This window comes from Virgibacillus sp. LDC-1, from assembly GCF_030137545.1.
Classification (GTDB): Bacteria; Bacillota; Bacilli; order Bacillales; family Amphibacillaceae; genus LDC-1.
On sequence record NZ_JARUVL010000014.1, the window covers coordinates 1 to 57,671 of the forward strand.

67 protein-coding genes and 1 riboswitch (1 of these 68 running past the window's edge) are annotated in these 57,671 nt (G+C 36.1%); of the genes, 61 read left to right on the plus strand and 6 right to left on the minus strand.

The features are described from left to right. The first annotated feature begins 257 nt into the window (after positions 1-257). The 7 genes from QBK89_RS11710 (at position 258) to QBK89_RS11740 (ending at position 5,808) form a co-directional block, all read left to right on the plus strand. On the plus strand, positions 258-878 hold the full coding sequence (locus QBK89_RS11710; protein ID WP_284141239.1) for a stage V sporulation protein AA: 621 nt from the start codon (positions 258-260) through the stop codon (positions 876-878). Then, positions 856-1,287: a stage V sporulation protein AB gene (locus QBK89_RS11715; protein WP_284141240.1), complete on the plus strand. Its 432-nt coding sequence runs from the start codon at positions 856-858 to the stop codon at positions 1,285-1,287. Before QBK89_RS11710 ends, QBK89_RS11715 begins: the two co-directional genes overlap by 23 nt. 71 nt (positions 1,288-1,358) lie before the next feature. Next, entirely contained in the window at positions 1,359-2,786 is a 1,428-nt protein-coding gene (locus QBK89_RS11720; RefSeq protein WP_284141321.1) for a spore germination protein, read from the plus strand. Between the two features lie 131 nt (positions 2,787-2,917). Further along, a complete protein-coding gene (lysA, locus tag QBK89_RS11725; protein ID WP_284141241.1) occupies positions 2,918-4,225 on the plus strand; it encodes a diaminopimelate decarboxylase in 1,308 nt (435 codons plus the stop codon). Between the two features lie 79 nt (positions 4,226-4,304). After that, a complete protein-coding gene (locus tag QBK89_RS11730; protein ID WP_284141242.1) occupies positions 4,305-4,739 on the plus strand; it encodes a peptidylprolyl isomerase in 435 nt (144 codons plus the stop codon). A 9-nt stretch (positions 4,740-4,748) separates the two neighbouring features. Beyond that, positions 4,749-5,201, plus strand: coding sequence for a site-2 protease family protein (locus QBK89_RS11735; RefSeq protein WP_284141243.1), 453 nt, complete (start codon positions 4,749-4,751; stop codon positions 5,199-5,201). Positions 5,202-5,448: 247 nt separating this feature from the next. Beyond that, entirely contained in the window at positions 5,449-5,808 is a 360-nt protein-coding gene (locus QBK89_RS11740; RefSeq protein WP_284141244.1) for a GNAT family N-acetyltransferase, read from the plus strand. An 87-nt stretch (positions 5,809-5,895) separates the two neighbouring features. Here the strand turns inward: QBK89_RS11740 and QBK89_RS11745 are convergent, their stop codons facing one another. After that, on the minus strand, positions 5,896-5,985 hold the full coding sequence (locus tag QBK89_RS11745; protein ID WP_284141245.1) for a YjcZ family sporulation protein: 90 nt from the start codon (positions 5,983-5,985) through the stop codon (positions 5,896-5,898). Positions 5,986-6,127: 142 nt separating this feature from the next. Here QBK89_RS11745 and QBK89_RS11750 point away from each other — a divergent pair, with 142 nt between their 5' ends. From QBK89_RS11750 to QBK89_RS11810, 13 genes are all read left to right on the plus strand, one after another. Then, positions 6,128-6,877, plus strand: a complete 750-nt coding sequence (locus QBK89_RS11750) for a segregation/condensation protein A (RefSeq protein ID WP_284141246.1) — start codon at positions 6,128-6,130, stop codon at positions 6,875-6,877. A gap of 25 nt (positions 6,878-6,902) precedes the next feature. Next, positions 6,903-7,511 carry an SMC-Scp complex subunit ScpB gene (scpB, locus tag QBK89_RS11755; protein ID WP_284141247.1) on the plus strand — a complete coding sequence of 203 codons (609 nt, stop codon included), beginning with the start codon at positions 6,903-6,905 and terminating at the stop codon, positions 7,509-7,511. Positions 7,512-7,636: 125 nt separating this feature from the next. Further along, entirely contained in the window at positions 7,637-8,728 is a 1,092-nt protein-coding gene (locus QBK89_RS11760) for a D-alanyl-D-alanine carboxypeptidase family protein (protein ID WP_284141248.1), read from the plus strand. Between the two features lies 1 nt (position 8,729). Next, the gene (locus QBK89_RS11765; RefSeq protein ID WP_284141249.1) at positions 8,730-9,317 is read left to right on the plus strand and encodes a nucleoside recognition domain-containing protein; all 588 of its coding nucleotides are present in this window, start codon (positions 8,730-8,732) and stop codon (positions 9,315-9,317) included. A gap of 1 nt (position 9,318) precedes the next feature. After that, the gene (locus tag QBK89_RS11770) at positions 9,319-9,849 is read left to right on the plus strand and encodes a spore maturation protein (RefSeq protein ID WP_284141250.1); all 531 of its coding nucleotides are present in this window, start codon (positions 9,319-9,321) and stop codon (positions 9,847-9,849) included. Between the two features lie 112 nt (positions 9,850-9,961). Continuing rightward, positions 9,962-10,702 carry a pseudouridine synthase gene (locus QBK89_RS11775; protein ID WP_284141251.1) on the plus strand — a complete coding sequence of 247 codons (741 nt, stop codon included), beginning with the start codon at positions 9,962-9,964 and terminating at the stop codon, positions 10,700-10,702. A 55-nt stretch (positions 10,703-10,757) separates the two neighbouring features. Continuing rightward, a complete protein-coding gene (gene resA / locus QBK89_RS11780) occupies positions 10,758-11,336 on the plus strand; it encodes a thiol-disulfide oxidoreductase ResA (RefSeq protein ID WP_284141252.1) in 579 nt (192 codons plus the stop codon). 19 nt (positions 11,337-11,355) lie between these two features. Next, on the plus strand, positions 11,356-12,996 hold the full coding sequence (gene resB, locus QBK89_RS11785; RefSeq protein ID WP_284141253.1) for a cytochrome c biogenesis protein ResB: 1,641 nt from the start codon (positions 11,356-11,358) through the stop codon (positions 12,994-12,996). Between the two features lie 25 nt (positions 12,997-13,021). Next, positions 13,022-14,212, plus strand: coding sequence for a c-type cytochrome biogenesis protein CcsB (gene ccsB, locus QBK89_RS11790; protein ID WP_284141254.1), 1,191 nt, complete (start codon positions 13,022-13,024; stop codon positions 14,210-14,212). Positions 14,213-14,355: 143 nt separating this feature from the next. Then, complete coding sequence (locus QBK89_RS11795; protein ID WP_284141255.1) at positions 14,356-15,072, plus strand: response regulator transcription factor; 717 nt, start codon at positions 14,356-14,358, stop codon at positions 15,070-15,072. Continuing rightward, a complete protein-coding gene (locus QBK89_RS11800; protein WP_284141256.1) occupies positions 15,072-16,838 on the plus strand; it encodes an ATP-binding protein in 1,767 nt (588 codons plus the stop codon). The genes QBK89_RS11795 and QBK89_RS11800 overlap by 1 nt, the downstream gene beginning before the upstream one ends. A 48-nt stretch (positions 16,839-16,886) precedes the next feature. After that, a riboswitch (cobalamin riboswitch) is annotated at positions 16,887-17,074 on the plus strand. 150 nt (positions 17,075-17,224) lie between these two features. Then, positions 17,225-17,671 (plus strand): DUF4430 domain-containing protein, encoded by a 447-nt coding sequence (locus QBK89_RS11805; RefSeq protein ID WP_284141257.1) that lies wholly within the window; start codon positions 17,225-17,227, stop codon positions 17,669-17,671. Between the two features lie 5 nt (positions 17,672-17,676). Further along, on the plus strand, positions 17,677-18,201 hold the full coding sequence (locus QBK89_RS11810) for an ECF transporter S component (protein ID WP_284141258.1): 525 nt from the start codon (positions 17,677-17,679) through the stop codon (positions 18,199-18,201). A 54-nt stretch (positions 18,202-18,255) separates the two neighbouring features. Here QBK89_RS11810 and QBK89_RS11815 read toward each other — a convergent pair whose 3' ends face one another. Then, positions 18,256-18,513 carry a ferredoxin gene (locus QBK89_RS11815; RefSeq protein ID WP_284141259.1) on the minus strand — a complete coding sequence of 86 codons (258 nt, stop codon included), beginning with the start codon at positions 18,511-18,513 and terminating at the stop codon, positions 18,256-18,258. 189 nt (positions 18,514-18,702) lie between these two features. On the opposite strand from QBK89_RS11815, the gene QBK89_RS11820 reads away from it, so the two are divergent. The 4 genes from QBK89_RS11820 to QBK89_RS11835 are packed head-to-tail and all read left to right on the plus strand — an operon-like array spanning position 18,703 to position 22,199. Further along, entirely contained in the window at positions 18,703-19,770 is a 1,068-nt protein-coding gene (locus tag QBK89_RS11820; RefSeq protein WP_284141260.1) for a YpbB family protein, read from the plus strand. Continuing rightward, entirely contained in the window at positions 19,748-21,292 is a 1,545-nt protein-coding gene (locus tag QBK89_RS11825) for a RecQ family ATP-dependent DNA helicase (protein ID WP_284141261.1), read from the plus strand. The genes QBK89_RS11820 and QBK89_RS11825 overlap by 23 nt, the downstream gene beginning before the upstream one ends. Beyond that, positions 21,289-21,864: a CPBP family intramembrane glutamic endopeptidase gene (locus QBK89_RS11830; RefSeq protein ID WP_284141262.1), complete on the plus strand. Its 576-nt coding sequence runs from the start codon at positions 21,289-21,291 to the stop codon at positions 21,862-21,864. Before QBK89_RS11825 ends, QBK89_RS11830 begins: the two co-directional genes overlap by 4 nt. 2 nt (positions 21,865-21,866) lie before the next feature. Continuing rightward, positions 21,867-22,199 (plus strand): hypothetical protein, encoded by a 333-nt coding sequence (locus QBK89_RS11835; protein ID WP_284141263.1) that lies wholly within the window; start codon positions 21,867-21,869, stop codon positions 22,197-22,199. Between the two features lie 446 nt (positions 22,200-22,645). Here the strand turns inward: QBK89_RS11835 and QBK89_RS11840 are convergent, their stop codons facing one another. From QBK89_RS11840 to QBK89_RS11850, 3 genes are read right to left on the minus strand one after another with little or no spacing between them, the layout of a single operon-like run. After that, a complete protein-coding gene (locus QBK89_RS11840) occupies positions 22,646-23,215 on the minus strand; it encodes a manganese catalase family protein (protein ID WP_284141264.1) in 570 nt (189 codons plus the stop codon). Positions 23,216-23,256: 41 nt separating this feature from the next. Continuing rightward, positions 23,257-23,520 (minus strand): spore coat protein CotJB, encoded by a 264-nt coding sequence (locus tag QBK89_RS11845; RefSeq protein WP_284141265.1) that lies wholly within the window; start codon positions 23,518-23,520, stop codon positions 23,257-23,259. Beyond that, entirely contained in the window at positions 23,513-23,737 is a 225-nt protein-coding gene (locus tag QBK89_RS11850; RefSeq protein WP_284141266.1) for a spore coat associated protein CotJA, read from the minus strand. Before QBK89_RS11850 ends, QBK89_RS11845 begins: the two co-directional genes overlap by 8 nt. A gap of 124 nt (positions 23,738-23,861) precedes the next feature. On the opposite strand from QBK89_RS11850, the gene QBK89_RS11855 reads away from it, so the two are divergent. The 4 genes from QBK89_RS11855 to QBK89_RS11870 all read left to right on the plus strand — a co-directional run bounded on the left by QBK89_RS11855 (position 23,862) and on the right by QBK89_RS11870 (position 27,883). Continuing rightward, positions 23,862-24,638 carry a metallophosphoesterase gene (locus tag QBK89_RS11855; RefSeq protein WP_284141267.1) on the plus strand — a complete coding sequence of 259 codons (777 nt, stop codon included), beginning with the start codon at positions 23,862-23,864 and terminating at the stop codon, positions 24,636-24,638. A gap of 103 nt (positions 24,639-24,741) precedes the next feature. Then, complete coding sequence (locus tag QBK89_RS11860) at positions 24,742-25,326, plus strand: genetic competence negative regulator (protein ID WP_284141268.1); 585 nt, start codon at positions 24,742-24,744, stop codon at positions 25,324-25,326. Between the two features lie 206 nt (positions 25,327-25,532). Next, positions 25,533-26,813 (plus strand): Glu/Leu/Phe/Val family dehydrogenase, encoded by a 1,281-nt coding sequence (locus QBK89_RS11865; RefSeq protein WP_284141269.1) that lies wholly within the window; start codon positions 25,533-25,535, stop codon positions 26,811-26,813. Positions 26,814-26,905: 92 nt separating this feature from the next. Beyond that, positions 26,906-27,883: a YpdA family putative bacillithiol disulfide reductase gene (locus tag QBK89_RS11870; RefSeq protein ID WP_284141270.1), complete on the plus strand. Its 978-nt coding sequence runs from the start codon at positions 26,906-26,908 to the stop codon at positions 27,881-27,883. A 61-nt stretch (positions 27,884-27,944) separates the two neighbouring features. Here QBK89_RS11870 and QBK89_RS11875 read toward each other — a convergent pair whose 3' ends face one another. After that, the gene (locus tag QBK89_RS11875; RefSeq protein ID WP_284141271.1) at positions 27,945-28,913 is read right to left on the minus strand and encodes an asparaginase; all 969 of its coding nucleotides are present in this window, start codon (positions 28,911-28,913) and stop codon (positions 27,945-27,947) included. A gap of 103 nt (positions 28,914-29,016) precedes the next feature. Here QBK89_RS11875 and prsW point away from each other — a divergent pair, with 103 nt between their 5' ends. The 33 genes from prsW to QBK89_RS12040 all read left to right on the plus strand — a co-directional run. Beyond that, entirely contained in the window at positions 29,017-29,664 is a 648-nt protein-coding gene (gene prsW / locus QBK89_RS11880; protein WP_284141272.1) for a glutamic-type intramembrane protease PrsW, read from the plus strand. Between the two features lie 177 nt (positions 29,665-29,841). Then, the gene (gene sleB, locus QBK89_RS11885; RefSeq protein ID WP_284141273.1) at positions 29,842-30,675 is read left to right on the plus strand and encodes a spore cortex-lytic enzyme; all 834 of its coding nucleotides are present in this window, start codon (positions 29,842-29,844) and stop codon (positions 30,673-30,675) included. Between the two features lie 15 nt (positions 30,676-30,690). After that, positions 30,691-32,034, plus strand: a complete 1,344-nt coding sequence (gene ypeB, locus QBK89_RS11890; protein ID WP_284141274.1) for a germination protein YpeB — start codon at positions 30,691-30,693, stop codon at positions 32,032-32,034. Between the two features lie 146 nt (positions 32,035-32,180). Continuing rightward, positions 32,181-32,837 (plus strand): flagellar brake protein, encoded by a 657-nt coding sequence (locus tag QBK89_RS11895; protein WP_284141275.1) that lies wholly within the window; start codon positions 32,181-32,183, stop codon positions 32,835-32,837. A 285-nt stretch (positions 32,838-33,122) separates the two neighbouring features. After that, a complete protein-coding gene (gene cmk / locus QBK89_RS11900; protein ID WP_284141276.1) occupies positions 33,123-33,809 on the plus strand; it encodes a (d)CMP kinase in 687 nt (228 codons plus the stop codon). A 12-nt stretch (positions 33,810-33,821) separates the two neighbouring features. Beyond that, positions 33,822-34,397, plus strand: coding sequence for a lysophospholipid acyltransferase family protein (locus QBK89_RS11905; protein ID WP_284141277.1), 576 nt, complete (start codon positions 33,822-33,824; stop codon positions 34,395-34,397). 125 nt (positions 34,398-34,522) lie between these two features. Then, positions 34,523-35,653, plus strand: a complete 1,131-nt coding sequence (gene rpsA / locus QBK89_RS11910; protein WP_284141278.1) for a 30S ribosomal protein S1 — start codon at positions 34,523-34,525, stop codon at positions 35,651-35,653. A gap of 114 nt (positions 35,654-35,767) precedes the next feature. After that, positions 35,768-36,367 carry a YphA family membrane protein gene (locus QBK89_RS11915; protein ID WP_284141279.1) on the plus strand — a complete coding sequence of 200 codons (600 nt, stop codon included), beginning with the start codon at positions 35,768-35,770 and terminating at the stop codon, positions 36,365-36,367. Between the two features lie 82 nt (positions 36,368-36,449). Beyond that, complete coding sequence (gene der / locus QBK89_RS11920; RefSeq protein ID WP_284141280.1) at positions 36,450-37,760, plus strand: ribosome biogenesis GTPase Der; 1,311 nt, start codon at positions 36,450-36,452, stop codon at positions 37,758-37,760. Between the two features lie 53 nt (positions 37,761-37,813). Continuing rightward, on the plus strand, positions 37,814-38,851 hold the full coding sequence (locus QBK89_RS11925; protein ID WP_284141281.1) for an NAD(P)H-dependent glycerol-3-phosphate dehydrogenase: 1,038 nt from the start codon (positions 37,814-37,816) through the stop codon (positions 38,849-38,851). A 59-nt stretch (positions 38,852-38,910) separates the two neighbouring features. Beyond that, entirely contained in the window at positions 38,911-39,171 is a 261-nt protein-coding gene (locus QBK89_RS11930; RefSeq protein ID WP_284141282.1) for a stage VI sporulation protein F, read from the plus strand. 228 nt (positions 39,172-39,399) lie between these two features. Continuing rightward, a complete protein-coding gene (locus tag QBK89_RS11935; RefSeq protein WP_284141283.1) occupies positions 39,400-39,597 on the plus strand; it encodes a DUF2768 domain-containing protein in 198 nt (65 codons plus the stop codon). An 18-nt stretch (positions 39,598-39,615) separates the two neighbouring features. Then, positions 39,616-40,341 (plus strand): hypothetical protein, encoded by a 726-nt coding sequence (locus QBK89_RS11940; protein WP_284141322.1) that lies wholly within the window; start codon positions 39,616-39,618, stop codon positions 40,339-40,341. Positions 40,342-40,570: 229 nt separating this feature from the next. Continuing rightward, on the plus strand, positions 40,571-42,049 hold the full coding sequence (spoIVA, locus tag QBK89_RS11945; RefSeq protein ID WP_284141284.1) for a stage IV sporulation protein A: 1,479 nt from the start codon (positions 40,571-40,573) through the stop codon (positions 42,047-42,049). A gap of 513 nt (positions 42,050-42,562) precedes the next feature. Then, complete coding sequence (locus QBK89_RS11950; RefSeq protein ID WP_284141285.1) at positions 42,563-42,835, plus strand: HU family DNA-binding protein; 273 nt, start codon at positions 42,563-42,565, stop codon at positions 42,833-42,835. A gap of 119 nt (positions 42,836-42,954) precedes the next feature. Continuing rightward, complete coding sequence (gene mtrB / locus QBK89_RS11955; protein WP_284141286.1) at positions 42,955-43,167, plus strand: trp RNA-binding attenuation protein MtrB; 213 nt, start codon at positions 42,955-42,957, stop codon at positions 43,165-43,167. Between the two features lie 93 nt (positions 43,168-43,260). Then, complete coding sequence (locus QBK89_RS11960) at positions 43,261-44,052, plus strand: heptaprenyl diphosphate synthase component 1 (protein ID WP_284141287.1); 792 nt, start codon at positions 43,261-43,263, stop codon at positions 44,050-44,052. Then, entirely contained in the window at positions 44,049-44,750 is a 702-nt protein-coding gene (menG, locus tag QBK89_RS11965; protein ID WP_284141288.1) for a demethylmenaquinone methyltransferase, read from the plus strand. Before QBK89_RS11960 ends, menG begins: the two co-directional genes overlap by 4 nt. A 20-nt stretch (positions 44,751-44,770) precedes the next feature. Then, entirely contained in the window at positions 44,771-45,742 is a 972-nt protein-coding gene (gene hepT / locus QBK89_RS11970) for a heptaprenyl diphosphate synthase component II (protein WP_284141289.1), read from the plus strand. 83 nt (positions 45,743-45,825) lie between these two features. Then, positions 45,826-46,272 (plus strand): nucleoside-diphosphate kinase, encoded by a 447-nt coding sequence (ndk, locus tag QBK89_RS11975; RefSeq protein ID WP_284141290.1) that lies wholly within the window; start codon positions 45,826-45,828, stop codon positions 46,270-46,272. 75 nt (positions 46,273-46,347) lie between these two features. Continuing rightward, entirely contained in the window at positions 46,348-47,121 is a 774-nt protein-coding gene (locus QBK89_RS11980) for a CheR family methyltransferase (protein WP_284141291.1), read from the plus strand. A 154-nt stretch (positions 47,122-47,275) separates the two neighbouring features. Beyond that, positions 47,276-48,442 carry a chorismate synthase gene (aroC, locus tag QBK89_RS11985; protein ID WP_284141292.1) on the plus strand — a complete coding sequence of 389 codons (1,167 nt, stop codon included), beginning with the start codon at positions 47,276-47,278 and terminating at the stop codon, positions 48,440-48,442. Then, positions 48,442-49,515: a 3-dehydroquinate synthase gene (gene aroB / locus QBK89_RS11990; RefSeq protein WP_284141293.1), complete on the plus strand. Its 1,074-nt coding sequence runs from the start codon at positions 48,442-48,444 to the stop codon at positions 49,513-49,515. The genes aroC and aroB overlap by 1 nt, the downstream gene beginning before the upstream one ends. Further along, positions 49,512-49,892, plus strand: coding sequence for a chorismate mutase (gene aroH / locus QBK89_RS11995; RefSeq protein WP_284141294.1), 381 nt, complete (start codon positions 49,512-49,514; stop codon positions 49,890-49,892). The genes aroB and aroH overlap by 4 nt, the downstream gene beginning before the upstream one ends. Continuing rightward, positions 49,892-50,989 carry a histidinol-phosphate transaminase gene (gene hisC / locus QBK89_RS12000; protein WP_284141295.1) on the plus strand — a complete coding sequence of 366 codons (1,098 nt, stop codon included), beginning with the start codon at positions 49,892-49,894 and terminating at the stop codon, positions 50,987-50,989. The genes aroH and hisC overlap by 1 nt, the downstream gene beginning before the upstream one ends. A 3-nt stretch (positions 50,990-50,992) precedes the next feature. Then, a complete protein-coding gene (locus tag QBK89_RS12005; RefSeq protein WP_284141296.1) occupies positions 50,993-52,093 on the plus strand; it encodes a prephenate dehydrogenase in 1,101 nt (366 codons plus the stop codon). A 32-nt stretch (positions 52,094-52,125) separates the two neighbouring features. Continuing rightward, complete coding sequence (aroA, locus tag QBK89_RS12010; protein WP_443089786.1) at positions 52,126-53,409, plus strand: 3-phosphoshikimate 1-carboxyvinyltransferase; 1,284 nt, start codon at positions 52,126-52,128, stop codon at positions 53,407-53,409. 105 nt (positions 53,410-53,514) lie between these two features. Continuing rightward, the gene (locus QBK89_RS12015) at positions 53,515-54,762 is read left to right on the plus strand and encodes a tetratricopeptide repeat protein (protein ID WP_284141297.1); all 1,248 of its coding nucleotides are present in this window, start codon (positions 53,515-53,517) and stop codon (positions 54,760-54,762) included. Between the two features lie 44 nt (positions 54,763-54,806). Further along, positions 54,807-55,370 carry a ReoY family proteolytic degradation factor gene (locus QBK89_RS12020; protein WP_284141298.1) on the plus strand — a complete coding sequence of 188 codons (564 nt, stop codon included), beginning with the start codon at positions 54,807-54,809 and terminating at the stop codon, positions 55,368-55,370. A gap of 91 nt (positions 55,371-55,461) precedes the next feature. After that, the gene (locus tag QBK89_RS12025) at positions 55,462-55,923 is read left to right on the plus strand and encodes a YpiF family protein (protein WP_284141299.1); all 462 of its coding nucleotides are present in this window, start codon (positions 55,462-55,464) and stop codon (positions 55,921-55,923) included. A gap of 146 nt (positions 55,924-56,069) precedes the next feature. After that, the gene (locus QBK89_RS12030; RefSeq protein WP_284141300.1) at positions 56,070-56,582 is read left to right on the plus strand and encodes a QcrA and Rieske domain-containing protein; all 513 of its coding nucleotides are present in this window, start codon (positions 56,070-56,072) and stop codon (positions 56,580-56,582) included. A 6-nt stretch (positions 56,583-56,588) separates the two neighbouring features. Beyond that, a complete protein-coding gene (gene qcrB, locus QBK89_RS12035) occupies positions 56,589-57,263 on the plus strand; it encodes a menaquinol-cytochrome c reductase cytochrome b subunit (RefSeq protein ID WP_284141301.1) in 675 nt (224 codons plus the stop codon). A gap of 17 nt (positions 57,264-57,280) precedes the next feature. Continuing rightward, positions 57,281-57,671, plus strand: partial view of a menaquinol-cytochrome c reductase cytochrome b/c subunit gene (locus QBK89_RS12040; RefSeq protein ID WP_284141302.1) — the 5' portion only. The gene runs 386 nt beyond the window's last position; only the first 391 of its 777 coding nucleotides appear in the window; its start codon is at positions 57,281-57,283; the stop codon falls past the right edge of the window.

Here is a 57,671-nt window from a genome sequence, read left to right on the forward strand (position 1 = left end):
AAAAATAGATAGGAATATAAACGGTTGACGGTCAATTTCGAAGCCCCTTTAGGGGCCTCGTTGGTAAAGTGCCCTTATAGGGCGAAACTAAAACCGCCCGTTTTACGGGCGGATAGTTACTTTGTGAAATAAATAATAATGCAATTTTCAGTTGGTATTAATTGAACTAATATAGAGCATTTTTCAGATAACACTTATAAAATTTAGGAATCAACGAATAATAAGAAGGAAGTACAGATGTAAAAGGAGGGACTGTGATGAAGCAGCTTGTTTATATACGGATGAAAAAGAACCTCGATATAAAAGATATGCGAGAAATACGATTAAAGGATATCGCTTATCTTTCAACTTTATCACATGACTTAAAATCAAGGTTGGAGAACATGCCAATATATCGCATTACAAAAAAAGATAATAATCTTGTTGTGATTGATAGCTTTCTAATCGTCGAACATTTAACAACACAGTTTAACGAGATTGAGATTCAATTAATTGGACCAACAAATACAGTTATTCGTGTTCATAAAGTACGGAAACATTCCTCCATCTTACTTACAGCCTTTGCTTGGATTATTCTCTTCATTGGAACAGCGATGACGATTGTGAACTTTCATTATGATGTAAGTATGCAGGTCGTTCAGCAGCGGATTCATTATTTACTGACAGGAGAATATACAAAATATCCGTTATGGCTCCAGATTCCATATTCTTTCGGTTTAGGAGCAGGAATGCTTTTGTTTTTTAATCATTGGTTTAATAAGCGATTCAATGAAGAACCAAGTCCGTTAGAAGTTGAAATTTTTAATTACCAGCAATCCATTGATAATTATATTGGTCATCACGAAAACATAATCGATGAACACCGTTCTCCTCATTAAGTTAACTGAAGTCATTATCGGCTTTGCTAGTGGGATTGCTGTCGGTTCTGGTTTTGTTGCTTTTTTAACGGTGTTAGGAGTAATTCCAAGGCTAATACAATTAGCAAACAATTATCACCTCGTGCAATTGTACGGAATTTGTGCTATTGCTGGGGCTTTATTTGGAACGTATTTATCATTTACAGATATCGTTTCAAAGCAATCGATTATATTACTCCTTTTGTGGGGTGCACTGCATGGAGTTTTTAATGGAATGCTTGCGGCAGCGTTAACTGAGGTACTAAATGTATTTCCGATATTAACAAAAAGAATTGGTATACAAGGGTATCTATTGTGGTTAGTTATGGCCGTTGTATTTGGAAAAATAATTGGATCATTATTTCAATGGTTAATTCTCGAAAGATTATAGTATCGATTGGAGTGAAATAAAACGTGCAAGCTACAGTCGTTCCACAAAAAACAGAAAATGTAGAAGCTTACATGAAAAGAAAAGCTGGTCTTGGAAAGTCGTTTGATTTTGGAATGCGAGAAATTGTTATTTTAAAAACGAAAGTACAACTTTATTATGTTAATGGACTAGTAGATAGCTCAATTATTGTGCAATTAATGCAAGAACTAGTTAATATAAATGATCACGAAGTACAAGAAAAGAAAGCGGCAGAAATTATAGAAAATCGTTTAGTTCATGAACAAGTAGAAAAGGTAAAAACCATGGATGAAGTTGTTGATCAAGTGCTTTCTGGACTTGTCGCTATCTTTGTAAATGGTCTTTCCTATTCTTTTGTATTGGACGTGCGTCATTATCCAGGAAGAACTCCTGATGAGCCAGATACTGAACGAGTAATACGTGGCTCTCGAGATGGATTTACAGAAAATATTGTCGAGAATACAGCATTGACGCGGAGACGAATTCGAGATGAGCGTCTTCGAAATGAAGTAATGAAGGTTGGGGAGCGTTCTAAAACAGATATTTGTATTAGTTACTTACAGGATGTTGCCGATGATGAGTTTGTACAGTATGCAAAAGAAAAAATTAGTGCGATTGATGTTGACGGAATTCCAATGGCTGATAAAACGTTAGAAGAATTTATTCTTGGTGGAAAGTGGAACCCATTTCCAATGGTTAAATATACAGAACGACCTGATGTAGCGGCGCGTCAATTATTAGATGGGCATGTACTTATTTATGTTGACACTTCTCCTAGTATTATTATTTTACCGACTACTTTTTTCAATTGTCTGGAACACGCTGAAGAAATGAGACAATCTCCAGCGGTAGGGACTTTTATTCGATGGATAAGATTATTAGCTGTTTTATCATCGTTATATTTATTACCACTTTGGCTACTTTTTACAATGGATCCTTCCTTACTACCTAAATCATTATCATTCATAGGTCCGAATGAAGAAGGAAATGTGGCTATCTATTTACAAATTATTTTCGCAGAAATAGGAGTAGAATTTCTACGTATGGCCGCAGTCCATACACCTACACCATTAGCTACAGCTTTAGGTCTAGTAGCCGCAGTGCTAATTGGACAAATTGCAGTAGATGTTGGATTATTTAGTCCAGAGGTAATTCTATATGTTGCGATTAGTACGATTGGTTCCTATGTAACGCCAAGCTATGAATTGAGTGTTGCAAACAAAATTATGAAGCTTTTTCTTGTTATAACGACGGCTATATTCGGTGTTCCAGGATTTGTCGTAGGCGTTACGATTAGCCTTTTATTTTTAATCAGCTTAAATGCATTTAAAACACCATATTTATGGCCATTTATTCCATTTAATGCTAATGCTTTATTCCGGTTTATTTTAAGGTTACCGACACCTTTATTAAACAGACGCCCTAGTATAGTTCATCCAAAAGATGAATATAGTCAACCCGTTAAAAGAAACAGAAAATAATAGCTGCAAAACACGGCAAATAAGCCGTGTTTTTGTTTAACTATCTTTTATCCACATAATAAAAATTCTTTTGTTTTAGAATATTGTGTGGTAAAGTGTTTTTATTCAAAAAAGTCATACGGAGGATTGCCATGTCAATAAAAAATTTTCCTTTTGAGATAAATAAAGAAAACCATTTAATGATTGGTGGATTAGATACAATTGAATTAATTAAAGAATTTGGTTCACCGTTGTTTGTCTATGATGTTGGTTTAATTCGGAAGCATTGTCGTTCTTTTGTAAATACATTTAAAAAACATGGTGTAAAAGCAGAAGTTGCATATGCAAGTAAGGCATTTTCTTCGATTGCAATTTTACAAGTAATGAAGCAGGAAGGACTTTCCATTGATGTAGTTTCAGAGGGAGAGCTTTATACAGCTTTACAAGCAGATTTTCCTGTCGAAAAAATTCATTTTCATGGAAATAACAAAAGTGAACGAGAGTTAATCATGGCAATAGAAAACAATATTGGTTGCGTTATTGTAGATAACTTTCATGAAATTGATTTACTCGAACGGCTTCTAAAGGAATACAATAAAGAAATGAATGTATTATTACGCGTTACACCAGGAATTGAATCTGATACACATCAATATATAATGACCGGTAATGAGGATTCAAAATTTGGTTTTAACGTAGGTAATGGACAAGCAGAACAAGCATTTCAGAAAGTACAGGAGCTCAATCACATTAAACTTCAGGGAATTCATTGTCATATTGGTTCACAAATATTTGAAACAGAGCGATTTACTTTTGCTGCTTCTGTATTATTTAAAGAATTAAAATCGTGGCATAAAAAATACGGATACGCACCTAATGTTCTCAATTTAGGCGGTGGATTTGGTATACGTTATACAGAAGCGGATCAACCGACTTCTTTACCTGTCTATGTAGAAGCAATCATAGATACAGTACGTAAACAGGCAGAGCAATTGCAACTACCCATGCCTGAGATTTGGATAGAACCTGGTAGATCAATCGTTGGTGATGCAGGGATTACGCTATACACGATTGGTGCAACAAAAGATATCCCTGGAGTCCGAAAGTATATTTCCGTAGATGGAGGAATGACTGATAATTTACGCCCTTCCTTGTATCAAGCGAAATATGAGGCAGTTCTTGCAAATCGAGTAGTAGATGAAAACACAGAAACTGTTTCAGTAGCAGGGAAATGCTGTGAATCAGGAGATATGTTAATATGGGACCTCAGCTTACCAAAGGTTGATTCTGGCGATATTTTAGCTGTTTTTTCTACCGGTGCCTACGGATATTCCATGGCAAATCATTATAATCGATTTGCAAAACCAGCAGTAGTTTTTGTAGAGGAAGGAAAGTCAGCTTTAGTCATTCGTCGTGAATCATACGAAGATGTTGTTCAAAACGATTTGCCTTATATATAAGATTTCATTGTTTAATTTTCAAGCTAATAGTGGTAACATAAACATGATTTATAAATAAACGAAAAAGGAAAGATTGAAGATGAAAAAAGGTTATATTTTAATGGAAACTGGAGAAAAGATAGAATTTGAATTATTTGAAGATGCAGCACCTAATACGGTAAGTAACTTTGAAAAGCTAGCAAATGATAAATTTTATGATGGATTAACTTTTCACCGTGTCATTCCTGGCTTTGTTAGCCAAGGTGGTTGCCCAGTAGGTAATGGGACAGGATCTGCAGGCTATACAATAAATTGTGAAACTGCAGGAAATCCACATAAGCATGTTGCTGGTTCTTTATCTATGGCACATGCTGGCAAGGATACTGGTAGTTGTCAGTTCTTTATTGTGCACGAGCCTCAACCACATCTAGATGGTGTACACACAGTTTTTGGTCAAGTAAATTCAGGAATGGATACAGTAAAGGCAATGAATAATGGTGATGTCATGAAAGAAATACGGGTTGAGGCAGAATAACCCGCTGATATGACAACCCTTCTCTTTATTCTTCTTTTCATTCTGCTTATTGCACCTATAAGCAATACAATTCATGAATGTGGACATATGATTGGCGCAAGAATTACTGGAGCTGATCATATGTTGCTTTCGATTGGAATAGGGAAACCCATTGCAACATTTTCTTTAAGAAGGGTAACAGTTACCATTCATCTTTTTTATTTTTTAGGTGGGATGGCAACAAATGTGCGCTCTATACCATATCGACCGTTTGAAATGGCGATTATCACAATTGGTGGTCCGTTTTTTAGCATACTCTGTGCATTCGTTGTCGGTCTATTGATGGGAATCTATCCAAATGAGATCCTCCTGCTTTTTCTTTTGTTTAATCTATGGATTGGGATTATTAATTTGATTCCATTTAAACGAAAGGATAAAAAGTCGGACGGTTATATCTTATTTAAGCTAATATTTAAAGAATAGCAACACAATTTATGAATAGTATGGTATGATAACGATAATTATGGCAATGCTTATAAAGGAATGGTAAAAATTGAATTTGCGAAAAAAGAACATCTTACTGTTAATTATCCTTTTGCTTGTTGCACTTGGATGGGGAATAGCTTATTGGTTCCTATTTGTTCTTTAATGTGGAGATCTGATTGTTTAAGGTTCTCAAGTAATAAAGGTATGGTCAATATCTCTAAGTTATTTATAATGAGGGATAGTTATGTTAATACGCTTTAAAAAAAACTTTGAAAAAATTGCAATGGGGCTACTATCTTTTATGCAAGAAGGAAAAGATATAAAAAAGCTTCAAGAGACAATTAAAGAATATGAGACGAATCCAGATTGGCACCTTTATCTTTGGAAAGAAGATGATGTATTAGGTGCTATCGGGTTGAAAATTGAAGCTGGTGGAAAAGCAATTATCCAGCACATTTCCGTTAATCCATCTCATCGTAATGCCGGAATCGGGAAAAAGATGGTCAATGAAATCCATCAAATGTATCAGGAGAAATATACCGTTTGTGCAAACGAACGTACGAATCAGTTTTATCAAAAATGTGAGACTAATGATGAAATATGAGAAAACCCGGTCCCTATTTTAAGACCGGGTTTTTGCTCCTAATTCATTAATGAGAAAGCAGCAATTCGTTAGCCTGCTTTATTTATATTAAAACCAAGCAGCACCAACGATTACTAAAAGAATAAATAATACAACGATTAACGCAAAACCTCCACCATAACCATATCCTGCACCCATAATGAGATTCCTCCTTTTTCTTCTTAACATAAATGTTTTATGGTAACATTTATCTTACGTTATTAATTTATGTTGGATTTGCTTTTTTTGTATAGGCGTTTATGATAATTAATTACTTTTTTAGAGTGAAGGGGCGTAATCCATGGATCAAGCATATAAGGTTAAGCTGGAGACATTTGAAGGGCCACTCGATTTATTGTTGCATTTAATTAACCGCTATGAAATTGATATTTATGATATACCAGTTGCCCAAATAACAGAGCAATATATGCATTATATACATACGATGCAAAAGCTGGAGTTGAATATTGCTAGTGAGTATCTTGTCATGGCTGCAACTTTACTTGCAATTAAAAGTCAGATGCTATTGCCAAAACAGGAAGTCTTGGATGAGATTGATGAATATGAAGAGGATCCACGCGAAGAACTGATGCAACGATTAATTGAATATCGAAAATTTAAAAATGCAGCAGAAGCATTAAAGGAAAAAGAGATTGATGCAAATCAAATATTTACAAGACCGCCAGTTGTGTTTCAAGATATAGATATTAAACCACCCGTTGAAAAAGGCGATGTATCCGTATACGATTTGATTTCTGCATTAGGGAAAATGTTCGAACGAAAAAAGTGGAATGAGCCACTTGATACAAAGATACAAAGAACTGATATTTCTATTGAACAACGAATGGATGAAGTACTTACAATTGTTAAACAAACTTCTGAGCCTGTTTTGTTCGATCAGCTATTTCCTTATCATTCTCGGTCGCACATTGTTGTTACTTTCATGGCAATACTTGAGCTGATGAAGAAAAAAGAAGTACATTGTATGCAAGAAAAAAATTTTGATTCCTTATTAATTACATACTACAAAGTAGGTTTAAAGCAATCATAATAAGTAAAGTAGAGGATGATAGTAGGTGGAAGTGACGAATTACAAAGCAATACTAGAAGGGTTATTGTTCGCTAGTGGAGATGATGGTCTTACAATCAAACAAATGGCAACGATTCTAGAAATATCGCAATCATCTGTAGAACATTTAATAGAAGAATTAAAATATGACTACGATCATTCCAATCGAGGTATTATGATAATGGAATCACATCAAGTGTTTCACTTGAGTACAAAACCAGAGCATAGTCTATTTCATAAAAGGTTATTAGAGACGCCTAATACACAGCGAATGTCGCAAGCAGCGTTAGAAACGTTAGCAATTATTGCATATAAGCAGCCGATAACTCGGACAGAAATAGATGAAATTCGCGGAGTGAAAAGTGATCGATCCGTACAAACGTTGCTCGCGAGATCCTTTATCGAAGAAGTTGGAAGAAAAGAAGGAGTCGGACGACCGGTGCTTTTTGGGACGAGTAAAGACTTCTTAACCTTTTTTGGGCTTACATCCATACAGGAATTACCTCCATTACCAGAGCAAGTTGATACAGAGTCTATTGAACAAGAAGCTGATTTATTTTTTGAACGCTTTCAGGAGCAAATCGAAGAAAATGAACTATCATCAAGCTCTTCCTAATTTAGGAAGAGCTTTTTTGTGTGCAGAATGGTTTGGACCTTATTTTGGAAGGAATAATGTTTACGCATATCCTACATATTATTGCATAGAATGTACAGATATATTGATCTGGAGGGACACCGGCTATGCGATATGTTTCGATTTTAATCGTGTTATTTTTTACATTAGTTTCAACTGTTCATGGACAAGCTAGACCAATGGTGTCTGCAAATAACGCCATCCTAATGGAACAATCTAGCGGAAGAGTATTGTATGAAAAAAAAGCGCATGAAAAACAACCAATTGCTAGTATAACGAAAATAATGACAGCAATAGTTGCTATTGAATCTGGAAAAATGGACGAGATAGCAAAGGCTAGCAGGAGAGCAATCTATACGGAAGGCTCATCCATTTATTTAGAGCAAGGAGAGAAAATGTCGATTGAAGATCTTTTGTATGGGTTAATGCTTCGATCTGGTAATGATGCAGCAGTAGCGATTGGAGAACATATCGGCGGTAGTATGGAAGGCTTTGTTTATTTAATGAATGAAAAAGCACGTTGGTTAGGGATGACAAATACACATTTTGAAAATCCCCATGGACTGCACTCGGACAATCATTATTCAACAGCCTATGATATGGCCTTACTCATGAAATACGCGATGGACAATAAAACCTTTCGAAAAATTTCAAGCACAGAGAGTTATAAGTCAGAGAAAAGAACTTACGCATGGCGGAACAAAAATAAACTATTAACACGCTATTATGACTTTTGCACCGGAGGAAAAACTGGATATACGAAAATAGCTGGAAGAACATTAGTATCATCTGCGAAAAAGGAAAACATGGATCTTATTGCAGTTACATTTAACGCCCCAGATGATTGGAATGATCACATTTCTTTATACGAGTGGGGATATTCGAATTATGATTTAGAAAAGCTAGATGAAACGGGTTTGCAATTGTACAAGCTAAATAAAGAGATCGTCGAAGGGGCGATTAAAGACGCTATTTTCTATCCACTAGATGAACAAGAAAAGAACAACATCAAAAAGAAATCGTTTCTATTAAGGAAAGAAAACCGGAATCACCAAATAGCGATAGGGAAAACGATTTACTATTTGAATGAAAAAGAAATCGGAGAGGTACCGATTCATGCTTCCATTCGAACAGCAGATGAAGAGACATTTACAAAAACTTTATCTGTCGTTATAAAGCAAATTATGAGGGTTGAGTAATATGGTCAATCTTATTTGGGCGGCAATGGCGATCATAGGCATTCTTTATGCTATGTTCAATGGCACAATGGATGATGTAAATAAAGCGATTTTTACTAGTGCCGAGGATGCCGTTTCCCTATCTATCACATTAATAAGTACACTTGTCTTTTGGTTGGGTATGATGCGCATCGCTGAAAAAGCAGGAATCTTGAACGGGCTCGCTAAATTGTTTCGACCGATTGTACTTAAGATTTTTCCTGATATTCCAAGCGACCATCCTGCAATTGGCTATATTTTATCAAATTTTACAGCAAATATGTTTGGTCTCGGAAATGCAGCAACACCAATGGGTATTAAAGCAATGGAACAAATGAAGGAGTTGTCCGGTGGCTCAGACCGCGCTTCAAGATCTATGATTACATTTTTAGCGATGAATACGTCTAGCCTAACGATTATTCCAACTACAGTAATCGCAATTCGAATGCAATATGATTCGATGGCACCAACAGAGATAGTAGGGACAACGATTATAGCAACGGTTATTTCAACAATAAGTGCTTTAATAATTGATCGTATATTCTATTATCGAAGTATACGGAGGAATTAAGATGAGTTTCATAACGACGGTTAGTGCTTGGCTTATTCCCTTTATCCTTTTACTCATTCTACTCACCGCCACGTGGAAAAAAATACCTTCCTATGAACTGTTTGTAGAAGGAGGTAAAGAAGGTATCAAAATGGCAGTATCTTTATTGCCATTTTTAGTTGGGATGATTGTTTCCATTTCGATACTTAGAAGCTCTGGTGCACTTGAAGCATTCATCGAACTTATTACGCCATTATTAGCTTTAATTGGTATTCCACCAGATATTATCCCATTGGCACTTGTTCGCCCCATTTCAGGAACAGCAGCCCTAGGTATGACAACTGAACTTATTTCTACACATGGGCCCGATTCGTTTATTGGAAGACTAGCATCCACCATGCAAGGAAGTACCGATACAACACTCTATATTTTAACCGTATATTTTGGGGCAATCGGAATCCGAAAAATGGGGTATGCACTTAAGGTTGGACTATTAGCCGATCTCATTGGTATACTAGCATCAGTGGTTATCGTTACACTCATTTTTGGATAGTACGTATAACTAGCGTTAACAATTCGTTAACGCTATTATTTATGTTGACGAATAGTTAACTTCCATTATGGATAAACGATAGGAAACAATCAAAAGGATATTAGGTGATATAATGACAAATACACTAGAAAGACTGCAGAAGGTAATTGCTCAGAGTGGTGTTACTTCTAGAAGAAAAGCAGAAACCTTGATCACGGAAGGAAAAGTAAAAGTTAATGGAAAGGTTGTTACCGAGTTAGGTATAAAAGTTTCACATCAAGATGTGATAGAAGTTAATGGTGTAAAGCTAGAAAAAGAAGCTCCTGTTTATTATTTGCTTTATAAGCCACGGGGTGTGATCTCCAGTGTGAAAGATGATAAGGATCGCAAGGTTGTTACTGATCTACTACCAGAGATTGAAGAAAGAGTTTTTCCAATCGGGAGACTGGATTACGATACTTCAGGAATTTTACTATTAACGAATGATGGCGAATTTGCAAATTTATTAATGCACCCAAAACACGGGGTTGAAAAAGTATATGTAGCTAAAATAAAGGGTATTCCAAGTAAACTTGATTTAGCAAAGCTCCGTAAAGGGGTTCGAGATAAAAAGGATTTATTAAAGATTAAAAATTACACAATTCTTTCTGTTGATAAACGCAAAAATACAATGCTACTTGAATTAACTTTACAAGAAGGAAAAAATCGACATGTTCGAAGGATGATGGAGCAATTGGGCTTTCCAGTTGTTAAACTGCGAAGAGAAAAATATGGTTTATTAAATTTACAAGGCCTTCAACCAGGAGCATATCGCACACTCACTCCTAAAGAAGTAAAACAAATGTATAATCTAGCGGCAAAAAATGTTAAATAATAGTCATAATTAACACTATGGCAAAATGGTATAATGGTGCGAGGAGTGATTTTCAATGAGCTTAGATCAAATAAAGGCTACTAAAAAGGGGAAAAAGAGGAACCGGCTTATTTTCCGGTCAATCATTTTGGTGATCTTGCTTGCCGCAATTGTATATGCATTGGTCGCTAATTTTCAGAAGGATAAAGCAATTTATGGGGTAGGAGATGAAGCACCAGATTTTAAACTTCAACAAGTCAACCAATTTAATGAGCTTGAATCGGTGCAATTAAGTGATTTTAAAGGAAAAGGGGTCATGTTAAATTTTTGGGGAACTTGGTGTAAGCCGTGTGAAGAGGAAATGCCTTATATGCAAAAACTATATCCAGAATATAAGGATAAAGGGGTAGAAATTATTGCGGTAAGTTTAGATGCAACAGAATTTGTTGTTGAAAAATTTATTGAAAAATATGATCTTACATTTCCAATTCCTTTTGACAACAAAAGCTTAGTCAGAGAATTATATAAAATCGGCCCAATTCCTACTACTTATTTTATCAATCCAGAAGGGGTAATTATTGAGAAGGTGGAGGGTGCCCTAACATTAGAAAAATTAGAAGGGCATTTAAAGGACATCCAACCACCTTCAAACTGATAAGGATGGAGAGATATAGATGAATAACATTAAGTGTGAATGTGGTCATGTAAATCCAGAGGGGACAGTTCTTTGTGAAGCATGTGGGAAGCCTATTGAGAAAAATCAGCATATCGATGGTAATGATACGAAAAAATTATTAAATATGCGTTATGACGGGACTGCAAGACGATCGCAAACGTACAATAAGTCATTTATCGATAAAACTTGGGCTTTTTTTTCATCAGTTAAAGTTGGTGTATGGTTAATTGTCATCGCTTTAATTGCATCAGCAATAGGAACTATCTATCCACAACAACAATACATACCTACTGATGCGATTTCTCGTGATCCAGCAGTATTCTATGAAGATCGTTATGGCATTTTCGGTAAAATTTTTTATCAGCTAGGTCTTCATAATCTTTATAGTTCATGGTGGTACATGCTTTTAATCGCATTAATTGGCGTTTCACTTGTAATTTGTAGTTTAGATCGATTTGTGCCATTGTATAAGGCACTAAAAAGACAAAAACCCAAGCGTCATAAAACGTTTATTAGTCGTCAACGCTTTTATAGTGAAACAGACAACGTGTCAGATGATGAAGTAGAACAATTAAAAACCGAGCTCCAACGTCAGCGCTATAAAATAAGTGAAGATAATGGCCATATCCTTGCAGAGAAAGGGAGATTCTCTAGGTGGGGGCCATATGTAAACCATATTGGATTAATTATTATTTTAATCGCAGCATTATTAAGAACGACACCACTTTTTTATCTTGATCAATATGTTTGGGTACGTGAAGGAGAGCAAGTAGTCATTCCTGGTACTGACGGGGAATATTTTATTGAAAACAAAAAATTTATATTGGAAACATATGATGAAAACGACGAGAGATTTAAAGAAGCGATCAAGAAACAAGGCGAAATGATTCCGAGTAATTTTCAGACGAATGCTATTATTTACAAAGTGAAAGATGATGGTGTTGTCGGTTCAACAAAGGAATTAGAAAAGGTAAAAGAGGACGAAATTCGCTTAAATCACCCATTGAAGTTTGATGGCTATACGTTGTATCAAGCAGGTTATCAGCTAAATGAATTTACTAGCATGTCTTTTAAGCTTCATAAAACGGATGATCCAGAAGAAAAAGCTATCGATACGTTTCAAATTGACCTTACTAATCCAAAGAATGAGTACAAGCTGGATAATGGATTTGTCGTAAAGATTGATGATTATTTACCAGACTATGAATTGTACAATGGACAGCCAAAATCAAAAACAAATTATCCGCGCAACCCTGCATTTGTTTTTCTTGTTTATCCACCAAACAAAGATGATGTTGAAATCAGCTTTGCAGGTATTGGAAGAAATATCGATGCTACGGGAGAGAATGAATATAAACTAGGAATAACTGATTTTGATGTTCGAAACGCTAGTGGACTAACTGTTCGACGAGATTACACACTACCTTTATTTGGATTAGGTGCACTTATATTTATGATTGGGGTTATACAGGGAATGTATTGGCAGCATCGCCGCATATGGATTCATCCAAATCAAAATACATTGTTATTAGCGGCACATACGAATAAAAATTGGTTTGGACTAAAGAAAGATATTGAAAAAGCAATTGCCAATACATCTGTAAATAATGTAAGTGATCAACAAGAATTAGATAAATAGCACTCACTTTTAAGGAGGAGTTTGGATGGGGAACTTACTAGAAATAAGTAGTACGATGCTCTATACTGCTTTTATTTTATACTTGATTGCAACGGCATTTTTCGGAGCAACGATCAAACAAAACAAAAATAGCAATCAAAAAGGGCTTGCGGAAAAGATTGGTATTTCACTTACAGTGATTGGATTTTTAGCTCAACTCGTTTATTTCGTTACGAGGTGGATGGCTAGTGGACATGCGCCAGTAAGTAATATGTTTGAATTTGTTACATTTTTCGGAATGGCAATGGTGCTCGCGTTTATTATTCTTTATTTTATATATCGATTTACAATTCTTGGATTATTTGCGCTTCCAGTGGCAATGATTGTTATTGCTTATGCAAGTATGTTTCCAAGAGATATTGCACCTCTTGTTCCGTCACTACAAAGTCACTGGTTATATATTCATGTAACAACCGTTGCTTTAGGGAATGGGATATTAGCAATTAGCTTTGTTGCTGGACTCATATATCTCATTCGCCAAATTGACCAATCTGTGTCAAGTAAGCGTACAACCTGGTTAGAGCTAATTCTCTATACGCTAGTATTGTTTATTGGATTTAGCGTCATTACGGTGATCTTTAATATTACAGGCTATGAAGCTAAGTTTAACTATGTTGAAAACGGTAATGAAGTAACTGCTAATTATCATATGCCGCCAATTGTTGGCCCTAAAGAAGCACAAGCAATGACACAAGGTACGATGGAGCCATGGTTTGAAACGCCGGAATGGATGCATGGTAAGGATGCACCTCGTAAATTTAATACACTCATTTGGTCTTTCCTTACAGGAACATTGCTATACCTTTTAACAAGGTTAGCATTAAGAAAACGTATTGGTGCTGCTATTCAACCTATATTAAAAAAAGCGAATCCTGATTTGTTAGATGAAGTAAGCTATCGCGCAGTTGCAATTGGATTTCCGGTATTTACTTTAGGTGGATTGATTTTTGCAGCCATATGGGCACAAATAGCATGGGATCGTTTTTGGGGTTGGGATCCGAAAGAAGTATGGGCATTAATAACCTGGTTCTTCTATGCAGCTTTTTTACATTTACGTCTATCAAGAGGATGGCACGGGGAACGTTCTGCATGGCTTGCAGTAGGTGGATTTGCCATTATCATGTTTAATTTAATAGGAGTGAATCTATTACTTGCTGGATTACACTCCTATGCGTAAGTAATAGCTGTAGGGTTTAAAAAAATGAAAAACATGGTGTCCAGTAGGAAAACAACATGGATATCATGTTTTTTCTTATACATTTTTAACAGTTTCGTTTATACTAAGAAATAGAATGTTTATCGTTAATAGGGGGTCCTCTTATGGAAGCAAAAACGAAAGTGCTTGTAGTTGATGATGAAGAGAGAATTCGCCGCTTAATACGTATGTATTTGGAGCGAGAGGATTTTATCATAGAAGAAGCTGAAAATGGACAAGAAGCACTAGAATTAGCATTAAAAAAGAATTATGATATTATTCTTCTTGATTTGATGATGCCTGAAATGGATGGGATAGAAGTTTGTCAGGAGCTGCGTAAAGAAAAAAACACACCTGTTATCATGTTAACGGCAAAAGGAGAAGAATCAAACAGAGTGCAAGGGTTTGAAGTAGGTACTGACGATTATATCGTAAAACCATTTAGCCCACGTGAAGTTGTGCTTCGCGTAAAAGCACTATTAAGAAGATCCTCTGCATCTAATTATAATGAAACGGAGACACAGGCGAAAGATATTCTTGTTTTTCCGCATTTAACAATTGATCATGATGCACATCGCGTAACTGCTGATGGAAAAGAGGTAAGTTTAACACCAAAGGAATATGAGCTTCTCTGTTTCTTAGCAAAAGCACCTGATAAAGTATTTAATCGCGAGCATCTTTTAAAAGAAGTATGGCAGTATGAATTTTTTGGTGATCTTAGAACCGTCGATACCCATGTAAAAAGGCTTCGTGAAAAACTGAACAATGTTTCAAAAGACGCTGCTAAAATGATTGTAACCGTATGGGGTGTTGGCTATAAATTTGAGGTGGATGAAGAATAATGTTTTGGCGAAGCGTAGTAGGTAAACTAGCAATAACAATTTTATTGCTAGTTTCTTTCGTGTTATTTATTTTAACAATTCTTTTACTGGAATTCTTCGAAAATTTCCATATTGATGAAGCGGAAAAGGATATGCTTCAAACAGCAACCAAGGTATCTGTCATGGTGCAGCAGTATGATGATCATGCTTTGACAATTGAAACAACAGAGCGTGTAAAAGATCCGGCAAGTAGGATTATTATTTATTTCCCTGATCAATCGGTTTGGGTTTCAAATAGCAGCGATCCACATCTTTCTAACATTAGTGAAACATGGCTTCAAAATGAAGCGAACTTGCAGCATGTATTAGCAAATCGGCAAAAGGTTAAAGAACAAATTGACCTTCCAGAAGATGAAATGGGTGCGTTAGTCGTAGGTGTTCCAATTGACGGTGGAAATGGTGCAGTTGTCATTTATCAATCCCTTGGTGTCGTGGATCAAACAAAGGCTGAAACAACGCAAATTATTTTCTTAGCAGCAGGAATTGCCATTATTTTGACGACGATTTTTGCGTTCTTTCTTTCGACCCGGATCACCTCACCACTTATAAAGATGCGTGAAGCCGCCTTTGATCTTACACGGGGAGAGTTTAATACGAAAGTACCCATTTTGACACATGACGAAATCGGTGAATTAGCAATGGCTTTTAACCGTATGGGAAGGCAGCTTAAATTTCATATAAATGCGCTTCGTCAAGAAAAAGAACAGCTTTCAAGTATTGTCAGCTCGATGGCGGATGGTGTGATTACATTGAGTAGAACAGGTGAAATGATTGTGACAAATCCACCAGCCAATCGCTTTATCGAGGATTGGTACTATGAAATGAATATCCCATTTAAAGAAGGTCAAATGAAGCTACCAACGCCATTACAATCGATTTTGAAAGAAGTAATTCAAGGTGAAAATGAAGTACTTGAAGAAATTACATTACAAGGACGAAGCTGGGTTATGATTATGACCCCTTTATATGATCAATCGTACGTTCGAGGAGCAGTTGCGGTTATTCGTGATATGACTGAAGAAAGAAGACTGGACAAGCTCAGAAAGGATTTTATTGCGAACGTTTCGCATGAATTAAGAACACCTATTTCTATGCTACAAGGGTATAGCGAAGCGATTGTTGATGATATTGCAGAATCGAAAGAGGAAAAAAACGAGCTTGCACAAATCATTTATGAAGAATCGCTACGCTTAAGCAGACTTGTAAATGAGCTACTCGATCTTGCACGCATGGAAGCAGGGCATATTCAATTGCATAAAGAGCAGGTGGAGCTAGAGCCGTATATTAAACGGATTGTGCGTAAATTTAAAGGGGTTTCAGACGATAATCACATTGATCTTAGGTTGAAAACATCATTACAGCAGGACATAGGTTGTTTTGATCCTGATCGCATTGAACAAGTCTTTACGAACTTAATTGATAATGCCATTCGACATACGAGTGAAAATGGATTTGTGAGCCTATTTGTGCGCTATGATGGAAACAATTTTCACGCAGAAGTAGAGGATAGTGGAAGTGGAATTCCAGAAGAAGACCTTCCGTTTGTTTTTGAACGCTTTTATAAAGCGGATAAGTCTCGCACAAGAAACAAAAAGAAGAAAGGTACTGGATTAGGTCTGGCGATTGCTAAAAATATTATTGATGCACATCAAGGCACAATATCTGTTAAAAGTAAGCTAGAACATGGTACAACCTTTACCTTTAAGATTCCGGCAAAAACAGAGTAGAGAATCTGTTCATTTTTCAAAAAGTCTGTTATGATTAAAATTGAATTGAATACAATGTTTGGAATTGGTGTACAGTAATGTACTTAATAGGGAATTCAGTGAAAAGCTGAAGCTGTCCTCGCAACTGTAAGTGATAATCGAAACAAGCATTACCACTGTATGAACATTCATATGGGAAGGGCTTGGAGTAGGCTTTAGTCACAAGTCAGTAGACCTGCCATTTCAATTGTGTCAATGCTTCGAGGGAAAAGCGATTGAGACAGCCGAACGGACAATAAAGTATCATTGTGTAGTTAGGTATGTCGTTAAAAGCTGACTCTTTTGGAGTCAGCTTTTTTAAGTAACGCTCTTCTCCTCAATAATTTTATTATGGAGGATGAGAAACAATGAAGGTACAAAAGTGGATTTATCGTTTACTTCCATTACTGCTTGTAGCAAGTTTATTAGCTGGTTGCGGGTCGTCTGACGAGGAAAAATCAAATAAACCTGCTTCCAATCAAACAGAACAGCAAGCATCGGGGAATGAAAGTGACAGCAAAGAAAAAGAAGAAACAGTTGTTATTACAATTTCTAAGGACAAGGGAAAAGAGCAAATAACAGAAAAGGAAGTCCCAATTAAAGAAGATGCTATTTTAATGGATGTCTTAAAGGAAAACTTCCAAATTGAAGAAGAAGGCGGATTTATTAACGCTGTTGAAGGAATCGCCCCAAAAAAAGATGAGAAAAAAGCTTGGATGTATTCCGTAAATGGAGAAATGGCTAATGTTGGTGCTGCTGAGTATAAGCTTAAACCAGGTGACAAAGTAACGCTTGATTTACAATCATGGGAATGATTTAGGTGAACATTTATAAACTTACATTATTAGCAATTTTAGCTGCATTGGCTATTGTAGGGCGAATCGTATTTACTTTTCTGCCGAATATCCAGCCTGCTACTGCAATTATTATTATATGTGGAATGCTTTTAGGACCTTTTTCCGCACTTCTCATGGCGTTTCTCGTTACATTTTTGTCTAATATGATTCTCGGTACAGGCATTTGGACGATTTGGCAAATCGTTTCTTGGGGGATAATTGGCATACTTAGTGGATTGCTCGGTAAGTTCCCGAAACGCATCCCTTTATTTGTCATCGTGTTATTCGCAGTTTTTAGTGGATATTTGTATGGATTTATCATTTCCTTAACAAATTATCAAATCTCTGGTCAGATGTTTTGGGCTTACTATATCGTAGGACTTCCATTTGATACAAACCATGCAATCGGGAATGCAATATTCATTGTTTTATTTTATCCAATGCTTGCTTATTTGATAAAAAAATATGCAAATGGGCATTTCCCCATTTATAATGCACATCAATTATAAGGATAAAAAAGTGCTTTCCGCCGAATTAGGAAAGCACTTTTTTCATAGCATGATTTAACGAGACTCATTTTTCAGCGGATCACCTTTAAAAGGAGTTTCTCCAATTTTTATCGAATCACTCGGGCAGCCGTCACGGGCATCAAATAAATCGTCCTCTAATTCATTCGGAATTTGCTTTACTCCTTTATTATCATCAAGGACTACATAAGCTAGTCCCTCGTCATCATAGTCAAAGATATCTGGTGCAGTTATGCCACAGGCTCCACATGCTATGCATGTCTCTTTATCAACAATTGAAAATCGTTTTTCCATGAGGAGTCCTCCTAAAAAAATAGAAATCTATATGCTTGATCGGTTAATAATTTAAAATTAATAAAAAATCACCCAAGAAGGATGCAATTGGTTGATCATCTCCTCTATAATAGATTGTAAGCTTGTTTAAACTTCATTTCAATAATTGACATTACAAAATAAAGAGAAATAGTGATTGGAGATTTGAAAATGTACCTAGAAAAGGTGATAGATTATGCGTTATCGCAAATAAAAGATCGTCGATCAATTAACTCCATTTTCTATCTTCTAAAGGGAAAGAAATCCATTCAAACAATCCATGATGCTGAAATATTCCAATTAGAACGGTTCTTTGGTATTCATAAAACGTTACATATAGACACTTTCGAAGCTGTCATCCAACAGATGCGAAGCGATGGACTGATAATGAAAGGAGCTATAAAAGATAGTTTTTTATCCGTTACTGAAATAGAGAAAGTACCAACGGACTTTCGCGCTTATTTTAACGGACTTAAATTTGAATCCATTGCGCCTACATTTATGAATCGTTTGCTATTACTAATTCAAACGTATACTAATAGTCAAATGAAAAATAAATCCTTTATTCCGATTATAGATATCCCTGATATTATAGCCTGGGTAAAGTATTTTTATCGTCAGAATAAGAATCGCGAGGCCGATATTCTACCGGAGATGTATCATGAGTTACATTGTCTATTACAGTATGTGGATGACATGGAGGCATCTCTTTTTGTTGATCGGTTAACAGGCTATCAGCATTACGGCATGAGTACGGGGCAATTAAAAGAAAAGTACAAGATCAGCAAAGACGATGTGATTCTCCTCCATACAGCCGTTGTTCATAAAATGATCTCGCTGATACACCAGGATAAGAAGGACTATCCTCTGTTACAAGGGTTAGTAGATTACGAAGAATATACTTCTATATTAACAGCCTCTGCACAAAAAACGTTTCGTTTCTTTAAGATGGGGTTAACCGTAGAAGAAATTAGTCGAAAACGCGGATTAAAGAAAAATACGATCTATGATCATATGGTAGAAATTGCATTGCATGAACAAGAATTTCCATTTCATCAATTTGTGGATGAACAAGCACAACAATTAATATTACAAGCAATAAAGACGAATCCCTCGCATCGGTTACGGGATATTAGAAGTACAGTAGGAGATTCGATTTCATATTTTCAAATTCGATTAATGTTAACAAAATTTACACGTTTAACGAGGGATAAACATGGTAAGCAACAAACAACTTGAAGTTCATTTAGAACGAATATTCGGTTATCATTCCTTTCGTCCTGGCCAACGAGAAATCATAGAAGATGTTATGAAAGGAGAGCATGTATTAGGGGTGTTACCTACAGGGACCGGAAAATCAATCTGCTATCAGCTTCCAGCAATGCTTTTGTCGGGTACAACGGTAGTCGTTTCTCCACTAATTTCGTTAATGATGGATCAGGTCAAACAGTTAAAGGCGACAAATTTTAAAAAAGTTGTTGCCATCAATAGCTTTCTTGATTCTAAACAAAGAAATGAAATATACCGGCAATTACATGAGTATAAACTTATTTACGTTTCTCCAGAATTATTACAACAGGATGCTTTTATGCATAGATTAGATAAGCTCCATATCAGCTTATTTGTAATTGATGAAGCACATTGTATTTCTCAATGGGGCCATGAATTCAGACCAGACTATTTACGTTTAAAGGACGTTATTAAAACGTTAGCCTATCCTCCTGTACTAGCTTTAAGTGCTACCGCTACCCCAAAGGTTCAAAAAGATATTATGAAGGCATTGGATGTTGGTGAAATGAAGAAGCATATTAATCCAATAGACCGCGAAAATATCATTTTGACCATTCGCAAGGTAACAAATAAACAGGAAAAGCTAGAAGAAATCGATGGTCTATTAAAAAAATATAATGTACCTACACTTATCTATTTTTCGAGTAGACATGCTTGTGAGAACATAGCTCAACTGCTTTCAGGAAAATGGCAGGATCGGCGAATTGCTTTTTATCATGGTGGAATGGAGCAATTAGATCGTGTTATTGTTCAACAACAATTTATGAATAATCAACTAGATATTATATGTTGCACAAGTGCGTTCGGAATGGGAATAAATAAAAGTAATATTCGACTGGTTATTCATTATCATTTTCCCGCTGAAATGGAAGCGTATATTCAAGAAGTGGGCAGAGCAGGTAGGGATGGTTTATCCAGCTTAAGTGTATTATTGTTTGCTGCGAATGATTTATATTTACCAAAACAAATAGTGGAAAATGAGCTACCATCTTCTGCTTCCATTCATCAGTCATTTGAAGTGCTTTCCCATTTAGCAAATAAAGGGCAGCCGCTTCCGATAAATCAAAAAGAAATAGGACAATTGTTTTCATTAACTGAAACACAATGGAATTTTCTACAGTATCAATTTGAAAAACATGGTATTATTAAAGAACGAAAGATCAACTTTAACGAGAATAAATGGCAGCACGCGTTTTCAACGATTCAATTGTATCGTGATGAACGGTTAATACAAAAAGAAGCAAAGCTGATGGAAATGGTGAAATGGATCCAATGTACATCATGCTTACGAGAAGAATTGTTTATCCAATTCCAAGATGCTTTTACAAAACCTAACAACCATTGTTGCTCTAATTGTGGCTTTGTATTAGATGACTGGACGCCAATAGAATCAAAGTCGTCTCTGAAAAAAGATGCTGAATCCTGGCAAACGAAGCTCGAATCGTTACTGCTATTAGGAGATAAAAAATGAAACAAGAAGAAGCTATAAAAAATATGACACGTTCAGATATTAAGCGACTTCTATTAATCAATCAATTATTATTTATTGCTTTAGCCTTCGGGTTAAGTTTCCTATTTTTTACGGACTTTTCCGTTTGGTTTGATTTATTTGATTGGAGTATCAAGGAAATAATGGTATACAGTATCATTCCGAGTATACTCATTATTAGTATCGATTTAGTTCTCACTTATTTGTTACCGAAACATTACTATGATGACGGCGGGATTAACGAAAGAATATTTCAATCCTTAACACAGGTAGAAATATTTTTTGCGGCAGTGTTCATTGCTATTTCAGAAGAGCTTTTATTTAGAGGTGTACTGCAAACAACAATTGGATTTGTTCCTGCGAGTATTCTATTTGCTCTCATACATATACGGTATTTAAAAAAGCCTATATTATTAGGCTATGTACTTATTGTCAGTTTTTGCTTAGGGTATTTATTTGAGCTTACGAACAATTTGCTGGTAACAATTACCATACACTTTTTGATAGATTTTATAATGGGTTTAATAATTCGATCGCAAAAGCGGGGTGCATAAAGATGAACACAAAAATGGAAGCGAATGAAGATCAGGCAAAAGAGCTGCGGAAGCTTTTTGAGGAAGTACAGACAAATGAGAGTACAAGCAGCGAAACGAATATTGAAGTACCAACCGACGAAAATACGATTGATATTCCAAATCAGCAAGAGAACAGAGAAATTGACATTTTAAATCTACCGCCAAGAAGCACGGTTCATGGACAAAAGAATACGCGTGTTCACTTTCGTATTCATGGACCAATTGTTCGATTCTTAATTGTCATCATTATGCTATGTGCAATCTTAGTAGGGGCATATTATATGTTAGGGAACGATTTTCTTGGATTTTTTTAATAACCTCCTGATGAAGTAATAGTAAATATAGGATAAGTCAAAATAATAACATTTATATCAATATGATTCATATCGACGCAATTTTAAATGGAGTCGCTTTCAGCATAGGAAACCTTACGGAAAATGTTTTTCGGAGTTAGGCACGGCCTCAACTTACTCGGAAAAGATAGCCACTTTTCCGAGTAGATTTTCGGCTCGCGCTATTCCCGAATGACAAAGGGAAATGATTAATCCAATGTAGAAAAAACTCCTTTTTTTCTAGTGGAAACACGCATTTNTTTTCGGCTCGCGCTATTCCCGAATGACAAAGGGAAATGATTAATCCAATGTAGAAAAAACTCCTTTTTTTCTAGTGGAAACACGCATTTTAACTGCTCGATAAATGCATGTTTAAAATAATATAGTTAAGCATACTCTGTCACTTCTAATCTCATCCTTCTATTTGTTTAAAAAAAGTGTTTCTTATCACGCTCTTCTTTAATAATCTCTACTGCTTCACGAAAACGTTGCGAATGAACAACCTCACGCTCACGTAAAAACTTTAAACTGTCATTTAATTCAGGGTCGTCGGATAGATTAATAATCCATTGATAGGTCGCTCGTGCTTTTTCTTCTGCAGCAATATCCTCGTATAAGTCTGCAATTGGATCTCCTTTTGCCTGAATATACGTTGCGGTCCAAGGATCACCTGCAGCATTTTCATAAAACAATGCTCGATCATGATTGGCATAGTGCGCTCCTAAGCCAGCTTCCTTTAACTGATCAGGTGTAGCATCTTTGGTTAATTTATATACCATAGTTGCAATCATTTCCAAGTGTGCAAATTCTTCGGTACCAATATCTGTTAACAGACCGATTACTTTGTCCGGTATCGAATAACGTTGGTTTAAATAACGAAGGGCTGCAGCTAGTTCACCATCGGCACCACCATATTGCTCGATTAGAAATTTAGCAAGCATTGGATTGCATTCCCTTACTTTAACAGGGTATTGCAATTTTTTTTCATAATACCACACAAACAATCTCCTCCTAAACATCCATCATTTTTGTTCACTTATTAAACCTGCCATGGCCATGGTGTCTGTCCCCAATCCCAAGGATAATTTGAATAGCTTCTACCATATTGCATCAGTGGACCGAACTGTTTTTCAAAATGGTTTTTTAAAGTTCTGCTTTCTTTTGCACAATAATTAAATTGCTCGATTGCATCATAATCATTTGGATGTGTATCAAGATACAGGGTTAATTCAACGAGAACAAAGTCGACTGCTTGGATGTCTTCGAGGAGCTGATAATATTCAGGAGGTAGGGTTTTACTCATCTAGATCACCTCTTTTGTGTGGGTCTGGATATGGACTGAATAAGACAGGCCATAATGTTCCATGATAAAGGGCTTCTTTCGGTTTAAATTGTGGAAGTCCTGGTGGCTGGAAATGAAGATATAAATTTGGAGGGGTCGAATAGCTCTTTACTCGAATTGGTGGACAAGGGTCGTATGGACTAATATATGGCTTCCAATATTTATATTGCGTAAACATCAAATCCTCCTTTCAAACACATTGATATCATTTCATATGTATGAATAAAGAGCTTATCCTATTCAAATATTCATGTTAAGCATCATATATGATATGATCATGATAAAATGAAAGGGGTAATCCAATGGGCCTGTTACTATTTCTAACGATTGGTTTCACATTCGGTCTCGTGCTTTACATGTTATATCGGGCTCATCATGATATATATGATGTAATCAAGATCCAAGATGATCGATTTCCGTCAGCACTTTCAGGTTACGGTATTTTCTTTATTTCTGATATCCATCGTAGATTGATAAAGCTTTCAACATTGAAGCAAGTTGATTCAACACGTGTAGACTGCATTATTATCGGCGGGGATGTGATGGAAAAAGGTGTTTCTATTCATAAAGTGCAGGAAAACATTCGTAGATTAAAGCAATTACAGGCGCCCATTTATTTTGTTTGGGGTAATAATGACAATGAAGCGGCACCAGATAAGTTCGAAAAATTAGTTATCGATGAAGGGGTGACCATTTTAAAAAACGCGGCGAAGACGGTAGAAAAAAATGGGGAGTCTATTCATTTTATCGGATTAGATTGTAAAAAATATGGAAAACCTAACTTCTCAGAAGCCATGAAGTCAATAGTAGACGGATATTGGATATTAATTACTCATGATCCAAACGGCTTCTTTTCTTTAAGTAAACGGGAAAAAAGTAGGGTTGATACCGTTCTTGCCGGGCATACACATGGTGGTCAAATACGTTTCTTTGGAATTGGCCCATATCAACGAGGGGGCTTAAATAAATACGGGCAAACCAATGTATTTATTAGTGAAGGATATGGATATACCGGTGTTCCATTTCGATTGGGAACTAAAGCTGAATGTCACCTTTTGCAATTTAAATCCATGAAATGAACGCTAGCCGTTCAACAAAAAGTATACTGACATATACTATTAACATCACCCCACATTTATAAGGGGGTATAGACGCATTTCATGATGAAGAGGAGGATGCTATGTGCGGATTGAGAGGGTAACCATAAATAAGTTTAAAATCTTTTTGACATTTGATGATTTAGTGGAACGAGGCTTTACAAAAGAAGATTTATGGTATGACGCGGATGGTGTTCAAAATCTATTTAGTGACATGATGTATGAGGCAAGTAAAGAGCTTGGATTTGAACTTGAAGGCAGATTATTTGTGCAGGTGCATTTGATGCAAGCACAAGGAATGCATGTTACGGTTACTCAAAAAGTTGAGAATTTGGATTGGGAAGAGGAATTCATTGAAATGAAAGTCACATTAGATGAAAGTAATGAACTAATCTTTTCTTTTGGAGAATTTGAGGATATTATTCGTGTGTCAGCTTATTTGAATGCTCTATCAATAAAAGGTGGAAAAGTGTACTTTATGGATGAACGTTATTATATGCTATTAGAAGAAAAGGATATCAACCATTTAACGAAAAAAGAAGATGTAATTGCTGTTATGTCGGAGTTTTCTTCACCGAGTATTGTCACTTCCTATCGCTTACGTGAATATGGAAAAACGATACTTAGTAATAATGCTGCAGATGAAATCTTTCGAATCTTTCATTCGTAAATTTTAGTTATAATTTTGGTTTTATTTATCGTCTATTTTGGATACATTCGTATCCAATAATCGTCTTTTTCGTAATCGCTTACATTTATTTATTTTTTTATATAGAAATTTGAATTAATATTATTGCATATTTATTATGAAAGTGTATACTAATCTCTGAGTACAGCATTTAATAATTTTTATAAGGATATTTAGGAGGTAAATTCATGGTAGCCGATAAAGCAGCAGATTCTACCGAAGAAGCAATTAATGAAACAGATGTGTTAAGTTCAACTCGAACCGTTGTTAAAACGGCATTGGAAAAGTTGGGTTACCCTGAGGAAGTATTCGAATTATTAAAAGAGCCTATTCGAATGATGACCGTTCGCATTCCAGTCCGAATGGATGATGGATCAGTTAAAGTTTTTACTGGTTATCGCGCGCAACATAATGATGCTGTAGGACCTACAAAGGGTGGCGTTCGATTTCATCCCGATGTAACGGAAGATGAAGTAAAGGCGCTTTCTATTTGGATGAGTCTGAAAGCAGGTATTGTTGATCTCCCTTATGGTGGCGGAAAAGGCGGTATTATTTGCGATCCTCGTGAAATGTCATTTCGTGAATTAGAAGGTCTAAGTAGAGGCTATGTTCGTGCAATCAGTCAGATTGTAGGTCCAACAAAGGATATACCTGCTCCAGACGTTTTTACAAATTCACAAATTATGGCATGGATGATGGATGAATACAGCCGCATTGATGAATTTAACAGTCCAGGCTTTATTACGGGTAAACCAATCGTATTAGGCGGATCACATGGTAGAGAATCTGCAACTGCAAAAGGTGTAACAATCGTTATTAATGAAGCTGCAAAGAAAAAAGGGATAGATGTAAAAGGAGCACGAGTTGTTGTTCAAGGGTTTGGGAATGCCGGTAGCTTCTTATCCAAGTTCTTATATGATGCAGGCGCAAAAGTAGTTGGAATATCCGATGCATATGGTGCATTATATGATCCAGAGGGATTAGATATCGATTATTTATTAGATCGAAGAGATAGCTTTGGAACCGTAACCAAATTGTTTGATAATACGATATCAAATCAAGATTTATTAGAACTTGATTGTGATATTCTAGTCCCAGCTGCAGTCGAAAATCAAATTACAGAACATAATGCTCATAAAATTAAAGCAAGCATCGTTGTTGAAGCTGCTAATGGACCTACTACCATGAAGGCAACTAAAATACTTACCGAAAGAGGAATTTTACTCGTTCCAGATGTGTTAGCGTCAGCAGGTGGAGTAACCGTGTCCTATTTCGAGTGGGTACAAAATAATCAAGGTTACTATTGGACGGAAGAAGAAATTGATGAAAAACTTCATGCAACGATGATTAAATCTTTTAATTCGATTTACAATACAGCTGAAACAAGACGAGTTGATATGCGTTTAGCAGCTTATATGATTGGTGTTCGAAAAATGGCTGAAGCCGCTCGTTTCCGTGGATGGGTTTAAATTAATATAGCAATTGAATGACGAAAGAACTCTTATCATGTATAGTTGAGTAAGAGTTCTTTTGTTTATTTTTATAAAGGAAGTGCATGATCGTGAGTAAAGAAAAGGTTATTATAGTTGGAGCTGGACCATGTGGGATGTCCTGTGCCATTGAATTGAAAAAGAAGGGCATAGACCCGTTACTAATTGAAAAAGGGAATGTAGCTAACTCTATTTATCATTATCCGACGCATCAAACATTTTTTAGCTCAAGTGACAAGCTTGAAATTGGTGGCATTCCATTTATTACCGAAAAGCAGAAGCCTGTAAGAATGCAAGCGTTAACCTACTATCGAACCGTTGCTGAAAGAACAGCACTTCGGGTACAAGCATATGAGCAAGTAATTAAAGTGGAAAAAGAAGGCAATCATTTTCAACTTCATACAATCAAGCAAAGCGGCAAGAAAGACAGCTATCAAGCAGACAAGGTTGTAATTGCAACTGGTTACTATGACCACCCGAACTTACTTCATATTCCGGGAGAATCGCTACCAAAGGTAATGCACTATTTCAAAGAAGGTCATCCATATTACAAAAAAAATGTTGTCATTATTGGAGGAAAAAACTCTGCTGTAGACGCTGCTTTAGAATTGCATAAAGCTGGGGCGAATATTACAGTGATTTATCGTGGGTCTACTTATTCGAAAAGTATTAAGCCGTGGATTCTTCCTGACTTTGATTCCCTCGTTGAAAAAGGCATTATTACGATGGAATTTGGATCACATGTAACGAAGATTACTGAAGATCACGTTTATTTTGAAACAAAAGGAACATCAAAATCAATTCCAAATGATTTTGTGTTCGCAATGACTGGATATCGTCCAGATGTAGATTTTTTGCGAGCTGCTGGTGTACAAATCAACCCTGAAAATGGAAAGCCTTATTATGATGATGAATCATATGAAACAAATGTGTCGGGGTTATATATTGCTGGCGTAATTGCAGCTGGATTTAATAATAATAAGATATTTATCGAAAATGGAAGATTTCATGGGGAAGCAATTGCTAAAGCAATCGAACATAGAGAGTAGAAAACACGGTCTAAAAAATAAGGTTGCCCAACGTCCTGTAAGACGTTGGGCAACCTTATTATTAATCAATTTGAAACATCATGTGTAGCTTTTGTAAATCATTCGTTTGTTCTAGTGCAAGTAATAATTTTATTCGCGCTTTTGGTCCTGTTAATCCATTGGTAAAAATAATACCCATATCTTTTAAGTGCTTTCCACCTCCATCATAGCTATAGGTGGGCTGCACAATACCTTGAAAGCATCTTGAAACCAAAACAATTGGAATATTGTTCGCAATCATTCTTTTAAGCGGGGGAATAACATCCTTCGGTAAGTTTCCTTGACCAAAGCCCTCAACAACTAATCCATCAATTGATCTCTCATTTATCGCCTCAAATATTTCTCCATCCATTCCAGCAAAAGCGCGTAAGAGAAGTACTTTTTTTGTAATGCTTGAAACGACGTATTTTTTTCTTTTTAAGATTTGATGATGAAAAAGGAGTGAATCTTTTGTAATAATACCGATTGGGCCATATTGTGGACTTTTAAATGTCGCAACATTACTTGTTGAAGTCTTCGTTACATTTGCTGCGGTATGAATTTCATCATTCATAACGACTAGTACACCTTGTTCAATCGCTCGCTCATCTGATGCGACACGGATCGAACTGATTAAATTATAGAGTGCATCTGAGCCTATTTCATTACTAGAACGCATTGCACCAGTAATTATAACGGGCTTTTTAGTAACTAACATTAAATCCAAAAAATAAGCAGTTTCTTCAAGTGTATCTGTTCCATGTGTCACGACAAAACCATCATAATTATTCATTTCACTATTAATGAGTTTTCCAAGCTCAAGCATATGGTCTGGAGTTATATGGGGAGACGGTAAAGAGAAAATTATCTTTTCTTCTACATCCGCAAATTCTTGCAAAATATAGGTAGCTTCAGATAAAGGGTGTTTATTTGTTGTATATACTTCTCCTGTTTCTTTGTTTTCTAACATCGAAATGGTTCCACCCGTATGAATAAGTAAAATCTTTTTCAAAATCATCACCTGCATTTTTTATAATTTATAGTAGAATGTATTTTCAATCGAATGCCATCATGGTAACATGGGATTAGCATGTTTGAGAAAGAGGTCTAATTCCATGTTCGCCATCCTATCTGCCGGAATAGCACCGGCATTTGCTTTACTATCTTTTTTTTATTTAAAAGATCGTTTTACTGAACCACTATCATTAATTGTACGAACGTTTATTTTTGGGATGCTACTCGTTTTTCCGATTATGTTCGTTCAATATGCGATAGCAAATGAAATAAATGCAAACCTATTTGTTGAATTGTTTTTTCTTCCTGCTTTGTTAGAGGAATTCTTTAAATGGTTCATCTTTTTTTATGTGATCTACGGTCATACAGAGTTTGATGCACATTATGACGGCATCGTATATGCAGTGTCCATTAGCCTAGGGTTTGCAACGCTAGAAAATATTCTGTTTTTATTTGTAAATGGTATTGAATATGCTTTTACGCGTGCTATTTTTCCTGTATCCTCCCATGCATTATTCGCCGTTATTATGGGGTATCACTTTGGTAAAGCGAAAATGTATAAACACCATCAAAAGCGTAATCTTTTGTTCGCTTTCTTATTTCCGTTTTTTTTACATGGAATATATAATTATATTTTAAATACTACTTCAAGTAAATGGCTGTTTATCATGGTTCCATTCATGATTATTTTATGGATGCTAGCTTTACATCGAATGAAATCAGCCAATAAAACAATGCAAACGAATTAATCTAAATAAATTAATATTATCACTTCTGCCACTGTCCTTTTAACAGTGGTTTTTTTGTATGGACTATTAAAGCTATTTTTCTACATTTTTATACTTCGTAAACAAATCATGAATAAAAACTAGGATTCGTTTAAAAATAATGACACGAATCCATGTTACGAAGTGGGAGGAAATAGAATGTCACATAAAAAAAGGCTCATGTTAATTATAATTATATGTTTTTTCGCACTAGCACATCAAGCAACTTATCCAAAAACAGATCAGGTTAAAGCATTTAGCCCGCAAGTAATTCAACACGGTGCTGTTGGAGATGATGTGATTGAGTTACAGGCAAGATTACAATATCTTGGATTTTTCAACGGACAAATTGATGGTGTTTTCGGGTGGAGAACCTATTGGGCACTACGAAATTTTCAATACGAATTTGGCTTAGATATTGATGGGATTGCAGGTGCAAAAACAAAGCAGAAATTAGTCAAAGCTAGTAAATATAATGAAAAATATGTAAAAGAACATATCAATAAAGGATATAAATTCACCCATTATGGTGGGGTGGAAAATAAAAAGCAAGCACCACAGAAAGTGCCGAATAAAACTGCTCCAAAAAAACAAACTCCGACCGCGCCAACTAAAACCGTTAACACACCACCTGGGTATTCGCAAAATGATATAAATTTACTAGCGAATGCAGTACACGGTGAAGCTCGCGGAGAACCATATGAGGGACAGGTTGCAGTAGCAGCAGTAATTTTGAATCGCGTACAAAGTCCAACATTCCCAAATAGTGTCGCTGGTGTTATTTTTGAACCCCGTGCATTTACAGCGGTTGCAGATGGTCAAATTTGGTTAACACCAAATGAAACATCAAAAAAAGCTGTGATTGATGCAATAAATGGCTGGGACCCATCAGGAAATGCTTTATATTATTTTAATCCACAAACAGCTACATCGAGTTGGATCTGGACAAGACCACAAATAAAACAAATTGGAAAGCATATTTTTTGCAAATAGAAGGGGTGAATAAAGATGGTTCGATGGATCTTAATTGCAGTATTATCAATTGGATTAGTAGGTGCAGGAATTTGGGGTTATAAAGAGCATGAAGAAAAAAATGCAGTCCTCATACAAGCAGAAAATACGTACCAGCGCTCTTTTCATGAGCTTACGTACCATCTCGATGTGTTGCATGATAAAATTGGCACCGCATTAGCTATGAATTCCAATACAAGTCTTTCACCACAGCTCGTTGACATTTGGCGTTTAACTTCTGATGCACTATCAAATGTTGGCCAACTTCCGTTAACACTTCTCCCATTTAACAAGACGGAAGAATTTCTATCTAATATCGGAGACTTTACGTATCGTACAGCTGTTAGAGATTTGAAAAATAAACCACTATCTGACAAGGAAATGAAAGCACTAAACGAGCTGTACAAGCAATCTGGAGAAATAAAAAATGAATTAAGACAGGTTCAGAGTCTGGTACTAGAAGAAAATCTTCGTTGGATGGACGTACAGCTTGCACTTGCTACCCAAGATGAGCAATCGGACAATACAATCATTGATGGATTGAAAACAGTTGAGAAAAAAGTAGAGGGATATGCTGAAACTAATATAGACTCTCCGCTTTCAGAGCAAACAACGAAAGAACATAAATTTAACAATTTAAAGGGTAATGATGTATCAAAGCAAGAAGTGTTAAACCAAAGTAAAGTTTTATTTAAGCTTCAAAATAAAGCAAACGTTAAAATAACAAAAACGGGTGATGGAGCAGATATCCCTTTATTTAGCGCTTCATACGAAGACGGGGATAAGCGTGCATATATGGATGTTTCTAAAAAGGGAGGGCATCCACTCTCCTTATTAATTGAACGCCCGATTAAAGAGCAAAAACTAAGTCTTAATGGTGGGCTTGAAAAGGCGGAAAAATTTCTTGAAAATAATGGTTTTAATGATATGACTTTATTTCAAAGTGCCGAATATGATAAAGTTGGTGTTTATTCTTTCTTATACAATGATAATGGAATTCGTGTATATTCCGATTCAATTGAAGTAAAGGTTGCATTAGACAACGGTGATGTTCTTGGATTAACAGCACGAAACTATTTTATGAATCATAAGAAGCGAGATATTCCAAAGCCAACTTTAGCAGAAAAAGATGCAAGAAAAAGTGTAAACGAGAAAGTGGATATCAAAGAACAATTTTTGGCCATTATTGATAATGACCTTGGTGAAGAAGTATTAACATATGAATACCTTGGCGTATTAGGAAATGATACGTACCGAATTTTTATCAATGCAATGGATGGAACAGAAGAGAAGGTTCAAAAATTAGGAAATAGTGAGCTTAATTATGCATTAGCACGATAAAGCAAACCTTACATCAATGGGCATAGAATTAACAATAAAGGCTGTTATATACAAGATTAAAGGGATTGGTCAAGAAGCCTTTCCCTTTTTCACATTTTCTGTGATAATAGAAATAGTTCCATAATGAACGGAGATGGAGGGGGATTATGAATTTCTTGAATATCGGTGAATTTGTAACGATTCATGACATATCAAATGATCGAAGACTTCGCAGTAAAGTAGTTGACAAAGATGACCAGTATTTTTATATTGATTTTCCCGTTTGTTTAGCAAGTCAAAAATCGGTGTTTTTTAACGTGGGAGACCAACTATCATTTTCCTATGTAAGTTCAGATCAAACCGTATATGAATTTTTTAGTGTTGTAAAAAAGAAAGTACAATTACCTATTCAAGCCCTTGCCATGGATTATCCAGATGAGGATAGGATAAAAACAATTCAACGGAGAAATTTTGTTCGAATTGAAACTGCGATAGATGTAGCGGTGCACCCAAATGATACAATGATTTTCCCGTTTACAACGGTATCGACGGATATTAGTGGTGGTGGCATATCGATAATTATTCCCACGGACACATCAATAAAAGAAGGGGAAAAGGTTGATCTTACCTTAGTTCTATCATGGACTTCTGGATTAATTGATTACGTACAAATTACAGCTGAAGTAATTCGATTCATACAGCTCGAAAACAAAAAACAAACTGCTTCTTTAAAATTCATCTATATTTCCAATGATACGCGTCAGCAAATTATTCGTTATTGCTTTGAAAAACAACGCGAAGCAAGAAAAAAGGAATTATCGTGAACTATTTTTGAATAGGGAAACTTCTGTATCTATAATAAAAAAAGAGAACACATAGACCATTAATTTAAGAGTATGTTATTATTTAAAAAGAGACTATTTACTTGGCTGTCCTATTTTTACAGGTCCATTTCATTAGAATTGATATCCTTTTCTAAGTGGTTACCTTTAAATAGGACAGCCCCTTTTAAGAAACGGATTGTTTTAAATAAGAAACAATGATTCCGATTTAAAACAATCTAAATGATGAAATATACACCGTACATAAGAGAGGAAGAGGAATGATTTATGGTGGCTAATAATAAGAAGCTAGCAATTGCTATTGACGGTCCAGCAGCTGCGGGTAAAAGTACCGTAGCAAAAATCGTCGCCCACAAATTAACGTATATTTATATTGATACTGGTGCTATGTATCGTGCACTGACGCTCAAAGCATTGCAGGAGCATTTGTCGGTTGAAGAAGAAGAAGCTCTTTCAGTGCTATTAAGTAAAAGCAACATAACGCTTGAGCAAGGAGAAGCTGGACAACGTGTATTCTTAGATGGAAAGGACGTTACAGAAGCTATCCGAACAAATGAAGTAACGAACAATGTTTCTTTTGTGGCAAAGCACCGTGCCATTCGTGAAGAGATGGTAAAACGCCAGCAAAAGCTCGCGACTAATAGGGGTGTAGTCATGGACGGGAGAGATATCGGAACACATGTTATCCCAGATGCAGAAGTGAAAATTTTTCTTTTGGCAACTGCAGAGGAAAGAGCGAGAAGAAGACATGAAGAAAATATAAAAAAAGGATTTCCCTCTAATTTACAACAATTAAAAGAAGAAATTGAAAAACGCGATCAAATCGACTCAAAGCGAGAAGTTGCACCACTTATTAAAGCAACCGATGCCATTGAGATAGATACTACTTCATTAACAATTCAAGAAGTAGCAGATCGAATATTACAAGAAGTAAGCAAAAAGTTAGCAGTTTAAAGGAGCTTAAGGATGAACTTATATAAATTTGCAAAATTTATTGTTCTCATTATCTTTTACCCTTTATATCGTATAAAAGTTATTGGCAAAGAAAACATCCCGAAAAAAGGGCCAGTCATTATTTGCTCAAACCATATATCTAATTTAGATCCTCCTGTTGTTGGAATTACATCCTCAAGAGATATTCACTTTATGGCAAAAGAAGAGCTATTTAACAATTTCTTTTTAGGTAAGCTATTAAAAGGGATACAAGCCTTTCCAGTAAAAAGAGGAATGGGAGATCGCAATGCATTAAGAAAAGGATTAGATATCTTAAATAATGGAGAAGCATTAGGACTTTTTCCAGAAGGAACAAGAAGTAAAACGGGTGAACTTGGCAAACCTCTTGCAGGAGTCGGTTTTTTTGCATTACGTTCTGATGCACAAGTAGTTCCATGTTTGATTAAAGGCCCATATAAACCATTTAAAAGACTAATCGTTACATACGGTCCGCCAATGAATATGGAGCAATTACGTGCAAACAAATCGAACGCAAAGGAAACATCAGAAGCAATTATGAACGAAATCAAAAAATTGCAGGACAATTAATATAATATACTTGACAAATAATTGTAATTGTTAGAAGTTATAGGATAGAAGCAATTATAAATAAGAACAAAAACAAGCATTTTTCGGTTTGTTCGTTTGTTAATGTAGTTGAAGGAGGATTATTTATGGGAGAAACAAACAAAGATTTATCAAACATGAATGTCGGTGATGTCGTTACAGGAACAGTAGTTAAAATCGAGGATAAACAGGTTCTTGTCGATATAGGGTATAAAACAGAAGGAATTATCCCAATCAGTGAATTAGCAAGTCTTCACATAGAAACAGCAGGAGAAGTTGTAAAAGAAGGAGATTCTTTAACCTTAAAAATTAAAAAAATCGAAGATGATGAAGTCGTTCTATCAAAAAAAGCTGTTGATAGTGAACAAGCGTGGAAAGATTTAGAAGATAAATTTAATTCGAAGGAAATATTCGAAACCGTTATTAAAGAAGTGGTTAAAGGCGGTCTTGTTGCGGATGTCGGTGTAAGAGGATTTATTCCTGCATCACTCGTTGAAAAACACTTTGTAGAAGATTTTTCTGATTATCAAGGGCGTTCTTTACTAGTTAAAGTGGTTGAATTAGATCAAGAACAGAATCGCGTTATTTTATCCCATCGAGCTGTAATTGAAGAAGAAGAAACAGCTAAAAAGAATGCACTTTTAAACTCCATCGAAGAAGGGCAAGTAATCGAAGGAACTGTACAACGATTAACCAACTTCGGTGCTTTTGTTGACATTGGTGGTATTGATGGACTTGTCCATGTATCGCAATTAGCACACGAACATGTAGAGAAAGCTTCTGATGTTGTAACAGAAGGAGAAACGATTAAAGTTGAAGTGCTTTCGATTGATCGAGACAATGAACGTATATCGTTATCACGTAAAAAAGTACTTCCAGGACCTTGGGAAGATGTTGAGCAGCGTGTTAAAGCTGGAGATGTTGTACAAGGTACAGTAAAACGCTTAGTGAATTTCGGTGCATTTGTCGAAATTTTACCAGGAGTAGAAGGTCTTGTGCATATTTCTCAAATTGCGAATCGTCATATCGGCACACCACAGGAAGTCCTTGAAGTTGGTCAACAAGTTCAAGTTAAAGTCCTTGATGTAAACGAAAAAGAAGAAAGAATGTCTTTGAGTATTCGTGAATTAGAACAAGAACAAGCAGAAAAAGAATATAAGCAATATGAAAAAAATGAAGATCAATCTGGTTTTCAATTCGGCGATATAATTGGTGACAAACTAAATAAATATAAGTAAAAGCCTTTTCGAACGCTTTCCCGAGTAATAGGTGTTAGATTCGCCTTATTACTCGGGTTTTTGTTTAAATCAATCCCTTTCCTGTCATACTGTATGAATAGGAGGGTAAGAAAGATGGATGGCTTATTATTTCTATGGATTAGTTGGATGCTTTGGGTTATGGTCACATTTTTTATAAGAAGAAATCAAGGAAGATATAAACTATCGATATGGATCTTAACAACAATTATTTGCTCAAACATTTACGTAATGATTCCATCACTTGATATATCGCTTTCTTTTATTTCTCTTATTGTTGGGGGTTTTGTTCTTTTTGTCATGACCAACCAACGAGTGTATCATTTCATTTGTTCGTTTACTGTTATGATTGGTTATGTGAGTTTTTTAATATGGGAACAGCAAGCACCAGTTTGGGTGTTGCTTCCTAGGGATGTTCTATTACCATTCTTTATGCTTATTATGTGTACATTTATTGCTCATGGTTTACTTAGTAGAACTGCAATCGTACTCATTGGAATGTGTTGTGGCGATCTTTTGTATAGCTTGATGTTATTACAGTATTCCTTTGAACGTGCCGTTGGAACGCTGATATTTTTAGATAGTCTTTTTGTTGTCATATTTATACTTTTTATTATAGAAGGACTTCGTGTATGTACATCCTATGTTAAAGTTCGCATTCATCATATGAAATTGCCCCTGCAAGCAAAGCCATAAGAATCACTAAAAAATTGTGTATATGAATGACTTTTGCTAGAATATATAAAGTTAAAGTTTAAAAAGAAAGGATGTTCCTTTCATGAGGAAATCTGTTGTAGCGATAGTAGGAAGACCGAATGTGGGTAAATCTACCATATTCAATAGATTAGTTGGAGAAAGAATATCAATTGTTGAAGATATTCCCGGAGTCACGAGGGATCGTATATATGCGCAGGCTGAATGGCTCACTACCACCTTCAATATTATTGACACTGGAGGAATCGACCTTGGTGACGAACCTATACTCGTCCAAGTGCGTCAACAAGCTGAAATAGCGATTGATGAAGCGGATGTTATTATTTTTATCGTCAATGGTAAAGAAGGGATAACAGGTGCTGATGAAGAAGTTGCCAAGCTGCTTTATAAGTCAAATAAACCAGTTGTATTAGCTGTAAATAAGATGGACAATCCGGAGCTACGCGCTCAAATTTATGAATATTATGCATTAGGGTTTGGAGAGCCATTCCCTATATCTGGTGCTCATGGGCTTGGACTCGGCGATTTGCTGGATGAAGTTGTAAAGCATTTTCCACAGGAACTAAAACAAGAAAACGAAGAAGATATCATTCACTTTAGTTTAATTGGCCGTCCGAATGTCGGAAAATCATCTTTAGTAAATGCATTGCTTAACGAAGAACGAGTTATTGTAAGTGATATCGAAGGTACGACCCGTGATGCAATTGATACGTATTTAAATCGAGAAGGACAGGATTATGTTATTATTGACACTGCTGGGATGCGGAAACGTGGAAAAGTCTATGAAACGACTGAAAAGTATAGCGTGCTCCGGGCATTAAAAGCGATCGAACGTTCAGATGTAGTTCTTGTTTTGATTGATGCAGAAACTGGCATTCGGGAACAAGATAAAAAAATTGCTGGCTATGCACACGAGGCTGGAAGAGCGATTGTCATCGTCGTGAATAAATGGGATACCGTTGAGTCCAATGAACAAGCAATGAAAGAGTTTGAAAAGAAAGTCCGGGCACACTTTCAATATCTTGATTATGCCCCAATTGTCTTTTTATCAGCAAAAACGAAAAAACGTATTCACACCTTACTTCCAGCGATTAAGGTTGCGAGTGAAAATCATTCGAAACGAGTACCAACAAACGTATTAAATGATGTCATTATGGATGCAATAGCCATGAATCCGACACCGACCGTTAAAGGAAGACGTTTAAAAGTGCTTTATGCAACACAAGTAGCTGTTAAGCCTCCTGCTTTTGTTGTATTCGTGAATGAACCTGAATTAATGCACTTTTCGTATGAGCGATTTTTAGAAAACAAAATAAGAGATGCTTTTGGATTTATTGGAACGCCAATTAAGCTATTCGCTAGAAAGCGCCAATAATGCCGAAAACAAAACAGGATATCTAAACATTTGTTTACGAGGAGGAGACTAAATTGAATAAAGTAGCTGTATTAGGTGCCGGAAGCTGGGGAACCGCTCTTAGCATCGTGTTAGCAGACAACGGAAATGATGTTCGCTTGTGGAGTCATAACGAAGAACAAGTGAATACTATTAATGAAACCCATAAAAACGAAAAATATTTGGAAATTATGATTCCTGAACAAATAAAAGCGTATGCTGATTTAGAGGAAGCGGTACAAGATGTATCGACGATTGTACTTGTCGTACCAACTAAAGCAATACGAGAAGTATGTCAACAATTAAATCAGGTTTTAAAGCACCGTGTAACAATTGTTCACGCATCAAAAGGAATTGAGCCTGGTACATTAAAGCGGGTTTCTCAACTTATCGATGAAGAAATGAATGATTATAATTATGAGGATATTGTAGTTTTATCTGGTCCAAGTCATGCAGAAGAAGTAGCAATGCGACAACCAACTACAGTAACTGTGGCATCATTAAATGAAGCCAATGCAAAGCAGATGCAAGATCTATTTTTTAATGAAACATTCCGAGTGTACCGAAGCAATGATATGATCGGAATTGAACTTGGTGGGGCTTTAAAAAATATCATCGCATTAGGAGCAGGGATTTCTGATGGACTTGGCTATGGTGATAATGCAAAAGCTGCATTAATCACAAGAGGACTTGCTGAAATTACTCGTCTTGGAACGTCACTTGGTGCAAATCCATTGTCATTTTTAGGATTACCTGGAGTCGGAGACCTTATTGTTACTTGTACAAGTGTCCATAGTAGAAATTGGCGCGCAGGAAATTTATTAGGCAAAGGAAAAAAACTCGAAGAAATCCTTGATCAAATGGGCATGGTCGTAGAAGGTGTTCGTACAACAAAAGCAACCTATGAATTTGCGAAAAGTGAAGATGTGGAAATGCCAATCACTTCAGGGATTTATCAAATATTATTTGAAAATAAAAGCCCGAAAGAAATTGTAGAAAAGCTGATGAATCGTGATAAACGTGAAGAAATGGATGATTTGGCATCCTTATTAAGTAAGAAAGAAGCCCGCTAACAATGAATGCTCTCCTTGCATATACTATCTGTGAAGTACCATTGCAAGGAGGCGAGCATGTGAGCAAAAAAAATAATAATATATTTGATAAGTTGCAACAAACAGCCAATATCAATCCATCAGAGATTTACAAAGTAGCAGATTCTGTGAAAAACGCTGATTTTTCTGATGAAAAAACAGTTCGAAAGCTTGTTCGAAGGCTAGCAAAGATGGCTAATAAACCTATTTCACGAGAAAAAGAAGACAAAATTGTACAATCCATTACGAAAAAAAATGTGCCAATGGATATGCAGTCATTAAACCAGCTTTTTAAGAAATAGCTTTTATCTGGGCAGTTGAGTATACGTTACGACGTTTGCTCGCATAAAATAAAACGCACAAGCATTCATAGATAGGGTTGCTGTGGGTATTATTTAGTCAAACCGGGATGGAGTTAGCCCCACTTCATCCCGGAATTCATGTTATTCGCTATTTAAAATTTTAGACTAGAATACATAATTATGAAATAATAGGTAAATGTAACCGTTTATACAATAGAGGTGATAATTATGTCCGCAGCAGGGATGAAGGAAATAATTTCATTTGCTGGAATTGCACTACTTATTATAGCGATTATTCTTATCCAGCTCAGTAGAACAAAATTAAATGGTTGGCTGGCAGGAATTACTTCTGTGCTTGCTTACCTGTCCTTAATATTCGGTGGATTGATTGTTGTTTACATCGTATTTAGTGGTCCAACACAGTAAAGCACAGGAGGATATATGATGAAGCGTATGTACATAAATTTGCTTATGCTGCTAGTAATGATCCTTTTTCTAAGTGGTTGTATGTATCCGAAAAATGAGCTAGCAAAAAATAAAATTCCTAATGAAGCACAGTTGGAAACGGTTCAGCATGCAGTGGAGCAGTATCAAAAGGAAACAGGTGGCCTCGTTCCGATTAAAACAAAGCCTAATGAAACACCAATATTTGAAAAATATTTAATTGATTTCTCCTTATTAAAGGAGAAAAACGTGCTCACTGAGCTACCTGGTAATGCATTTGAAAATGGGGGCGTATACCAGTACACCTTATTATATCCTGATAACTCCCCAAAAGTTAAACTTATCGATCTAAGAATTACCGAAGCAATACGGAATGTTAATGTAAAATTGGAAGCGTATCGGAACAAGCACCTATATCCACCTTTTGGACAAGAAATTACGAAAGGCCTTTATACGATTGATTATAAAAAATTAGGATTGGATAGAGCACCACACGTAAGGAGTCCTTTTTCTTCAGAAAATCTACCGATTATTATGGATGTTGATGGAGAATTGTATGTTGACTACCGCATTGATTTAAATCAGGCATTACAAACGTATACTCATCAATATAAAGAAGGAGACGATATTCGTTTTATTCTCCCTGATAATTCGCCATTTGTACCAGCTTACTCCTTACCATACACTTTAAAAGATGGGGAGCCTGTATTTGCTCCACGTAAATAATTGGCATATCAAACCTTTTGCAACATATATATTGTTGCAAGGGTTTTTTTTATTTCATTTTACAAGTAAATACTTTCAGCGTTCACACAAAAATAAAAGAGTTGGATTATTTTTACTCTTTTACACATAATGAGTCATATTATGATAGGACAACATCATAGACTTGTAATGTCAATTATACGTTGTAAACTAATTTTACTATTTGTCAGTGAGATCGGGAGGGGATCGTTTGGAAAAGGTTGATATTTTTAAAGATATTTCAAAACGAACGAACGGCGACATTTATCTCGGAATTGTAGGAGCAGTCCGAACCGGGAAATCGACATTTATTAAGAAATTTATGGAGTTGGTTGTATTACCAAATATTGAAGATGAAAGTGAAAGAGTTCGTGCTCATGACGAACTCCCACAAAGTGCTGCTGGAAAAACAATTATGACAACAGAACCAAAGTTCATCCCGAACCAAGCCGTATCCGTAAATGTAGAAGATGGGCTCCAAGTAAATGTACGATTAGTAGATTGTGTAGGGTATGCAGTAGACGGAGCAAAAGGATTCGAGGATGAAAATGGTCCACGAATGATCCATACACCATGGTACGAGGATCCGATTCCATTCCATGATGCAGCAGAAATTGGAACAAGAAAGGTAATCCAAGAGCATTCTACTATTGGTGTAGTTGTAACAACAGATGGAACAATTGGAGAAATTCCTCGTTCAGATTATCGAGAAGCAGAAGCAAAGGTAGTGGAAGAGCTTAAAGAAGTAGGTAAGCCTTTTATAATGGTAGTAAACTCAGCTCGACCAACAAGTCATGAAACGGAATTATTAAGACAAGATCTTGCAGAAGAATATGATATCCCTGTGTTATCCATGAGCATTGAATCAATGACTGAACATGATGTATACAATGTGTTACGTGAAGCATTGTATGAATTCCCAGTACTTGAAGTGAATGTGAATCTCCCTAGCTGGGTCATGGTATTACGAGAAAATCATTGGCTACGAGAGAATTATCAAGAAGCCATTCAATCTACCGTACGTAACATTAAACGATTACGAGATGTCGATCAAATCGTAAGAGACTTCTCCGATTACGATTATATCGATAATGCAAATATCGCCGGCATGGAAATGGGCGAAGGTGTAGCTGAGATTGATCTACATGCTCCAGATTATTTATATGATGAAGTATTAAAGGAAATCGTTGGTGTAGAAATTAGAGGAAAAGATCATTTACTTGAATTAATGCAAGAATTTGCATTAGCTAAACGAGAATATGATCAAGTATCAGCTGCCTTACAAATGGTGAAGCAAACCGGGTATGGAATTGCTGCACCTACACTTGAAGACATGCAGCTTGATGAACCAGAAATTATCAGACAAGGATCACGATACGGTGTTCGTCTAAAAGCTGTTGCTCCATCTATTCACATGATAAAAGTTGAAGTAGAGTCGGAGTTCGCACCAATTATTGGAACAGAAAAACAAAGTGAAGAACTAGTCCGTTATTTAATGCAGGATTTCGAGGAAGATCCTCTATCCATTTGGGAATCGGATATTTTCGGAAGATCACTAAGTTCAATTGTTCGAGAGGGAATCCAAGCAAAAATTGCACTGATGCCAGAAAATGCCCGTTATAAGCTAAAAGACACGTTAGAAAGAATTATTAATGAAGGTAGTGGTGGATTAATCGCCATTATACTATAGAATAGTTTAGCAGCAACTCACAACGGTTGCTGTTTTTTATTTTTGTGCTCAACTGAGAGTTTTAGCCCTATGCCAATAACAGAAAGTATCTTATTTTATTCTTTTTGTCCATGCCGGTATGAAAGAAGCGCGCAAATTAAATAAAGATTATCTAAATACAAACACTATATAAAAATACATCATTTTAAAAAAATTTAACTAATGACAGCAGGAATTTAAAGACAAGTGTCGTATATTCTTATATAAACCCACTTATAACGCTACCGTAAAAGCATTATACAACTTATGTAATTTATTTACATTTATTGTATTTTTTATGGTAAAATATAGCCGAAAATGATTTATTTTGCAGGAAAATGCGATTAACTGTTGAATTTTACTGCTATCTCGGTTATTATAAGCCTTGTCACCGACGAAATGGTGGTGCCTTTGTATAATAAAAGGCTAATTGGTGAACAAATGATGATAGAAAATTATTTTGTTCCTAACTTATTTTGGGAGGAGGTGAATATCATGAACAAAACTGATTTAGTAAATGTTGTAGCTGAAAAAAGCGAACTTTCTAAAAAAGATGCAGCTAAAGCTGTTGACGCTGTATTCGAAGCTGTCATGGATTCACTTAAAAAAGGTGAAAAAGTACAGTTAATCGGTTTCGGTAACTTCGAAGTACGTGAGCGTTCTGCTCGTAAAGGGCGTAACCCACAAACTGGAGAAGAAATCGAAATTCCAGCAAGTAAAGTTCCTGCTTTCAAACCAGGAAAGGCCCTAAAAGATAGCGTTAAATAATAATACATAGGGCTAAAGGGTGCGATAATCGCACCCTTTTATTTTTGTTTTGATTTCATTTATAGTATCTTTTACATAGAGTAATAAGTCATGAGCATTTCATGTTGAGGAGGTAGAGGATGGATAAATCAGATTTTTTCGTCATTAAAGCTCTTGAGGACGGGGTAAATGTTATTGGTTTAACACGAGGCTCAGATACGCGTTTTCATCATTCTGAAAAGCTGGACAAAGGTGAGATAATGATCGCGCAATTTACAGATCATACTTCAGCAGTGAAGGTTCGTGGGAAAGCAGTTGTTCAAACAAGTCATGGAGAGATGACAAACGAATAGAGCACGGTTTCTCTGCTATATACCTTTTCCTTATATATGTTATAATAGCAAAAGTCGAATGAATGGAACACGGAAAAGGCCAAGGTGATTTCTTTGCATACAGATATAAACAGAATAGATTATTTAAAATCTTTAATTACGAATAAAAGTCGTTTTGATTATTTAGACAAGTACATTCAGGATCCTGCAATAATAAATGAAGAGAAGCTCTATATGCTTCATATTTTAATGGATGATACAGACTTGACTAGTTCACATCAAGAGTCGATTATTATAACGACAATGCTAATTCAAATCGCATTAGATACACATGATCTCATATTGGATGCTGAAGAAGCACCAGTTAATTCAACAAATAAAATATCCCAGCAATTAACTGTGTTAGCTGGAGATTATTATAGCGGTCTTTACTATTTGATTCTTTCTGAAACAAATGATTTTCGACTTATCAAGTACCTAGCAAGAGCTATTAAAGAAATAAATGAAGAAAAAATGAAATTATATTATCGTGAATTTCAGTCTGTTTCTCAGTTTTTTGCCATTATAAAACAAATTGAATCCCTATTATTTACACATGTTGCTCAATACTGTGGTGCACCAACATTTATTCCAATTATTGAAAAATGGTTGTTACTCCAATCTATTCATATGGAAATGACATCCTACAATCGTGGCGAAAAACAGCTCTATAACCACTGGTTTAAAGGGGCAGATTTGGACATTGCTAATGAAATAAAAGACATAGCACTACAAGAATATGCTGAATTACAGCAAGCAATTAGTCAGCTTCCTTCTACGTATGAAAAACAAAGAAAACTACTTTTAAAGAAGCTTCACGCACAAATGTTTACCGAAGCTCAACATTGGAAGAAGGTTGAAAAATGAGTCAAACAAAAGAAGAACGCGTACACCATGTATTCGAAACAATTTCAAAACGCTACGACAAGATGAATTCAATTATTTCCTTTAAAAAGCATAAAGCTTGGAGAAGGGATGTTATGAAGCGGATGTCTGTTGAAAGCGGGGCAACTGCTCTTGATGTTTGTTGTGGAACGGGAGATTGGTCTTTATCCCTTGCAGAGAAAGTTGGCGAGCAAGGTAAGGTCATTGGACTTGATTTCAGTAAAAATATGTTACAGGTTGCGGATGAAAAAGGAGCTTTAGCAAATATGCCACAGCTTGCATTTGTTCACGGAAATGCAATGGAGCTTCCTTATGAAGATAATACATTTGATTACGTTACCATTGGCTTTGGTTTACGTAACGTACCTGATTATATGACCGTATTAAAGGAAATGTATCGTGTAGTCAAACCAGGTGGTAAAGTGGTCTGTTTGGAAACATCGCAACCAACGATGCCAGGATTTAGACAATTATATTATTTTTATTTTAAATTTATTATGCCATTATTCGGAAAGCTATTTGCTAAAAGCTACAATGAATACGCTTGGCTACATGAATCTGCGAAAGATTTTCCAGATAAGGAGAAGTTGAAAGAAATGTTTTTAGACGCTGGATTCTCTAGAGTAGAAGTAAAAAGCTACACAGGCGGCGTATCTGCTATGCATATGGGATATAAATGATTTCACAAAAGGTGACAAGCATGAAATTAACCAAAACATATAGTTATTTAAATAAAGACTTGGATGGAATTGAAGCTTCTCTAAATGCCGTTATTCAAGCGGAACACCAAGTCTTAAGAGAGGCATCTACACGACTCTTAAATGCAGGTGGAAAACGAATTCGTCCTGTCTTTGTTCTCTTATCAGGTCAAGTGGGGAAATACAACGCGGAGATAATTAAGACGATCGCTGTTTCATTAGAATTAATTCATATGGCTACACTAGTTCATGATGATGTTATCGATGATGCAAAATTACGTCGTGGAAAACCTACAATCAAGCATGAATACAGCAATCGTGTTGCCATGTATACAGGTGATTATATTTTAGCTCGCGCATTAGAAAGTATCACGACTATTGAAATGCCTGCCATACATCAGACACTGGCTAAAACTATTGTCGAAGTATGTGTCGGTGAAATTGAACAAATGAAAGATAAATTTGATTGGGAACAAAATTTAAGGAATTATCTTCGAAGAATAAAACGAAAAACAGCCTTATTAATTGCAACGAGCTGTAAACTTGGTGCCATTGCTTCAGAATTACAGCCAAAAGAAATAGCAGCTTTATATAAATATGGCTATTATATTGGAATGTCTTATCAGATAATTGATGATATTCTCGATTTTACTTCTTCTGAAAAACAGCTGGGTAAGCCAGCTGGAAATGATCTAATGCAAGGCAATATAACATTACCCGTTCTTTTAGCAATGAAAGATGAATCATTTAAAAAAGATTTGCAAACTACATTTAAACGACCAGAAATGGTAACAACAGAAGAGATGCGAGTGCTTATCCAGCACATAAAAGAAACAGGAGCGATTACTGAAGCCTATCGTGTTAGTGATCTTTATTTAAAAAAAGCGTTAACGTCCTTACAGTTTGTTCCTGATGGACAATCGAAACAAACATTAATTAAAATTGCCCGATTTATTGGTAAAAGACGATCTTAGTCATTGTTATTTCGGCAATTATTTGATAGAATTTTAAACGGTTGTATTTTAATACAATATACATAATGAATGAGGTGTTAAATGTGGAAAAAACTTTTTTAATGATTAAACCAGATGGTGTACAGCGTAATTTAATCGGAGATATCGTAGCTCGTTTTGAAAAAAAGGGCTTTCAATTAGTTGCAGGTAAATTAATGCAAATTTCCGACGAACTAGCGAAAGAGCATTATGGCGAACATAAAGAGCGTCCATTCTTTGGCGAGCTTGTTGATTTCATAACATCGGGTCCTGTATTTGCAATGGTATGGGAAGGTGAAAATGTTATTACAACTGCACGCGAAATGATGGGCAAAACGAATCCAGCTGAAGCAGCACCAGGAACCATTCGTGGAGATTACGGCGTTACAGTTGGTAAAAACGTTATTCATGGTTCTGATTCTCCAGAAAGTGCTGAAAGAGAAATCAACCTCTTCTTCAAGGGAGAAGAAGTGTTAGCTTATACAAAACAAGATCATAAATGGATTTACTAATTAATTAATTAATTTTCGCCCCCGTCTTTGCGGGGGTTCTTTTTAAAAATAGAAGCAATATAAAGAGGCTATGATATGGGAGACTATGAAAAGTTTATTTCGTTAATAAATTCCAAACTTGGCATTGATTTAGCTTTGTATAAAGAAGCGCAAATGAAACGAAGGTTAACATCATTAAGAAGTAAACGCAGGTACAATGATTTTGAATCGTATTTTCGTGCATTAGATAAAGATGATGAACTTTTAAAGGAGTTTGTTGATCGAATTACGATAAATGTGTCTGAATTTTACCGTAATCCGAAACGGTGGGACGTATTACGCGATACAATACTACCGATGATTACAAAAGAAAATTCCTCTATAACTATTTGGAGTGCAGCATGCTCTACTGGGGAAGAACCTTATACACTTGCAATGCTAATGAAAGAGTACTTTCCTCAAGTAAGCGCAAAAATTATTGCAACAGATATCGATATTAATGCGTTGTCAAAGGCAAAAGAAGGCGTATATAATGAACAAGCATTAAAGGATTTACCTACGCCACTTAAGAAAAAATATTTTACTTTTGAAAATATGCTCTATAAAGTTTCACCGTCTTTAAAGAGTGGGATTATATTTAAACAGCATAATCTATTGAAAGATGCCTATCCGAAAGATGTACATCTCATTGTATGTCGAAATGTACTTATTTACTTTACAGATACTGCGAAGAATGAAATTTACCAAAACTTTAGTAAATCCTTACATAAAGATGGTGTATTATTTGTTGGTAGTACAGAGCAAATTTTTAATCCCGATAGATATGATTTTAAATTACTTGATACATTTTTTTATGGAAAACAAAACTAATGCTTACCCCTATTTTAGAATAGGGGTATTTTAAATTAGTAGGGTTCAAAACAAGACCAAAATAACAGGCAAGCTTCAATTTTTATTAAAATATGTCCAAAGTGAACGTGAATGTGATATAGTAATACAAAAATCTTTACCAAGGGGGATGACCATGCGATACTTAACTGCTGGAGAATCACACGGAAAACAATTAACAACAATCATCGAAGGCATACCTGCACAAATGCCTTTATTAAAGGATGAAATTAATCATTCTCTATTACGCAGACAAAAAGGTTATGGACGCGGAAAAAGAATGCAAATAGAAAAAGATTTAGTAGACATTACAAGTGGTGTACGACATGGGTATACACTAGGTTCACCTATCGCACTTGTTATACATAATGATGATTTTAAGCATTGGACGGACATCATGGGAGAAGACCCCATTGAAGACGGCACTAAAATAAGACGTGTTGTAACAAAACCAAGACCAGGTCATGCTGATTTAAATGGTGCGTTGAAATATGGTCATCGCGATATGCGAAACATCCTGGAACGTTCCTCAGCTCGAGAAACTGCAGCTCGAGTTGCTGCTGGAGCGGTTGCTAAAATTATGCTAAAGCATTTAGGAATTGAAGTTTGTGGCTATGTAAAAGAAATTGGTGGTATTCAAGCAACGGATGATGAAACGTTATCGATAGCTAAAAAACAAGAAATATCTGAGCTTTCTCCTGTTCGGACATTGGATGCATCTGTAGAACAACAAATGATGGACGCGATCGATCAAGCAAAGAAGGATGGAGATTCTATTGGTGGTGTAACAGAGGTATATGTAGAAGGCGTACCAGCTGGAATAGGATCCTATGTTCATTATGACCGGAAGCTTGATGCAAGAATTGCAGGTAGTGTTATGAGTATTAATGCATTCAAAGGCGTAGAGTTCGGAATCGGGTTTGAAGCAGCAAAGAAAAATGGCAGTGAAGTCCATGATGAAATTGCATGGACGAAGGAAAGAGGATATTATCGAACATCGAACCGTCTTGGTGGTTTCGAAGGCGGAATGACGACAGGAATGCCGATTGTGGTAAAAGGGGTTATGAAGCCGATTCCGACTTTATATAAGCCACTAAAAAGTGTTGATATTGAGACAAAGGAAACGTTTCATGCAAGTATCGAACGCTCCGATTCTTGTGCAGTTCCTGCTGCCGCTGTTGTGATGGAGCATATTGTTGCTTTTGAAATTGCAAAAGCAATTACAGAACAATTTTCAAGTGATCGATTTGATCAATTAAAGCAAGCATTAAATGATTATCGAGAAGATTTAAGGTGTATGTAATGAAAGCCATTCACATTCATTCGAGTAGTCATTCATATTCCATTTTTATGGAAGAAAAAATTCGTTTCCAAATCGCTGAACTGCTCGACAAAAAATACTCTTCCGTATTCATAATAACCGATAGCAATGTTGCTCCCTTGTATTTAGACGATGTGAAGCAATGCTTTCATTCTATTAAAACTTATACTGAAGTCATTCCAGCAGGTGAGCAGTCTAAAAGTATGGCTTCTTTTTACCAATTGCACACAAAAGCACTTCAATTTGGACTAGACCGCAATGCATTAATAATCGCGTTGGGCGGAGGTGTCGTTGGCGATTTAGCTGGATTTGTTGCAGCTACATTTATGCGTGGAATTGAATATATTCAAATCCCAACTACGATATTAGCACACGATAGCAGTGTAGGTGGAAAAGTAGCAATCAATCATGAACTAGGCAAAAATTTGATTGGTAGCTTCTACCCACCTGCAATGGTGATATATGATGTAGAAACATTACACACACTATCCCCAAAAGAGATTCGTTCAGGATATGCTGAATTATTAAAGGAAGCTTTGCTAGGAGATGCTCATTTTTTAAAAGATATTTTGCAAACGAACTTATCAGTCCTTGATAACGAAACGCTCCGTCAGCATTTATATAAGGGCGTTAACATTAAAGCATCGATTGTTGAACAAGACGAAAGGGAAAATAACGTTCGAAAATATCTTAATCTCGGACATACATTAGGACATGCATTAGAAACAACTCTCGGATATGGGAAAATGACACACGGTGAGGCAGTAGCAATTGGATTGCTTTTTGCGATATATGTCAGTGAAAAATGGTTGAACGCTTCACTTCCTCAAAAAGAAATCTTCACTTGGTTGACCTTGCAAGCATATCCTATGAAGGAATTAGAAGTTGATATTGACTCTATTCTACAAGCAATGAAAACTGATAAAAAAGTTACCAACCAAACGATTCACATGATTTTATTAGAAAAGGTTGAGAAGCCTGTATTAAAAGAAATTGATGATACAAATTTAAAGCAATATTTACTTGCTTTTTTCGGGGAGCTGAATATATTATGATTCGTGGAATTCGCGGAGCAACTACTGTTATAAAAAATATAGAGTCTGAAATATTGCAAAATACAAAACAATTAATCGAAGAAATGGTTACATTGAATCAAGTCCATCCAACTTCTATTTCTCATGTTTTAATTTCAGTTACACCAGATTTAAACGCGACATTCCCTGCAAAAGCACTCCGTTTACTTGAGGGTTGGACATTTGTTCCAGTGATGTGTATGACAGAAATTAATGTACCAACCGGGTTACCAAAGTGCATTCGAATTATGATGGTAGCAAATACAGATATTTCTCAAGATAAAGTCCAGCATGTATTTCACAATGATGCTATCTATTTACGTCCGGATTTACAGAAAGAAGTGGAGGAGAGTCAGTAATGAAATGGAAACCTATCATTGATCAGTTAGCTCCCTATAAGCAAGGGATGCAAATGGAGGATGTAAAGAAAAAGTATGGATTGCAACAAATCGTAAAACTTGCCTCCAATGAAAATCCATATGGATTCTCCCCAAAAGTACCAGATGTCTTTCAACAACAGCAACAATTCGCACTATATCCGGACGGTCATGCAACTGAATTGCGTCAAGTGCTAGCTGAAAAACTCCACGTTGAAGAAGATCAACTCTTGTTTGGAAGTGGCACAGATGAGATTGTTCAAATGATTTGTCGAGCTTTTCTTTATCCGAATACGAATACGGTAATGGCAGCTCCTACTTTTCCACAATACAAGCACCACGCATCCATAGAAGGAGCAACTGTAGTAGAAGTTCCAACAAACTTTGAAGGCTATCATAATCTACAAGGAATGCTTGAAGCGATTGACGAGTATACAAATGTTGTGTGGCTTTGTTCACCGAATAACCCAACTGGAACAAATATCCCTCCAGATGATTTCGATATGTTTCTTGAACAATGTCCAAAAGATACATTAATTGTACTTGATGAAGCTTACTATGAATATCTCAATGAAGAGAAGGATATTCATGCAATAATCAAATTAAAGTGCTATAACAATCTTATAATTTTACGGACCTTCTCTAAAGCATATGGGCTTGCAAGCTTACGCATTGGCTATGCGATTACGAGCCGTGAAATTGCAAGTAAACTGAATGTCGTAAGAGCCCCATTCAACACCACTTCTATCGCTCAAAAGGCAGCAATAGCAGCTTTATCTGATGATGATTTCATCCAACAGACAGTAAGTGAAAACAGACGGGTGAAAACAGAATTTATGCTTTTTCTTCATAAAATTGGCTGGCGTTATTATGATTCGGAAGCGAATTTTTTACTCGTCCAAACGCCTGTAGAGGGAGAGACAGTTTTTGCGTTTTTGTTAAAGCATGGATTTATTGTTCGTCCGGGTGAAGGGATTGGAGTAGCCAATGCCATTCGAGTTACGATTGGAAAAGCGCATGACATGCAAAAACTTCAAGCATTACTATTACAATTTAATACGACATTAAAGGACGGCTGACCTATGAAAACAAAAGTGCTTATTGTAGGACTGGGCCTAATTGGTGGGTCAATCGCCAAAAACTTAGCTCAATCAGATGTTAACCATGTTATTGGTTTTGATGTTCATAAAGCATCTTTAACCTATGCGAAGGAGCATAATATAATTAACGAAATTACAGAAGATCTATTAAACGCATGTCGTTATGTAGACTTTATTATTCTTGCTACACCAATAACGGAAACAATTGCTTACTTAAAGAAATTTAACGAAGTTCCATTTCATAAAGATGTTGTGATCATGGATGTAAGTTCTGTAAAAGGAAAAATAATGAAAACTGCAGCTGAGCTTCATAATGAGCACATCACCTTTATTGGTGGGCATCCAATGGCTGGTTCACATAAAAGAGGCGTACAAGCAGCAAAAGCGCATTTATTTGAAAATGCAATATTTGTATTAACGCCACTACCAAATACGAGACAAGCGCCATTATCAAATTTAAAGCTTCTGTTACAATCATTAAAAAGCAAATTTGTTATTATGCAACCGAATGAACATGATGAAATGACCGGAGTTGTATCACATTTTCCACATTTAATCGCCTCTTCACTTGTGCATCAAGCTAAAAAATGGGAACAGACACATACATATCTTCCCAAGCTTGCTGCAGGTGGATTTCGTGACATTACAAGGATTGCATCAAGTAATCCCGCTTTATGGCAAGATATCTTCTCGCATAACCGAGAAAAAATGTCAGTATTATTAGAAGACTGGATCATGGAAATGAAAGCATTAAAGAATTTATTAGATTATAATAAAACAGATCAAATCATTTCCTATCTAGAGGTAGCCAAAAATTATCGCGATGGGCTTGGTTATAAAGAAAAAGGAGCAGTTCCATCCTTTTATGATCTTTATGTAGATATTCGTGATCAACCAGGCGCCCTTGCCAACGTTGTACAGCTATTAGCAGCGCACGCAATTAGCATAGCAAATATACAAATACTCGAAATACGCGAAGGACTAACAGGAGCGCTTTGCATATCATTTGCAAGTGAAAATGGATTTACACAAAGTGCAAAAATATTACAACAATCAGGTTTTGAAGTAACGATTGCAAATTAACAAGAAGCTCTACGACGAAAGGAGTGTCTCTATTGGATAATAAAGTGCTAATGCGTGCTTCACGTCCACTTACAGGTGAGGTATATGTACCTGGAGATAAATCGATTTCACACCGAGCGGTTATACTTGGCTCTTTAGCGGAAGGTACTACAGAAATAACTAATTTTTTACATGGTGAAGATTGCCTTCGAACGATCACCGCTTTCCAAGCAATGGGGGTAACCATACATAATCGTAATGACAAAGTGATTATCGAAGGAAGGGGAAAAGACAGCCTATGTGAACCAGTAGTGCCATTGTACTTTGGTAATTCAGGTACAACAGCAAGACTCATGCTAGGGCTTTTAGCTGGGATGTCATTTTTTACGGTTGCTTTTGGTGATGAGTCATTAACAAAACGACCGATGGATCGAGTCGTAGAGCCATTAAGGAAAATGGGGGCAGCTATTTCCGGGAGAAATAACGGACGTTTACTTCCATTATCTATCAATGGGAAACAGCTAAAGGGAATTGAATACACGATGCCTGTGCAAAGCGCACAAGTAAAATCAGCGTTATTACTTGCTGGATTATTTGCCGAAGGAAAGACGACCATTACAGAAGATGTTTCAACTCGAAACCATACAGAAAATATGTTACAGGCATTTGGAGCAACTATTTCTGTGGAAGAAAAAACGATTACACTCATCCCTAACAGGAAATTAAAAGCTACGAATGTATTTGTCCCTGGGGATATTTCATCTGCTGCCTTTTTTATGGCAGCTGCAATAATCGTACCTGAAAGTAATGTAACATTAAAAAATGTAGGTATCAATCCTACCCGTGCAGGAATTCTAGATGTTTTAGACAAAATGGGAGCAGCATATTCTATTCAAAATAAACAGGAAGTTGCTGGAGAAGCTTTGGGAGACATATCGATAGCTTATAGCAAATTAAAAGGCACTACGGTTGAAGGTCCACTTATTCCTAGGCTTATCGATGAAATTCCTGTTATCGCCTTAATCGCAACCCAAGCAGAAGGTACTACTATAATTAAGGATGCGAGCGAGTTACGAGTAAAAGAAACGGATCGAATTCAGGCGGTAGTCGATGTTTTATCAAAACTTGGCGCAGACATAACCGCTACAGAGGATGGGATGATAATTCATGGAAAAACAGTCTTAAGCGGCGCTCCTGTTTCATCTTATTATGATCATCGCATTGCAATGATGGCTGCAATCGCATCACTTATTGCACAGGGCAAGGTTGAGATTGATGATGTCTCACCAATCGCTATTTCTTATCCGACATTTTTTGAAGAATTAAATCGGATATGATCGTACGTGAGAGAATCTAGAGTTACTCAGATTCTCTCATTTTACATTTTCATATTATCCATTTACTATGGAAATTAGAATGGTTTTAAGAAAGGAAGTTTCTTTATGAATCTAATCGAAGAAGCTAGTCGTTTATTTGAAAACGAGCAAACAGAAGAAGCACTTCAATTAATTAATAATTATATACCTAATCTAGATGACGAAGAGAAATATACGATTGCACAGTTGTTCATGCAATGGGGATTCTTACAAAATGCATTAGAGCTGTTAAGCGTACTACGAGAAAAATATCCGAACGAAAGCAATATTAAGCTCGAGTTAGCAGATATTTATATTGAGTTAGACGAGGATGAACATGCAATTGATTTACTACATCAAATTGAGCTAGAGGATGAGGCTTATATTCCGTCACTTATGCTGCTTGCAGATCTCTACCAAGTTCAAGGGCTTTACGAAGTAGCGGAGCAAAAACTATTGCAAGCGAAACAACTTGCACCACAAGAAGAAGTGATTGATTTCGCTTTAGGAGAATTGTTATTTTCGATAGGCGAATATAAGCGTGCGATTGTTTATTACGAGCGCATGAACCAAGAAGAAATGGTACATGTTTCTATCAATGAACGATTAGCAGAAGCATATGCTGCAACTGGAGAATACGAGAAAGCATTAACACTGTATGCTAAATTGGATTCTGAAAACGCAGATACGTTATTTAAATATGGGACAACTGCTCATCAAGCAGGGAGAAATGATATTGCGATCCATGCTTGGAAGAAAGTAATGGAGTTAGATCCACTATATACCTCCGTTTATCTTTTGTTAGCCACTGCATATGAAGAGGAGAATTTAATCAAAGAAGGATATGAAACGGCGAAAAAAGGAATTGAAAAGGACGAGTTTAACAAAGAACTGTTTTTCCTTGCTGGTTCATTGGCTCACCAACTAAATGATAACGACACAAGTGAACAACTCGTGCGCGAAGCAATCGCACTTGATCCAGATTATAAGGAAGCCGTGTTATTCTTAATCGAATTCTTTAAAGAAAAAGAAGAATATGAATCCATCATTGAACTAATTCAAGAAATTCAACAGCTTGGAGCAAGTGACCCGCTTTATGAGTGGGAGCTTGCACGAGCATATGTAGAAATGGAATTTTTTGATGATGCATTAAATAGCTATTCTGAAGCATATAATAATTTAAATGAAGACAGTGACTTTTTAAAGGAGTATGGTTACTTTTTAATTGAAGAAGGGAGGACAGAACAAGCAATTTCTGTACTTCGAATGTATTTAAAGGAACAGCCCTTAGATACGGAAACGGAGGAATATGTTCACCGGTTAAAAGATGCTTAGTCATACTTATTGTTATGTGTGAATTGTAAGAGGGGGGAATAGTCATGCAAACTCCAGTCTCCGTAAAAGACAAGAAAAGCTTTATTGAATGGTTTTTAAATAACCATCAGTTAAAAAAGCGAGAGAGTGTGTGGATATTAAACTACATTATTAATCATGATATCATTTTAGAAAATATCCATTTTGTTCGTGATGCAAAATTTTGCCCCAGAAGTATAATTATTTCAACGCAATGCTCCAATGAGATTCCCTTTCGGTTTTATAAGAACCACGTCGTTACGAATGATGCGGAGAAATCATTCCATGATATTCGATTAAATCAACAGGAAGCATTGTATATTCAATTGAACTTTAAAAACGTAAAGCAAAATCCTTTATACGTTACTGTATTAGAGGAAAACCCATATATCCCAGATGAATTTCTAATAACAAAGCAGGATCAGGAATTTGCAGCACAAATCTTAGATCAAACCGTATATGAATTTAGAAAGAAGCATATCATCAAAGCAATTGATTTAGCGTTAGATAATCGGGACAAAGAACAATTTCAGCTTTTAACAGAGTCATTACGTCAATTAGAGTCGAGATATTCAAATCAACCTTTTTAAAGGTTGATTTTTTTTGCTTAAATAGATAGAATTCATACGAAGTCATTATTTACAAAATTATTATTCAACGATACAGAGGGGTGTAATTCAATTGAAATGGAAGAAAGCTGATGTTGAAAAATATGTTCAAGCAAAAGAATATATCGATACGATTCTGTTACCATTAATCCCTTTTCAATTTTCCCAGGATAAGGATATAGAATTGGTTGCTTCACAAAATGATCTGTTACATATTTTTGCTTCTGAAATTGAAAAAGAGCTTGCAGGGAGAGTCATGCTACTTCCAAGCTATCATTATATTAGTAGCGCAGCTAAAAGTGAAGAATATCTCCGGCTAAATTCATGGATTCAAGAAACGGAGAAACAGCCTTTTGAGCACGCTATTCTGCTTACTTTTGATGCAAGCTGGAAAAAATATGAAAAGGAAATAACAGGTAACTTGATTTGGTTACCAATGATTCAAAGTGAGTCATTTGATTCAAAGCAAATAAAAGGACTTATAAAAAATCAGGTTGAACAAATATGTGAGATGATTCGTGCATATTGGCAGTAATTCCCTCTGTTTCTCAGGAAAGGATTGCAACCCAATCTTTTGCAGTTTTTATATTGACCGTCCTTATAGTTTACGCTATCATGGTAATGTCCTAGTAATATATTTTAGTAGTGATTGTCCGTGATTATAATAAAGGGGGGAAAATCATGAGTGATTACAAGCAACAAGTATCCCGTCGACAGTTTTTGAACTATACATTGACTGGCGTTGGTGGTTTTATGGCTGCTGGAATGCTTGCATCACCACTGCGCATGGCAATCGATCCAGTGTTACAGCCATCACGCTCTGGGGATTTAGCGAATGTTGGACTAGCTGAAGAAGACATAACGACAGAACCCCAACGTGTAGAGTGGAAGGTTGAACAAGTAGACGGTTGGTATGAATCCGAGGTTACAAAATCTGCATGGGTATTTAAAAATGACAAAGGGGAAATTGTTGCCCTATCACCAGTATGTAAGCACCTTGGATGCATGGTTTCTTGGGAAGGAAGCGAAAAGTATCCGAATGAGTTCTTTTGTCCTTGTCATGATGGTAGGTATTATAAGGACGGTACAAACGTACCAGGAACACCACCACCAGAACCACTTGATGTTTTTGAACAAAAAGTTGAAAATGGTATGTTATTTCTTGGAAAAGCACATCCCAGAAAGGGGGCGTAATCATTTATGTTACAAAAAGTTTATGATTGGATAGATGAACGCGTAGATATTACGCCAATTTGGCGGGATATTGCCGATCATGAAGTACCTGAGCATGTTAACCCTGCTCACCACTTCTCAGCCTTTGTATATTGTTTTGGAGGACTAACCTTCTTTGTAGTGGTAATTCAGATTTTATCTGGTATGTTTTTAACGATGTATTATGTTCCAGACATTGAAAATGCATGGAAATCAGTTTATTATTTGCAAACCCAGGTAGCACATGGACAAATCGTTCGTGGAATGCACCATTGGGGAGCGAGTGTTGTTATTGTAATGCTTTTATTACATACACTCCGAGTATTCTTCCAAGGAGCATATAAAAAACCACGTGAATTAAACTGGATCGTAGGGGTTTTGCTTTTCTTTATTATGCTCGGTTTAGGCTTTACAGGCTACTTATTACCTTGGGATAATAAAGCCTATTTCGCGACAGAGGTTGGATTAAATATTGCTGGTGAAGTTCCTTTCATTGGTGATTATCTTAAAACACTTTTAGCTGGAGATGTAGAGATTGTTGGTGCACAAACATTGACGCGATTCTTCGCGATTCATGTATTCTTCTTACCAGGAGCTCTCTTTGCATTAATGGCTGTTCACTTTATATTAATTCGTAGACAAGGGATATCTGGACCACTATAAAAAGGGGAGGGAATACTGTGCATAAAGGAAAAGGAATGAAATTTGTTGGCGATTCACGTGTGTCTGCTGAACGCAAATCAACAATTCCAAAAGACTACTCGGAATATCCGGGAAGAACAGAAGCCTTTTGGCCAAACTTTTTATTAAAGGAATGGTTAGTTGGATCTGTATTTTTAGTTGGATTTCTTAGCTTAACATTAGCACACCCATCTCCTTTAGAAGGAGTGGCAGATCCGACAACTCCAGGGTATATTCCATTACCCGATTGGTATTTCTTATTTTTATACCAATTACTGAAATATAAATTCGCAAGTCAAGCCTATGTGTTATTAGGTGTAATTGTTATTCCAGGTCTAGCATTTGGAGCTCTATTATTAGCACCATTTCTAGACAATGGGCCAGGACGTA

Bases quoted from the DNA above. Each gene is read 5' to 3' on its own strand.
- QBK89_RS11710 (WP_284141239.1), top strand. From the start codon at position 258: ATGAAGCAGCTTGTTTATATACGGATGAAAAAGAACCTCGATATAAAA.
- QBK89_RS11715 (WP_284141240.1), top strand. From the start codon at position 856: ATGAACACCGTTCTCCTCATTAAGTTAACTGAAGTCATTATCGGCTTT.
- QBK89_RS11720 (WP_284141321.1), top strand. From the start codon at position 1,359: ATGAAAAGAAAAGCTGGTCTTGGAAAGTCGTTTGATTTTGGAATGCGA.
- lysA (WP_284141241.1), top strand. From the start codon at position 2,918: ATGTCAATAAAAAATTTTCCTTTTGAGATAAATAAAGAAAACCATTTA.
- QBK89_RS11730 (WP_284141242.1), top strand. From the start codon at position 4,305: ATGAAAAAAGGTTATATTTTAATGGAAACTGGAGAAAAGATAGAATTT.
- QBK89_RS11735 (WP_284141243.1), top strand. From the start codon at position 4,749: ATGACAACCCTTCTCTTTATTCTTCTTTTCATTCTGCTTATTGCACCT.
- QBK89_RS11740 (WP_284141244.1), top strand. From the start codon at position 5,449: ATGTTAATACGCTTTAAAAAAAACTTTGAAAAAATTGCAATGGGGCTA.
- QBK89_RS11745 (WP_284141245.1), bottom strand. From the start codon at position 5,985: ATGGGTGCAGGATATGGTTATGGTGGAGGTTTTGCGTTAATCGTTGTA.
- QBK89_RS11750 (WP_284141246.1), top strand. From the start codon at position 6,128: ATGGATCAAGCATATAAGGTTAAGCTGGAGACATTTGAAGGGCCACTC.
- QBK89_RS11760 (WP_284141248.1), top strand. From the start codon at position 7,637: ATGCGATATGTTTCGATTTTAATCGTGTTATTTTTTACATTAGTTTCA.
- QBK89_RS11765 (WP_284141249.1), top strand. From the start codon at position 8,730: ATGGTCAATCTTATTTGGGCGGCAATGGCGATCATAGGCATTCTTTAT.
- QBK89_RS11770 (WP_284141250.1), top strand. From the start codon at position 9,319: ATGAGTTTCATAACGACGGTTAGTGCTTGGCTTATTCCCTTTATCCTT.
- QBK89_RS11775 (WP_284141251.1), top strand. From the start codon at position 9,962: ATGACAAATACACTAGAAAGACTGCAGAAGGTAATTGCTCAGAGTGGT.
- resA (WP_284141252.1), top strand. From the start codon at position 10,758: ATGAGCTTAGATCAAATAAAGGCTACTAAAAAGGGGAAAAAGAGGAAC.
- resB (WP_284141253.1), top strand. From the start codon at position 11,356: ATGAATAACATTAAGTGTGAATGTGGTCATGTAAATCCAGAGGGGACA.
- ccsB (WP_284141254.1), top strand. From the start codon at position 13,022: ATGGGGAACTTACTAGAAATAAGTAGTACGATGCTCTATACTGCTTTT.
- QBK89_RS11795 (WP_284141255.1), top strand. From the start codon at position 14,356: ATGGAAGCAAAAACGAAAGTGCTTGTAGTTGATGATGAAGAGAGAATT.
- QBK89_RS11800 (WP_284141256.1), top strand. From the start codon at position 15,072: ATGTTTTGGCGAAGCGTAGTAGGTAAACTAGCAATAACAATTTTATTG.
- QBK89_RS11805 (WP_284141257.1), top strand. From the start codon at position 17,225: ATGAAGGTACAAAAGTGGATTTATCGTTTACTTCCATTACTGCTTGTA.
- QBK89_RS11815 (WP_284141259.1), bottom strand. From the start codon at position 18,513: ATGGAAAAACGATTTTCAATTGTTGATAAAGAGACATGCATAGCATGT.
- QBK89_RS11820 (WP_284141260.1), top strand. From the start codon at position 18,703: ATGTACCTAGAAAAGGTGATAGATTATGCGTTATCGCAAATAAAAGAT.
- QBK89_RS11825 (WP_284141261.1), top strand. From the start codon at position 19,748: ATGGTAAGCAACAAACAACTTGAAGTTCATTTAGAACGAATATTCGGT.
- QBK89_RS11830 (WP_284141262.1), top strand. From the start codon at position 21,289: ATGAAACAAGAAGAAGCTATAAAAAATATGACACGTTCAGATATTAAG.
- QBK89_RS11835 (WP_284141263.1), top strand. From the start codon at position 21,867: ATGAACACAAAAATGGAAGCGAATGAAGATCAGGCAAAAGAGCTGCGG.
- QBK89_RS11845 (WP_284141265.1), bottom strand. From the start codon at position 23,520: ATGAGTAAAACCCTACCTCCTGAATATTATCAGCTCCTCGAAGACATC.
- QBK89_RS11850 (WP_284141266.1), bottom strand. From the start codon at position 23,737: ATGTTTACGCAATATAAATATTGGAAGCCATATATTAGTCCATACGAC.
- QBK89_RS11855 (WP_284141267.1), top strand. From the start codon at position 23,862: ATGGGCCTGTTACTATTTCTAACGATTGGTTTCACATTCGGTCTCGTG.
- QBK89_RS11865 (WP_284141269.1), top strand. From the start codon at position 25,533: ATGGTAGCCGATAAAGCAGCAGATTCTACCGAAGAAGCAATTAATGAA.
- prsW (WP_284141272.1), top strand. From the start codon at position 29,017: ATGTTCGCCATCCTATCTGCCGGAATAGCACCGGCATTTGCTTTACTA.
- sleB (WP_284141273.1), top strand. From the start codon at position 29,842: ATGTCACATAAAAAAAGGCTCATGTTAATTATAATTATATGTTTTTTC.
- ypeB (WP_284141274.1), top strand. From the start codon at position 30,691: ATGGTTCGATGGATCTTAATTGCAGTATTATCAATTGGATTAGTAGGT.
- QBK89_RS11895 (WP_284141275.1), top strand. From the start codon at position 32,181: ATGAATTTCTTGAATATCGGTGAATTTGTAACGATTCATGACATATCA.
- cmk (WP_284141276.1), top strand. From the start codon at position 33,123: ATGGTGGCTAATAATAAGAAGCTAGCAATTGCTATTGACGGTCCAGCA.
- QBK89_RS11905 (WP_284141277.1), top strand. From the start codon at position 33,822: ATGAACTTATATAAATTTGCAAAATTTATTGTTCTCATTATCTTTTAC.
- rpsA (WP_284141278.1), top strand. From the start codon at position 34,523: ATGGGAGAAACAAACAAAGATTTATCAAACATGAATGTCGGTGATGTC.
- QBK89_RS11915 (WP_284141279.1), top strand. From the start codon at position 35,768: ATGGATGGCTTATTATTTCTATGGATTAGTTGGATGCTTTGGGTTATG.
- der (WP_284141280.1), top strand. From the start codon at position 36,450: ATGAGGAAATCTGTTGTAGCGATAGTAGGAAGACCGAATGTGGGTAAA.
- QBK89_RS11935 (WP_284141283.1), top strand. From the start codon at position 39,400: ATGTCCGCAGCAGGGATGAAGGAAATAATTTCATTTGCTGGAATTGCA.
- QBK89_RS11940 (WP_284141322.1), top strand. From the start codon at position 39,616: ATGAAGCGTATGTACATAAATTTGCTTATGCTGCTAGTAATGATCCTT.
- QBK89_RS11950 (WP_284141285.1), top strand. From the start codon at position 42,563: ATGAACAAAACTGATTTAGTAAATGTTGTAGCTGAAAAAAGCGAACTT.
- mtrB (WP_284141286.1), top strand. From the start codon at position 42,955: ATGGATAAATCAGATTTTTTCGTCATTAAAGCTCTTGAGGACGGGGTA.
- menG (WP_284141288.1), top strand. From the start codon at position 44,049: ATGAGTCAAACAAAAGAAGAACGCGTACACCATGTATTCGAAACAATT.
- hepT (WP_284141289.1), top strand. From the start codon at position 44,771: ATGAAATTAACCAAAACATATAGTTATTTAAATAAAGACTTGGATGGA.
- QBK89_RS11980 (WP_284141291.1), top strand. From the start codon at position 46,348: ATGGGAGACTATGAAAAGTTTATTTCGTTAATAAATTCCAAACTTGGC.
- aroC (WP_284141292.1), top strand. From the start codon at position 47,276: ATGCGATACTTAACTGCTGGAGAATCACACGGAAAACAATTAACAACA.
- aroB (WP_284141293.1), top strand. From the start codon at position 48,442: ATGAAAGCCATTCACATTCATTCGAGTAGTCATTCATATTCCATTTTT.
- aroH (WP_284141294.1), top strand. From the start codon at position 49,512: ATGATTCGTGGAATTCGCGGAGCAACTACTGTTATAAAAAATATAGAG.
- hisC (WP_284141295.1), top strand. From the start codon at position 49,892: ATGAAATGGAAACCTATCATTGATCAGTTAGCTCCCTATAAGCAAGGG.
- QBK89_RS12005 (WP_284141296.1), top strand. From the start codon at position 50,993: ATGAAAACAAAAGTGCTTATTGTAGGACTGGGCCTAATTGGTGGGTCA.
- QBK89_RS12015 (WP_284141297.1), top strand. From the start codon at position 53,515: ATGAATCTAATCGAAGAAGCTAGTCGTTTATTTGAAAACGAGCAAACA.
- QBK89_RS12020 (WP_284141298.1), top strand. From the start codon at position 54,807: ATGCAAACTCCAGTCTCCGTAAAAGACAAGAAAAGCTTTATTGAATGG.
- QBK89_RS12030 (WP_284141300.1), top strand. From the start codon at position 56,070: ATGAGTGATTACAAGCAACAAGTATCCCGTCGACAGTTTTTGAACTAT.
- qcrB (WP_284141301.1), top strand. From the start codon at position 56,589: ATGTTACAAAAAGTTTATGATTGGATAGATGAACGCGTAGATATTACG.